This is a genomic window from Nocardioides sp. JCM 18999 (assembly GCF_055391175.1).
Genome location: NZ_AP043887.1, coordinates 1,576,558 through 1,633,305, shown reverse-complemented (window position 1 = coordinate 1,633,305; position 56,748 = coordinate 1,576,558). Strand labels below are relative to the sequence as shown.

Annotated in this window: 57 protein-coding genes (2 of these 57 cut by a window edge); 41 read left to right on the top strand and 16 right to left on the bottom strand. The window is 69.7% G+C overall.

All coding sequences use genetic code 11. The features are described 5' to 3' along the window. The 22 genes from ACZ5J1_RS07940 to ACZ5J1_RS07835 form a co-directional block, all read left to right on the top strand. On the top strand, positions 1–605 hold the 3' portion of the coding sequence (locus tag ACZ5J1_RS07940; protein ID WP_464564119.1) for an NCS2 family permease. It extends 745 nt beyond the left edge of the window; 605 of the gene's 1,350 nt are visible here — the last part of the coding sequence; the start codon falls outside the window, past its left edge; its stop codon occupies positions 603–605. Positions 606–688: 83 nt separating this feature from the next. Further along, the gene (locus ACZ5J1_RS07935; protein WP_464564117.1) at positions 689–2,221 is read left to right on the top strand and encodes a lipase family protein; all 1,533 of its coding nucleotides are present in this window, start codon (positions 689–691) and stop codon (positions 2,219–2,221) included. Positions 2,222–2,230: 9 nt separating this feature from the next. Then, positions 2,231–3,058, top strand: coding sequence for a PhzF family phenazine biosynthesis protein (locus ACZ5J1_RS07930; RefSeq protein WP_464564115.1), 828 nt, complete (start codon positions 2,231–2,233; stop codon positions 3,056–3,058). 16 nt (positions 3,059–3,074) lie between these two features. Further along, complete coding sequence (locus tag ACZ5J1_RS07925; protein ID WP_464564113.1) at positions 3,075–3,869, top strand: thymidylate synthase; 795 nt, start codon at positions 3,075–3,077, stop codon at positions 3,867–3,869. Beyond that, positions 3,862–4,383 carry a dihydrofolate reductase gene (locus ACZ5J1_RS07920; RefSeq protein ID WP_464564111.1) on the top strand — a complete coding sequence of 174 codons (522 nt, stop codon included), beginning with the start codon at positions 3,862–3,864 and terminating at the stop codon, positions 4,381–4,383. The genes ACZ5J1_RS07925 and ACZ5J1_RS07920 overlap by 8 nt, the downstream gene beginning before the upstream one ends. Next, a complete protein-coding gene (locus ACZ5J1_RS07915) occupies positions 4,377–5,498 on the top strand; it encodes a calcium:cation antiporter (RefSeq protein WP_464564109.1) in 1,122 nt (373 codons plus the stop codon). The genes ACZ5J1_RS07920 and ACZ5J1_RS07915 overlap by 7 nt, the downstream gene beginning before the upstream one ends. Positions 5,499–5,522: 24 nt before the next feature. After that, complete coding sequence (locus ACZ5J1_RS07910; protein WP_464564107.1) at positions 5,523–6,470, top strand: LLM class F420-dependent oxidoreductase; 948 nt, start codon at positions 5,523–5,525, stop codon at positions 6,468–6,470. A gap of 60 nt (positions 6,471–6,530) precedes the next feature. Beyond that, a complete protein-coding gene (gene dapA, locus ACZ5J1_RS07905) occupies positions 6,531–7,424 on the top strand; it encodes a 4-hydroxy-tetrahydrodipicolinate synthase (protein WP_464564105.1) in 894 nt (297 codons plus the stop codon). Further along, positions 7,424–9,106, top strand: a complete 1,683-nt coding sequence (locus tag ACZ5J1_RS07900; protein ID WP_464564103.1) for a ribonuclease J — start codon at positions 7,424–7,426, stop codon at positions 9,104–9,106. The genes dapA and ACZ5J1_RS07900 overlap by 1 nt, the downstream gene beginning before the upstream one ends. A gap of 143 nt (positions 9,107–9,249) precedes the next feature. After that, a complete protein-coding gene (locus ACZ5J1_RS07895; RefSeq protein WP_464564101.1) occupies positions 9,250–11,859 on the top strand; it encodes a DNA translocase FtsK in 2,610 nt (869 codons plus the stop codon). Further along, entirely contained in the window at positions 11,859–13,274 is a 1,416-nt protein-coding gene (locus ACZ5J1_RS07890) for a helix-turn-helix domain-containing protein (RefSeq protein WP_464564099.1), read from the top strand. The genes ACZ5J1_RS07895 and ACZ5J1_RS07890 overlap by 1 nt, the downstream gene beginning before the upstream one ends. Next, complete coding sequence (gene rimO, locus ACZ5J1_RS07885) at positions 13,267–14,670, top strand: 30S ribosomal protein S12 methylthiotransferase RimO (RefSeq protein ID WP_464564097.1); 1,404 nt, start codon at positions 13,267–13,269, stop codon at positions 14,668–14,670. Before ACZ5J1_RS07890 ends, rimO begins: the two co-directional genes overlap by 8 nt. After that, the gene (pgsA, locus tag ACZ5J1_RS07880) at positions 14,667–15,251 is read left to right on the top strand and encodes a CDP-diacylglycerol--glycerol-3-phosphate 3-phosphatidyltransferase (RefSeq protein WP_464564096.1); all 585 of its coding nucleotides are present in this window, start codon (positions 14,667–14,669) and stop codon (positions 15,249–15,251) included. Before rimO ends, pgsA begins: the two co-directional genes overlap by 4 nt. After that, positions 15,229–15,702: a CinA family protein gene (locus tag ACZ5J1_RS07875; RefSeq protein ID WP_464564094.1), complete on the top strand. Its 474-nt coding sequence runs from the start codon at positions 15,229–15,231 to the stop codon at positions 15,700–15,702. Before pgsA ends, ACZ5J1_RS07875 begins: the two co-directional genes overlap by 23 nt. 83 nt (positions 15,703–15,785) lie before the next feature. Continuing rightward, complete coding sequence (locus ACZ5J1_RS07870; RefSeq protein ID WP_464564092.1) at positions 15,786–16,046, top strand: helix-turn-helix domain-containing protein; 261 nt, start codon at positions 15,786–15,788, stop codon at positions 16,044–16,046. 23 nt (positions 16,047–16,069) lie between these two features. After that, positions 16,070–16,264, top strand: a complete 195-nt coding sequence (locus tag ACZ5J1_RS07865; RefSeq protein ID WP_464564091.1) for a DUF3046 domain-containing protein — start codon at positions 16,070–16,072, stop codon at positions 16,262–16,264. A gap of 124 nt (positions 16,265–16,388) precedes the next feature. Beyond that, entirely contained in the window at positions 16,389–17,447 is a 1,059-nt protein-coding gene (gene recA, locus ACZ5J1_RS07860) for a recombinase RecA (RefSeq protein ID WP_464564747.1), read from the top strand. 105 nt (positions 17,448–17,552) lie between these two features. Further along, positions 17,553–18,131: a regulatory protein RecX gene (locus ACZ5J1_RS07855; protein WP_464564090.1), complete on the top strand. Its 579-nt coding sequence runs from the start codon at positions 17,553–17,555 to the stop codon at positions 18,129–18,131. Beyond that, positions 18,128–18,622: a phosphoribosyltransferase gene (locus ACZ5J1_RS07850; protein WP_464564088.1), complete on the top strand. Its 495-nt coding sequence runs from the start codon at positions 18,128–18,130 to the stop codon at positions 18,620–18,622. Before ACZ5J1_RS07855 ends, ACZ5J1_RS07850 begins: the two co-directional genes overlap by 4 nt. After that, on the top strand, positions 18,622–19,470 hold the full coding sequence (locus tag ACZ5J1_RS07845; protein WP_464564087.1) for a PPK2 family polyphosphate kinase: 849 nt from the start codon (positions 18,622–18,624) through the stop codon (positions 19,468–19,470). The genes ACZ5J1_RS07850 and ACZ5J1_RS07845 overlap by 1 nt, the downstream gene beginning before the upstream one ends. Beyond that, a complete protein-coding gene (locus tag ACZ5J1_RS07840; RefSeq protein ID WP_464564085.1) occupies positions 19,467–20,228 on the top strand; it encodes a HipA family kinase in 762 nt (253 codons plus the stop codon). Before ACZ5J1_RS07845 ends, ACZ5J1_RS07840 begins: the two co-directional genes overlap by 4 nt. Next, entirely contained in the window at positions 20,213–20,659 is a 447-nt protein-coding gene (locus ACZ5J1_RS07835) for a DUF3037 domain-containing protein (protein WP_464564083.1), read from the top strand. Before ACZ5J1_RS07840 ends, ACZ5J1_RS07835 begins: the two co-directional genes overlap by 16 nt. Here the strand turns inward: ACZ5J1_RS07835 and ACZ5J1_RS07830 are convergent. The 3 genes from ACZ5J1_RS07830 to ACZ5J1_RS07820 are packed head-to-tail and all read right to left on the bottom strand — an operon-like array spanning position 20,623 to position 23,800. Next, positions 20,623–21,366: a sirohydrochlorin chelatase gene (locus ACZ5J1_RS07830; protein ID WP_464564081.1), complete on the bottom strand. Its 744-nt coding sequence runs from the start codon at positions 21,364–21,366 to the stop codon at positions 20,623–20,625. The two genes, ACZ5J1_RS07835 and ACZ5J1_RS07830, sit on opposite strands and share 37 nt — an antisense overlap. Beyond that, positions 21,363–22,109 carry a phosphoadenylyl-sulfate reductase gene (locus ACZ5J1_RS07825; RefSeq protein WP_464564079.1) on the bottom strand — a complete coding sequence of 249 codons (747 nt, stop codon included), beginning with the start codon at positions 22,107–22,109 and terminating at the stop codon, positions 21,363–21,365. Before ACZ5J1_RS07825 ends, ACZ5J1_RS07830 begins: the two co-directional genes overlap by 4 nt. Further along, positions 22,106–23,800, bottom strand: a complete 1,695-nt coding sequence (locus ACZ5J1_RS07820) for a nitrite/sulfite reductase (protein WP_464564078.1) — start codon at positions 23,798–23,800, stop codon at positions 22,106–22,108. The genes ACZ5J1_RS07825 and ACZ5J1_RS07820 overlap by 4 nt, the downstream gene beginning before the upstream one ends. A gap of 126 nt (positions 23,801–23,926) precedes the next feature. On the opposite strand from ACZ5J1_RS07820, the gene ACZ5J1_RS07815 reads away from it, so the two are divergent. Both ACZ5J1_RS07815 and ACZ5J1_RS07810 read left to right on the top strand, forming a co-directional pair. Continuing rightward, positions 23,927–25,369, top strand: coding sequence for a glycine hydroxymethyltransferase (locus tag ACZ5J1_RS07815; protein ID WP_464564076.1), 1,443 nt, complete (start codon positions 23,927–23,929; stop codon positions 25,367–25,369). Between the two features lie 139 nt (positions 25,370–25,508). Beyond that, entirely contained in the window at positions 25,509–26,000 is a 492-nt protein-coding gene (locus ACZ5J1_RS07810) for a hypothetical protein (RefSeq protein WP_464564074.1), read from the top strand. 4 nt (positions 26,001–26,004) lie between these two features. On the opposite strand, the gene ACZ5J1_RS07805 is transcribed toward ACZ5J1_RS07810, so the two are convergent. From ACZ5J1_RS07805 to ACZ5J1_RS07795, 3 genes are read right to left on the bottom strand one after another with little or no spacing between them, the layout of a single operon-like run. Beyond that, positions 26,005–26,484 (bottom strand): CAP domain-containing protein, encoded by a 480-nt coding sequence (locus ACZ5J1_RS07805; RefSeq protein ID WP_464564072.1) that lies wholly within the window; start codon positions 26,482–26,484, stop codon positions 26,005–26,007. Positions 26,485–26,504: 20 nt separating this feature from the next. Then, positions 26,505–29,111 (bottom strand): aminotransferase class III-fold pyridoxal phosphate-dependent enzyme, encoded by a 2,607-nt coding sequence (locus tag ACZ5J1_RS07800; RefSeq protein WP_464564071.1) that lies wholly within the window; start codon positions 29,109–29,111, stop codon positions 26,505–26,507. A 1-nt stretch (position 29,112) separates the two neighbouring features. Continuing rightward, positions 29,113–30,795, bottom strand: a complete 1,683-nt coding sequence (locus tag ACZ5J1_RS07795; RefSeq protein ID WP_464564069.1) for an acyl-CoA dehydrogenase family protein — start codon at positions 30,793–30,795, stop codon at positions 29,113–29,115. A gap of 17 nt (positions 30,796–30,812) precedes the next feature. Here ACZ5J1_RS07795 and ACZ5J1_RS07790 point away from each other — a divergent pair, with 17 nt between their 5' ends. Continuing rightward, the gene (locus tag ACZ5J1_RS07790; protein WP_464564067.1) at positions 30,813–31,904 is read left to right on the top strand and encodes a potassium channel family protein; all 1,092 of its coding nucleotides are present in this window, start codon (positions 30,813–30,815) and stop codon (positions 31,902–31,904) included. On the opposite strand, the gene ACZ5J1_RS07785 is transcribed toward ACZ5J1_RS07790, so the two are convergent. Both ACZ5J1_RS07785 and map read right to left on the bottom strand, forming a co-directional pair. Continuing rightward, complete coding sequence (locus tag ACZ5J1_RS07785; protein ID WP_464564065.1) at positions 31,901–33,262, bottom strand: pyridoxal phosphate-dependent decarboxylase family protein; 1,362 nt, start codon at positions 33,260–33,262, stop codon at positions 31,901–31,903. The genes ACZ5J1_RS07790 and ACZ5J1_RS07785 overlap by 4 nt on opposite strands. 10 nt (positions 33,263–33,272) lie before the next feature. Further along, positions 33,273–34,037 carry a type I methionyl aminopeptidase gene (gene map / locus ACZ5J1_RS07780; RefSeq protein ID WP_464564063.1) on the bottom strand — a complete coding sequence of 255 codons (765 nt, stop codon included), beginning with the start codon at positions 34,035–34,037 and terminating at the stop codon, positions 33,273–33,275. Positions 34,038–34,070: 33 nt separating this feature from the next. Between map and ACZ5J1_RS07775 the strand changes: the two genes are divergently transcribed. After that, positions 34,071–35,015, top strand: a complete 945-nt coding sequence (locus ACZ5J1_RS07775; protein WP_464564061.1) for a glycoside hydrolase family 6 protein — start codon at positions 34,071–34,073, stop codon at positions 35,013–35,015. A 96-nt stretch (positions 35,016–35,111) separates the two neighbouring features. Beyond that, positions 35,112–36,326, top strand: a complete 1,215-nt coding sequence (locus tag ACZ5J1_RS07770) for a fatty acid desaturase family protein (protein WP_464564059.1) — start codon at positions 35,112–35,114, stop codon at positions 36,324–36,326. Here ACZ5J1_RS07770 and ACZ5J1_RS07765 read toward each other — a convergent pair. Next, a complete protein-coding gene (locus ACZ5J1_RS07765; RefSeq protein ID WP_464564058.1) occupies positions 36,293–37,216 on the bottom strand; it encodes a carbohydrate kinase family protein in 924 nt (307 codons plus the stop codon). The genes ACZ5J1_RS07770 and ACZ5J1_RS07765 overlap by 34 nt on opposite strands. Positions 37,217–37,234: 18 nt before the next feature. Between ACZ5J1_RS07765 and ACZ5J1_RS07760 the strand changes: the two genes are divergently transcribed. Further along, on the top strand, positions 37,235–37,597 hold the full coding sequence (locus ACZ5J1_RS07760) for a hypothetical protein (RefSeq protein WP_464564056.1): 363 nt from the start codon (positions 37,235–37,237) through the stop codon (positions 37,595–37,597). Between the two features lie 9 nt (positions 37,598–37,606). Here ACZ5J1_RS07760 and ACZ5J1_RS07755 read toward each other — a convergent pair whose 3' ends face one another. Both ACZ5J1_RS07755 and ACZ5J1_RS07750 read right to left on the bottom strand, forming a co-directional pair. Then, the gene (locus ACZ5J1_RS07755; RefSeq protein ID WP_464564054.1) at positions 37,607–38,278 is read right to left on the bottom strand and encodes an MBL fold metallo-hydrolase; all 672 of its coding nucleotides are present in this window, start codon (positions 38,276–38,278) and stop codon (positions 37,607–37,609) included. Continuing rightward, positions 38,275–38,988, bottom strand: a complete 714-nt coding sequence (locus ACZ5J1_RS07750) for a maleylpyruvate isomerase N-terminal domain-containing protein (RefSeq protein ID WP_464564053.1) — start codon at positions 38,986–38,988, stop codon at positions 38,275–38,277. Before ACZ5J1_RS07750 ends, ACZ5J1_RS07755 begins: the two co-directional genes overlap by 4 nt. 100 nt (positions 38,989–39,088) lie before the next feature. On the opposite strand from ACZ5J1_RS07750, the gene uvrA reads away from it, so the two are divergent. The 11 genes from uvrA (at position 39,089) to ACZ5J1_RS07695 (ending at position 50,972) form a co-directional block, all read left to right on the top strand. Next, entirely contained in the window at positions 39,089–41,929 is a 2,841-nt protein-coding gene (uvrA, locus tag ACZ5J1_RS07745; protein WP_464564051.1) for an excinuclease ABC subunit UvrA, read from the top strand. Positions 41,930–41,956: 27 nt separating this feature from the next. Continuing rightward, positions 41,957–42,424: a Rieske (2Fe-2S) protein gene (locus ACZ5J1_RS07740; RefSeq protein ID WP_464564050.1), complete on the top strand. Its 468-nt coding sequence runs from the start codon at positions 41,957–41,959 to the stop codon at positions 42,422–42,424. Continuing rightward, entirely contained in the window at positions 42,421–44,364 is a 1,944-nt protein-coding gene (gene uvrC / locus ACZ5J1_RS07735; RefSeq protein WP_464564049.1) for an excinuclease ABC subunit UvrC, read from the top strand. The genes ACZ5J1_RS07740 and uvrC overlap by 4 nt, the downstream gene beginning before the upstream one ends. Before the next feature lie 32 nt (positions 44,365–44,396). Further along, positions 44,397–45,227, top strand: coding sequence for an RNase adapter RapZ (gene rapZ / locus ACZ5J1_RS07730; RefSeq protein ID WP_464564745.1), 831 nt, complete (start codon positions 44,397–44,399; stop codon positions 45,225–45,227). 1 nt (position 45,228) lies between these two features. Continuing rightward, on the top strand, positions 45,229–46,248 hold the full coding sequence (locus tag ACZ5J1_RS07725; protein WP_464564047.1) for a gluconeogenesis factor YvcK family protein: 1,020 nt from the start codon (positions 45,229–45,231) through the stop codon (positions 46,246–46,248). Continuing rightward, entirely contained in the window at positions 46,239–47,222 is a 984-nt protein-coding gene (whiA, locus tag ACZ5J1_RS07720; protein ID WP_464564045.1) for a DNA-binding protein WhiA, read from the top strand. Before ACZ5J1_RS07725 ends, whiA begins: the two co-directional genes overlap by 10 nt. A gap of 135 nt (positions 47,223–47,357) precedes the next feature. Beyond that, the gene (gap, locus tag ACZ5J1_RS07715) at positions 47,358–48,356 is read left to right on the top strand and encodes a type I glyceraldehyde-3-phosphate dehydrogenase (RefSeq protein ID WP_464564043.1); all 999 of its coding nucleotides are present in this window, start codon (positions 47,358–47,360) and stop codon (positions 48,354–48,356) included. A 3-nt stretch (positions 48,357–48,359) separates the two neighbouring features. Next, a complete protein-coding gene (locus ACZ5J1_RS07710) occupies positions 48,360–49,550 on the top strand; it encodes a phosphoglycerate kinase (RefSeq protein WP_464564041.1) in 1,191 nt (396 codons plus the stop codon). A 26-nt stretch (positions 49,551–49,576) separates the two neighbouring features. After that, entirely contained in the window at positions 49,577–50,347 is a 771-nt protein-coding gene (tpiA, locus tag ACZ5J1_RS07705; RefSeq protein ID WP_464564743.1) for a triose-phosphate isomerase, read from the top strand. An 80-nt stretch (positions 50,348–50,427) separates the two neighbouring features. Further along, positions 50,428–50,613 (top strand): preprotein translocase subunit SecG, encoded by a 186-nt coding sequence (secG, locus tag ACZ5J1_RS07700; RefSeq protein WP_464564741.1) that lies wholly within the window; start codon positions 50,428–50,430, stop codon positions 50,611–50,613. Beyond that, on the top strand, positions 50,613–50,972 hold the full coding sequence (locus tag ACZ5J1_RS07695) for an RNA polymerase-binding protein RbpA (protein WP_464564039.1): 360 nt from the start codon (positions 50,613–50,615) through the stop codon (positions 50,970–50,972). Before secG ends, ACZ5J1_RS07695 begins: the two co-directional genes overlap by 1 nt. 12 nt (positions 50,973–50,984) lie before the next feature. On the opposite strand, the gene ACZ5J1_RS07690 is transcribed toward ACZ5J1_RS07695, so the two are convergent. Continuing rightward, complete coding sequence (locus ACZ5J1_RS07690; RefSeq protein ID WP_464564037.1) at positions 50,985–51,851, bottom strand: serine/threonine-protein kinase; 867 nt, start codon at positions 51,849–51,851, stop codon at positions 50,985–50,987. A 35-nt stretch (positions 51,852–51,886) separates the two neighbouring features. Here ACZ5J1_RS07690 and ACZ5J1_RS07685 point away from each other — a divergent pair, with 35 nt between their 5' ends. Together ACZ5J1_RS07685 and ACZ5J1_RS07680 are read left to right on the top strand one after the other, a co-directional pair. Then, positions 51,887–52,420, top strand: a complete 534-nt coding sequence (locus tag ACZ5J1_RS07685; protein WP_464564035.1) for an RNA polymerase sigma factor — start codon at positions 51,887–51,889, stop codon at positions 52,418–52,420. Between the two features lie 76 nt (positions 52,421–52,496). After that, positions 52,497–53,078, top strand: a complete 582-nt coding sequence (locus ACZ5J1_RS07680) for a hypothetical protein (RefSeq protein WP_464564033.1) — start codon at positions 52,497–52,499, stop codon at positions 53,076–53,078. Here ACZ5J1_RS07680 and pgl read toward each other — a convergent pair. The 4 genes in view from pgl to tkt are tightly spaced (at most 29 nt apart) and all read right to left on the bottom strand, a layout consistent with a single transcriptional unit that may run on beyond the window. Next, on the bottom strand, positions 53,075–53,794 hold the full coding sequence (pgl, locus tag ACZ5J1_RS07675; protein ID WP_464564031.1) for a 6-phosphogluconolactonase: 720 nt from the start codon (positions 53,792–53,794) through the stop codon (positions 53,075–53,077). The genes ACZ5J1_RS07680 and pgl overlap by 4 nt on opposite strands. A 29-nt stretch (positions 53,795–53,823) precedes the next feature. Beyond that, positions 53,824–55,491, bottom strand: coding sequence for a glucose-6-phosphate isomerase (gene pgi, locus ACZ5J1_RS07670; RefSeq protein ID WP_464564029.1), 1,668 nt, complete (start codon positions 55,489–55,491; stop codon positions 53,824–53,826). Beyond that, positions 55,488–56,591, bottom strand: coding sequence for a transaldolase (tal, locus tag ACZ5J1_RS07665; RefSeq protein ID WP_464564027.1), 1,104 nt, complete (start codon positions 56,589–56,591; stop codon positions 55,488–55,490). Before tal ends, pgi begins: the two co-directional genes overlap by 4 nt. Continuing rightward, positions 56,588–56,748, bottom strand: the 3' end of a protein-coding gene (tkt, locus tag ACZ5J1_RS07660) for a transketolase (RefSeq protein WP_464564740.1). 1,900 nt of this gene lie beyond the right edge of the window; only the last 161 of its 2,061 coding nucleotides appear in the window; its start codon lies off the right edge, out of view; its stop codon occupies positions 56,588–56,590. Before tkt ends, tal begins: the two co-directional genes overlap by 4 nt.

Sequence of the window (56,748 nt, the reverse complement as noted above, 5' to 3'; positions counted from 1 at the left end):
TCTTCGAGGTCGTCGGCTTCGGTGCCGCACTGGCCCTGATCGTGACCGTGCTGATGGCCAACTTCTTCGATGCGATGGGCACCGCTCTGGCTGTCGGTCGCGAGGCCCAGCTCACCGACGCCGACGGCCAGCTGCCGCAGATGCGTCGTGTCCTGCTGGTCGAGTCGGTCGGCGCGATCGCCGGTGGCGCGGGTTCGGCCTCGTCGAACACGATCTTCGTGGAGAGCACCGCCGGTGCTGCCCAGGGTGCGCGCACCGGTCTGGCGAACATCGTCACCGGTGCCCTGTTCCTGCTCGCGATGTTCTTCGCCCCGCTCGCCGGGATCATCCCGTCGGCCGCGACCGGTCCTGCCCTGGTCGTCGTCGGCGCCCTGATGATCAGCCAGATCTCCGGGATCGAGTGGGACGACATGGGGATCGCCGTCCCGGCGTTCCTGACGATCGTGCTGATGCCGTTCACGTACTCGATCGCCAACGGCGTCGGTGCAGGGATGGTGCTCTACGTGCTGATCGCGCTCGGTCGCGGCCGCTGGCGCGACATCCACCCGCTGCTCGCCGTCGTCGCCGCGGTGTTCATCTGGTACTTCGTCCGCGGCCCGATCTGATCCGCCGCCCATCCACCACCTGGGACCGTCCTGATTCGGTCGGTCCCGCGTGACGCACGCACGCCCGCTCTCGTTGAGCGGGCGTGCGTTCTCGTTCTGCGACTCTCCTCCTCGCCCTCGGGCTGCTGCTCGGGCTCGCCCTGAGCACCGCACCCGGCGCCGAGGCCGCGACCCGTCGAGCCTCGGTCACGGCACCGGCCGCGATCACGCTCGGCCAGCAGGCCGTGCTGCGCGGCGTGGTCCGGCAGGCAGGGCACCTGCGCTGGGTGATCGTCGAGCAGAAGGTCGCCGGCCGGTGGCGCGGCGTCGTCCACGCCACCTTGACCGGTCGGAGTCAGCGCAGGACGTTCCGGGCCGCCGTCCGTCCCCAGGTCGCCGGACTCGCCCAGTACCGGGTGCGGATCCCCGGTGCGAAGCGCGCCACCCGCTGGTCCCGCGCCGTCCCGCTCAGGGTCGTGCCGAAGCCCGGGCCCGCGCCGCACCAGCCCAACGGCCCGACCGACCCCGCTGGCCCGGGTGAACCGCCGGTGGAGGAACCGGTCGACTTCTACGCGCCGCCCGCGGTCCTTCCCAGCGCCCACGGCACCCTGATCCGGACCACGAAGTACGTCGGCCCGCTGGCCAGCTCCGCCGGCGCCGACGCCCTGCTGCTCTACAGCCAACAGGGCGTGCGCGACACGGCGGTAGCCACCTCCGGACTGGTCTCCGTGCCCGTGGGGACGCCGCCGGCCGGAGGCTGGCCCGTGATCGCCTGGGGTCACGCCACCACGGGTGTGGCCGACGCCTGCGCACCCACGCGCGACCCGGGCGGCACCGACGCTGCGACGACGGCGCTGCTCCAGTCCTGGCTCGACCGCGGCTGGGCCGTCGTCCGGACCGACTACGAAGGGCTCGGCACCCCCGAGCTGCACCCGTACCTGGTCGGCTCCTCCGAGGGTCGCGCTCTGCTGGACGCGGTGCTCGCCGCCCGCCAGGCGGCCCCGTCGTTGTCTCGCCGGGTCGTCGTCGCCGGCAGCGACCAGGGGGCGCACGCCGCGCTGTGGGCCGACAGCATCGCGGCCACCTACGCTCCTGACCTCGCCGTCGAGGCCACCGTCGCGTTCGCGCCACCGTCGAACCTCTCGAGCCTGCTCACCCGTTCCCGGTTCTCGAGTGCGACCACCCGGAGCCCGTTCCAGGCGCTCCTGCTTCGTGGGCTCGCGGTCCAGACCCCGAGCCTCGACCCACAGTCGGTGCTGGGCACGAAGGCGGCCTCGCTCTGGCCGCGCCACGAGGAGCAGTGCCTCGCCTCGCTGGCCGCCGCCGATGCGTTCGGCGGCGTCAAGGGATCCGAGCTGTTCCGGTCGACCGCCGATCTTCGGGCCGTCGGGTCCGCGATCGACGCCAACGCCGTCGACGCCCTGACCCCGCACGCCCCGCTGGTCCTGCTCCAGGGCCAGAAGGACGACCTCGTCAGCGCCTCGGACACCCAGAGCCTCGCCCGGACCTACCAGTGGCGGCGCAGCGACGTGACGCTCAAGAGCTACCAGAACGCCGACCACGCGAGCGTCGTCGCTGCGGGGGCGGCCGATGCGACGGCCTTCATCGCCGCGCACCTGGACCAGCCGGGGCCGTAATCTGGGCCCGTGCTCGGATTCCGTCAGGTCGACGTCTTCTCGCCCCTGCCGCTCGGCGGCAACCCGCTCGCCGTGGTGCACGACGCCGACGGGTTGACCGACGACCAGATGGCGGCGTTCGCCCGTTGGACGAACCTGTCCGAGACCACGTTCCTGCTCCGTCCGACCGATCCTGCGGCCGATTACCGGGTCCGGATCTTCACCGGTAGCGGTGAGCTGCCGTTCGCCGGCCATCCCACGCTCGGCACCGCGCACGCCTGGCTCGAGGCCGGCGGGGTGCCTGCGGGGGGCGAGGTGATCCAGGAGTGCGGCGTCGGACTCGTGCGAGTTCGGCGCGGCCAGCGACTGGCGTTCGCTGCGCCTCCGCTGACCCGGTCCGGTGCCCTGACGGATCAGCAGATCGAGGTGGTGGCGCGCTCCCTGGGGATCACGCCGGGGGAGATCATCGACTGCAACTGGGTGTCGAACGGCCCGCAGTTCGTCGCCGTCCTGCTGCGTGATCCCGAAGCCGTCCTGGCCCTCGAGCCCGACGTCGCCACGTTCGGCGAGATCGAGATCGGTGCTGTCGGGCTCTACCCGGCCGGCTCCGACATCGCCGCCGAGGTCCGGGTCTTCTTCCGAGGCAACGGTGTCACCGAGGATCCGATCACCGGTTCGTTCAACGCCGGGTTGGCGACCTGGTTGACCCGCAACGGCACCCTCCCCCTGACCTACATCGCCGCCCAGGGCACCGCGCTGGGTCGGACCGGACGGGTCCACATCGAGACCGATGCCGACGGAGTGATCTGGGTCGGCGGGAACACGCTCACCACCATCGCCGGGACCGTCTCGCTCTGACCCGTAGGCTGGCGTCGTGCAGCCCTATCTCGACCTCGTCCAGCGGATCCTCGACGAAGGGATCGAGAAGTCCGACCGCACCGGCACCGGCACCCTCTCGGTGTTCGGCCACCAGATGCGCTTCGACCTCGCCGAGGGCTTCCCGCTGGTCACCACCAAGAAGGTCCACACCCGATCGGTCTTCGGGGAGCTGCTCTGGTTCCTGCGCGGGGACACCAACGTGCGCTGGCTGCAGGAGCGCGGCATCTCGATCTGGGACGAGTGGGCCGACGAGAACGGCGACCTCGGTCCGGTCTACGGGGCCCAGTGGCGCTCGTGGCCGACCCCCGACGGCGGGCACATCGACCAGCTCAAGCAGGTGATCGAGCAGATCCGGGCCACCCCCGACTCGCGGCGGCTGGTGGTCTCGGCCTGGAACCCCGTCGACATCCCCGAGATGGCGCTCGCGCCGTGCCACGCGCTGTTCCAGTTCTACGTCGCCGACGGCAAGCTGTCGTGCCAGCTCTACCAGCGCTCGGCCGACGTCTTCCTCGGCGTGCCGTTCAACATCGCGTCGTACGCCCTGCTGACCCACATGATCGCCCAGGTCTGCGACCTCGAGGTGGGCGACTTCGTGCACACGCTCGGCGATGCGCACCTCTACCTCAACCACCTCGACCAGGCGCGTGAACAGCTCACCCGGGCGCCGCGGGCGTTGCCGCGGCTCGTGCTCAACCCGACCGTGACCGCGATCGACTCGTTCGAGCTCGACGACATCAGCGTCGAGGCCTACGACCCGTGGCCGGCGATCAAGGCGCCGATCAGTGTCTGAGTCCAGCACTCCGGGCCTGACCCTGATCGCCGCGGTCGCCCGCAACGGAGTGATCGGGAACTCCGAGGCTCGGATCGCCGACGGGGCACCGGCGATCCCGTGGCGGTTGCCCGGAGAGCTCGCCGAGTTCAAGGCGCTCACCATGGGCGGGGTCCTGGTGATGGGACGGGCGACGTACGACACGATCGGGCGCCCGCTGCCCGGTCGATCCACGGTCGTCGTCACCCGCGACACCGGTTGGACGGCCGACGGGGTCACGGTCGCCCACTCCCTGGACGAGGTCCGCGAGGTCGCGGCCACCCTCGGAGGCGAGGTCTTCATCGCGGGGGGAGCCCAGATCTACGCCGCTGCCCTGCCGCACGCCAGCCGCCAGATCCTGACCCGGGTCCCGACCGACGCCGAGGGGGACGTGCTCTACCCGCCGTACGACGCCGACGACTGGACCGAGACCGACCGCGACCAGCGCGAGACCTACGACCGGGTCTACCTCACCCGCCGGACGACGCCGTGCTGAAGCAGCTCCAGCTCTGGGGCACCCGCGTGCAGTGGACGATCAGCGTCCCGATCATCGCGGCCCTCGAGCTCGCCCTGACCTGGGGGAGCCACCCCCACGGAGTCCTGGTCGCGCTGATCGGGGTCTTCCTGGTCGGTGCCGTGCTGGCCTCGGTGCACCACGCCGAGGTGGTCGCGCACCAGGTCGGCGAGCCGTTCGGGTCGCTGATCCTGGCGGCGTCGGTCACCGTGATCGAGGTCGGTCTGATCGTGACCCTGATGTCGTCGGGCGGCGACTCCTCGTCCAGCCTCGCCCGCGACACGGTCTTCTCCGCCGCCATGATCTGCATCAACGGGATCGCGGGCGCGGTCTTCGTCGTCGGCGCGGTCCGCAACCGCCGGGAGCACCACGCGGTGTTCAACCCCGAGGGCACCGGCGCCGCGCTGGCGACGGTCGGCACCATCGCCGTGATCTGCCTGGTGCTGCCGACGTTCACCACGTCCCACGCGGGCCCGGAGTTCTCCGGCGCCCAGCTCGCCTTCGCTGCGACCGCCTCGCTGGCGGTCTACGTCCTGTTCGTCTTCACCCAGACCGGACGGCACCGCGACTTCTTCCTCCCGGTCGCCGCCGACGGCACCGTCCGCGACCTGGACGGCGACGACCACGCCGACCCGCCCGGGACCCGCGCCGCCCTGATCAGCGGAGGGCTGCTCCTGGTCGCGCTGGTGGCCGTCGTCGGGCTGGCCAAGGTGGAGTCGAAGGCGATCGAGGACGGCATCACCGCGCTCGGGCTGCCCAAGAGCTTCGTCGGTGTCGTGATCGCCGTGCTGGTGCTGCTGCCCGAGTCGATCGCGGCCATCCGGCACGCGCTGGCCGACCGGGTCCAGATCGGCCTCAACCTGGCCTACGGCTCGGCCATCGCCTCGATCGGGATGACGATCCCGGCGATCGCGTTGGCGTCGATCTGGCTCGACGGCCCGCTCCTGCTCGGCCTCGAGTCCACCCAGATCGTGCTGCTCGCCATCTCGTTGGTCGTCGGCATCCTCACGGTCGTCCCCGGCCGCGCCAAGACCCTGCACGGCGGCCTCGCCCTCGTGCTGTTCGCCTCGTTCGTGTTCCTCGCTGCGAACCCCTGAGGCCCGCTCACTAGGCTGGTCGCCATGGCCTCCATGGAGCTGCGGATCTTCACCGAACCACAACAGGGCGCGAGCTACGACGACCTGCTCGCGCTGGCGCAGGAGGCCGAGCGCCTCGGGTACGGCGCCTTCTTCCGTTCCGACCACTACCTGAAGATGGGCGACGTCTCCGGTGCACCGGGGCCGAGCGACGCCTGGATCACCTTGGCCGGGCTCGCCCGGGAGACCTCGACGATCCGTCTCGGCACCCTGGTCACCAGCGCGACGTTCCGGCACCCCGGGGTGCTTGCGATCGAGGTCGCCGGAGTGGACCAGATGAGCGGCGGCCGGGTCGACCTCGGCCTCGGTGCGGGCTGGTTCGACGCCGAGCACACCGCCTACGGGATCCCGTTCCCCGGACTGGGGGAGCGCTTCGACCGGCTGGAGGAGCAGCTCGAGCTGATCACGGGCCTCTGGGCCGACACCACCGGCGCGTACTCGTTCGATGGCACCCACTACCAGCTCGCCGACAGCCCGGCGCTGCCGAAGCCCGCCCAGACGAGCGCGTACCGCGGCACCGTGCCGGTCGTGATCGGCGGCCACGGCAAGAAGCGCACGCCGCGACTCGCTGCGACCTACGCCGACGAGTTCAACGTCCCGTTCGCCGGCGTCGAGGACACGGCCGCCCAGTTCGACCGGGTTCGCGCCGCGGTCGACTCCGCCGGGCGTGCGCCGGAGTCGATGACCTACTCGGCTGCGCTGGTGCTCTGCGTGGGTGCCGACGAGGCCGAGGTCACCCGACGTGCTGCCGCGATCGGACGCGAGCCCGAGGAGCTGCGCACCAACGGCGTCGCCGGCACCGTGGCCGAAGCGATCGAGAAGATCCGGGCCTACCAGGCGGTCGGCGCGACCCGGATCTACCTCCAGGTGCTCGACCTGACCGACCTCGACCACCTCCGTCTGGTGGCCGCCGAGGTCATGCCGCACGTGTGAGCCCGTGGGTGACCGCGTGGGGGACAAGGGGTCGGTCGAGCCGACCGATAGGCTGACCACATGACGAACGCGCAGGCTCCCTTCGGCACCGTTCTCACGGCGATGGCGACGGCGTTCAAGCCCGACGGCTCCCTCGACATCGAGGCGATCCAGCGGGTCGCGAAGCACCTGATCGCTCACGGGCACGACGGCATCGTCGTCTCCGGCACCACCGGTGAGTCGCCGACCACGACGATTGCCGAGGACGGCCAGATCTTCCGTGCGGTGCGCGAGGCGGTCGGCCCCGACGTGACGCTGGTCGCCGGGATCGGGACCAACGACACCTCCACCACGCTCGAGCTCGCGGCCCAGGCCGAGGCCAACGGCGCCGACGCGCTCCTGCTGGTCTCGCCGTACTACAGCAAGCCGGGCCAGGCGGGTCTGCTGAACCACTTCAAGCAGGTCCACGACGCGACCACGACGCCGATCATGCTCTACGACGTCCCGGGACGGACCGGCACCAAGATCAGTGCCGACTCCTACCGCGAGATGGCCGGCTGGGGCCGGGTGGTCGCGGTGAAGGACGCCGCGGGGGACGCCACCCAGGCCGCCTTCCTGACCGAGCTCGGGTACGTCGTCTACTCCGGTGACGACGCCCTCACCCTCGGCTTCCTCGCCTACGGTGCCGTCGGGGTGGTCTCCGTGGTCGGTCACGCCGCTGGCAACGAGATCCGCGCCATGATCCAGGCCTTCCTCTCCGGCGACCTGGCCACCGCGCAGAAGATCAACGCCCAGCTGATCCCCGCCTACAGCGGCATCATGGGCACCCCGAACTACGGCGCCACCACGGCCAAGGCCGCGCTGCAGGCGCTCGGCGTGCTGGACAACCGGCACGTCCGGTCTCCGCTGCTGGCGCTGGACGAAGACGAGTACGCGGCTCTGACGACCGCTCTGACGACGGCAGGTCTCCTGTGATGATGCACCACCCCGAGCTGTCCGCCCCGCCGGAGCTGCCGAAGGGCGCTCTCCGCGTGATCCCGCTCGGTGGTCTGGGCGAGGTCGGCCGCAACATGACCGTCTTCGAGTACGACGGCCGGCTGCTGCTGGTCGACTGCGGCGTCCTCTTCCCCGAGGACAACCAGCCGGGTGTGGACCTGATCCTCCCCGACTTCGCCCCGATCCGGGACCGGCTCGACCAGGTCGAGGCGCTCGTCCTCACCCACGGTCACGAGGACCACATCGGCGCGACGCCGTACCTGCTCCGCGAGCGGCAGAACATCCCGATCGTCGGGTCGAAGCTGACCCTCGCGCTGACCGCGAGCAAGCTGCGCGAGCACCGGCTCCGCGAGACCGTGCAGCACGAGGTCAAGGAGGGCGACCGGATCACGTTCGGCCCCTTCGAGCTCGAGTTCATCGCGGTCAACCACTCGATCCCCGACGCGCTCGCCGTCGCGATCCGCACGGGCGCCGGTCTGGCGCTGGCCACCGGCGACTTCAAGATGGACCAGCTGCCGCTCGACGGCCGGATCACCGACCTGCGCGCCTTCGCCCGGCTCGGCGAGGAGGGTGTGGACCTGTTCCTCACCGACTCCACCAACGCCGAGGTGCCGGGCTTCACCGTCTCCGAGCGCCGGATCACGCCGGCGATCGAGCAGGTCTTCCGCGAGTCCAAGCAGCGCATCATCGTGGCCTGCTTCGCCTCCCACATCCACCGCGTCCAGCAGATCCTCGACGCTGCGGCCGAGCACGGCCGCAAGGTCGGCTGGGTCGGCCGGTCGATGGTGCGCAACATGCAGATCGCCACCGAGCTCGGCTATCTCAACATCCCCCCGGGCGTCCTGGTCGAGGCGAAGACCCTGCCGGACTACCCGCCGGAGAAGCAGGTGCTGGTCTCGACGGGTTCGCAGGGCGAGCCGATGAGCGCCCTGTCACGAATCGCCCAGCGCACGCACAGCTTCGTGCACATCGAGCCCGGTGACACCGTGCTGCTCGCGAGCAGCCTCATCCCCGGCAACGAGAACGCCGTCTACCGGGTGATCAACGGGCTCGCCCGCCTCGGCGCGAAGGTGGTGCACAAGGGCAACGCGCTCGTGCACGTCTCCGGGCACGCCAGCGCCGGCGAGCTCCTGTACTGCTACAACATCGTCCGGCCCAAGAACGTGATGCCGGTGCACGGCGAGGTCCGTCACCTGCTCGCCAACGGCGACCTGGCCAAGGCGGTCGGGATCGAGAACGTCGTCATCGCCGACGACGGCGTGGTCGTCGACCTGGTCGACGGTGTCGCCAAGATCACCGGCAAGGTCGACGTCGGGATGGTGTACGTCGACGGGCAGTCCGTCGGCGACGTCACCGAGACCGAGCTCAAGGACCGACGCATCCTGGGCGAGGAGGGCTTCGTCTCCGTCATCGTCGTGGTCGACTCGGTCAGCTCCAAGGTGGCCGCCGGACCGGAGATCCAGGCGCGCGGCAACGCCTGGGAGCCCGGTGCCTTCGACGAGATCTCGCCGAAGATCCTCGACGCGATCAACACCGCGCTGAGCGAGGGTGTCACCGACACCTACCAGCTGCAGCAGCTGATCCGTCGCGCGATCGGACGCTGGGTCTCCGATACCCACCGTCGCCGCCCGATGATCATCCCGGTGGTTCTCGAGGCGTAGGTCTCGATACACCTCGCTTCGCTCGGCACTCGACCAACGTCCGGTGGTCGAGTGTCGGCGACGAAGGAGCCGATGTATCGAGACCCGCGACACGCACTCCTGGGGTCCGTGTGACTGGTGGGACGATGAAATAGGTTGGTCCCATGGCGACCCGTACGTCTTCCCCGACGGGTTCGCGCAGCACGGCCCGACCCAAGCCGCCCGCCAAGAAGGCAGCGGCGAAGAAGCCTGCTCCGCGCTCCCGTAGTACCGCGACCTCCAAACCAGCCTCCAAGTCGGCCCCCAAGGCCGCCGCTCGGCCCGCTCCGCGTGCCGTCCGCAACGGCCGGAGTCCGGTCGCGTCGCTGCTGATCGGACTCGGCCGCGGTCTCGCCGCGGTCTGGCTCGCCATCGCCCACGGGATCGGCACGGTCGCCCGCTCGGTCGGTCACTCCGCCCGCGACCTCGAGCCCGAGCACCGGCGTGACGGTCTGGCGCTGACCATCCTCGGTGCCGCCTTCGTCGTCGCCGCCGCCGTCTGGTTCGACATCGACGGGGGAGTGCTCGGCTTCGTCGGCACCCTCGTCACCGGCTGCGTCGGCAAGGTCGGCTGGCTGGTGCCGTTGGCGCTGGTGTACGTCGCCGTCCGGATGCTGCGCGACCCGCTCGGCACCGGCCCTGCCGGCCGCCAGGTGATCGGCTGGAGCGCGCTCGGCCTCGGTGTCCTCGGCATCGTCCAGATCGCCAACGGCAACCCGCAGCCGCAGAACGGCAACGCCGTCGCGCTCCAGGACGCGGGCGGCGCGATCGGGTACGTCGTCGCCTCGCTGCTGCTCGACCTGCTCCGCACGCCGTACGTCGTCGTGCCGCTGCTGCTCCTGGTCACGTTCTTCGGCATCCTCGTCGTCACCTCGACGCCGCTCTACGAGGTGCCGACCAAGCTCGGCGCCCTGCGCGACCGCCTCCTCGGGCCGCACGACCACGACGACCACGACGGCGAGCTGAACGACGACTCGTTCATCGACCCCGACATGGGCCCCGACGCCTACGAGACCCCGGTCGTCGAGGACCGCGCCGAGAAGAAGAAGCGCGGCCGCAAGGTCTCGCTCGACGAGCTCTTCGCCGACGACCCGTTCGAAGCAGACGCCGAGATGGCCGCTGTGGACGCCGAGGTGGCCGGTCTGGGTGACGACGTCGCCACCGACCCGTTCATCGATCCCGATCCGACGGTCAAGCGCCGCAAGACCGACCTGACCGCACCGGACCACGGTGCGCCGATCCGCTCCGTCCAGCTGCCGCTCTCCGGCGAGACGCTGTACTCGCTGCCCGACGAGTCCCTTCTCAAGGAGGGTTCGCCGCACAAGGCGCGCTCCAAGGCCTCCGACGAGGTGGTCGGCCGCCTGCAGAGCGTGCTCGACGACTTCAACATCGACGCGAACGTCACCGGGTACACCCGTGGCCCGACGGTCACCCGCTACGAGGTCGAGCTCGGCCAGGGCGTCAAGGTCGAGAAGATCCTCGGTGTCCAGAAGAACATCGCCTACGCGGTGGCCAGCGAGGACGTCCGCATCCTCAGCCCCATCCCGGGCAAGTCCGCGGTCGGGGTGGAGATCCCGAACATCGACAAGGAGATCGTCACCCTCGGTGACGTGCTCCGCTCGGGCAACGCCCGCAACGACCACCACCCGATGATCGCCGGCCTCGGCAAGGACGTCGAGGGCGGTTTCGTCGTCGCCAACCTGGCGAAGATGCCCCACCTGCTCGTCGCTGGTGCCACCGGTGCCGGTAAGTCGTCGTTCGTGAACTCGATGATCACCTCGATCCTGATGCGGTCGACCCCGGACGAGGTCCGGATGGTGATGGTCGACCCCAAGCGCGTCGAGCTGACCGCCTACGAGGGCATCCCGCACCTGATCACGCCGATCATCACCAACCCGAAGAAGGCCGCCGAGGCCCTCCAGTGGGTCGTGCGTGAGATGGACCAGCGCTACGACGACCTGGCCAACTTCGGCTTCAAGCACGTCGACGACTTCAACAAGGCCGTCCGGGCCGGGAAGGTCGAGGTGCCGCTCGGCAGCGAGCGCGTGCTGTCGCCGTACCCCTACCTGCTGGTCATCGTCGACGAGCTCGCCGACCTGATGATGGTCGCTCCGCGCGACGTCGAGGACTCCGTCGTCCGGATCACCCAGCTCGCCCGTGCGGCGGGGATCCACCTGGTGCTCGCCACCCAGCGGCCCAGCGTCGACGTCGTCACCGGTCTGATCAAGGCCAACGTGCCGTCCCGGCTGGCGTTCGCGACGTCGAGCCTGGCCGACTCCCGCGTCATCCTCGACCAGCCCGGTGCCGAGAAGCTGGTCGGCCAGGGCGACGCCCTGTTCCTGCCGATGGGTTCGTCGAAGCCGGTCCGGGTCCAGGGCTCCTGGGTGAGCGAGGCCGAGATCAAGGCCGTCGTGCGTGACTGCAAGGCCCAGCTGGCGCCGACCTACCGCGAGGACGTCACCGCCCCCGCCGGCGGCAAGAAGGAGCTCGACGACGACATCGGCGACGACCTCGACCTGGTCATCCAGGCGATCGAGCTGGTCGTCACCACCCAGTTCGGTTCCACCTCGATGCTGCAGCGCAAGCTGCGGGTCGGGTTCGCCAAGGCCGGGCGCCTGATGGACATCATGGAGTCCCGTGGCGTCGTCGGCCCCTCGGAGGGCTCGAAGGCCCGCGACGTCCTGATCAAGCCCGACGAGCTCGAGTCCGTGCTCTACACGATCCAGGGGGAGTGATGGAGACCACTCACACCAGCCAGTCGATCCAGATCAGCCGCAACGGCCGGCTCCACCTCGTCCTCGGTGTCGTGGCCGCCGCCCTCGCGATCGGCTTCGCCGTCCGCGCCGGCGGCGCCCTCGACCTGTCCCTCGCGGGACTGCTCGCGCTGATCGGCGCGCTCAACCTCGCCGCCGCCTGGGATGCCCGCACGCCGCTGCTGGTCGCCGACCCGCAGGGTGTCCGGATGCGTCTCGGCCGTGCCTGGGTCGGCCTCCCGTGGAGCGACCTCGAGGAGATCGAGCACCTCCCGCGCGCCGGGTGGCTGCGTGACGGCCGTCTGGTGCTGCTGCCCCGCGACGAGGACGCCCTCATCGCCGGGCTCGACGCCGCCGGGCGTCGCCAGGCGGGCCTGTCGGAGCGTTTCTACGGCGCGCCCCTGGTGCTGCCGCTCGGACTCACCACGGTGGTCAGCGACGGCAGCGCGGGGCTCTCGTCCCGGCTCGCCGACCTCGCTCAGGGTGTGACGGCGATCGTCGAGATCGAGTCCACGGTCGAGGAGACCGAGCCCGAGACGGAGCCCGCCGTCATCGCCGTCGACGAGTCCGAGACGATGGAGTCCACGGCCGAGCGTCCCGCGGTCACCGTCCCGGCACCGGCCCCCGTCGCGACCCAGGCCGTCGCCCAGGCCGCGCCCCGGACCGTCACCCAGCCCGTGATCGGCTCCACCCTGATCGCCGCCCGCACCGCGCTGGGCCTGACCATCGACCAGGTCAGCGACCGCACCCGGATCCGGGTCCACATCCTCGAGGCGATGGAGCGCGACGACTTCGCGGCCTGTGGTGGTGACTTCTACGCCCGCGGCCACCTGCGCACGGTCGCACGCGTTCTCGCGATCGACCCGACCCCGCTGATCGAGACGTTCGACGAGCGTTTCGCCGAGGGTCCGGCGCCGATGGCGGAGGCGCTCGAATCCGAGTACGCGGCCCTGTCCGGCACCACCGGGGGCGCGCTGCGGCACGCCGCTGCGGGTCGGAACTGGTCCGTGCTGATCGCCGCGGTGATGTCGATCGTGCTGCTCTGGTCGGTCGCCCGGTTGGTGTTCGACGGCACGTCCGAGCCGACGCCGAGCATCGGGCTGTCCAGCGGTTCGGCGGGCACCACGAACCCGTACGGCAAGACCGCCGCCAAGGTTCCGGTCGTCCTCACCGCCGCCGGTGGCGGCGCCGAGGTCGTCGTGCGCGACGGCAGCGGGACCGTCGTCTTCAGCGACGACCTCGCGTTCGGACAGACGGTGACCGTCCAGGCCGCGCCGCCGGTGCGGGTGCAGACCTCCGACGGTTCGTTGACCGTCGGGGTCGACGGAGCCACCGGCAAGGCCGTCGGCGACACAGGAGTTCCGGGCCAGCGGATCTACGCTGGCTCCCATGACTGAGGCACCACTCTCCGTAGCCGTCGTCACCCTCGGGTGCACCCGTAACGAGGTGGACTCCGAGGAGCTGGCGGGCCGGTTGAGCGCCGGTGGTTTCCAGCTGGTGGCCGACCCGTCGGAGGCCGACACCGTCCTGGTCAACACCTGCGGCTTCGTCGAGCAGGCGAAGAAGGACTCGGTCGACACGCTGCTCGAGGCCGCGGACCTCAAGGCCTCGGCCGGGCACGGCGGCAAGGCGCAGGCCGTCGTCGCCGTCGGCTGCATGGCCGAGCGCTACGGCAAGGACCTGGCCGAGTCGCTGCCCGAGGCCGACGCGGTGCTCGGCTTCGACGACTATCCCGACATCGCGGCCAAGCTCAAGGCGATCGTCGCCGGTGAGGCGCACCACCCGCACACGCCGTCGGACCGCCGCCTGCTGCTCCCGATCAGCCCGGTCGACCGCGACGCCACCACGGTGTCCACGCCCGGCTTCGACGCCTTCCGTGCGCGTCTCGACGACGGTCCGTGGGCGCCGCTGAAGCTGGCCAGCGGCTGCGACCGCCGCTGCACGTTCTGCGCGATCCCCACCTTCCGTGGCTCGTTCGTCTCCCGGCGTCCCTCCGACGTGCTGCAGGAGGCGCAGTGGCTCGCCACCCAGGGCGTCAAGGAGCTCTTCCTGGTGAGCGAGAACTCGACGTCGTACGGCAAGGACCTCGGTGACCTCCGCCTGCTCGAGACGCTGCTGCCCGAGCTCGCGGCCGTCGACGGCATCGAGCGCGTCCGGGTCTCCTACCTCCAGCCCGCCGAGACCCGCCCCGGCCTGATCGAGGCCATCGCCGGCACCCCGGGCGTCGTCCCGTACTTCGACCTCAGCTTCCAGCACGCCTCCAACGCCGTGCTGCGCCGGATGAAGCGGTTCGGCGACCCCGACAGCTTCCTCGCGCTGCTCGAGTCCATCCGCACGCTCGCTCCCGAGGCCGGGATCCGCTCCAACGTCATCGTCGGGTTCCCCGGCGAGACCCAGGACGACCTCGACACCCTGTGCGACTTCCTCACCGAGGCGCGTCTCGACGTGACCGGCGTGTTCGGCTACTCCGACGAGGAAGGCACCGAGGCGGCCGGATTCTCCGACGACCTCAAGCTCGACGAGGACGAGGTCCGTGCCCGTTTCGACGAGGTCTCGTCCCTGGTCGAGGAGCTCACCGCCCAGCGTGCCGAGGAGCGCATCGGCGAGACCGTCGAGGTGCTGATCGAGTCCCTCGAGCCCGAGGGTGTGGTCGGCCGTGCCGTGCACCAGGGTCCGGATGTCGACGGGACGACGCTCGTCACCGACGCGCCCGGCGCGCGGATCGGGGATCTGGTCCGCGCCACGGTCGTCGGCTCCGAAGGGGTCGACCTGATCGCTAAGGTGCACGCGTGAAGCACGTGCCGAACGCCCTGACCCTGCTGCGGATCTTCCTGGTCCCGTTCTACGGCTGGGCCCTCCTCGTCCACGGCGGCGAGGACGAGAAGATGCGCGTCCTCGCGTGGGCGATCTTCGCCGTCGCGATGATCACCGACAAGATCGACGGCGATCTCGCGCGCAAGCACAACATCATCACGAACTTCGGCAAGATCGCCGACCCGATCGCCGACAAGCTGCTCACCGGCATGGCGTTCATCGGTCTGTCGATCCTCGGCGACATCTGGTGGTGGGTGACGATCATCGTGCTGCTGCGCGAGTGGTCGGTCACGCTCGTGCGGTTCCTGGTGCTGTCCAAGGTCGTCATCGCCGCGGACCAGCTCGGCAAGTGGAAGACCTTCATCCAGGCGCTGGCCCTGGCCGGGCTCAGCCTGCCGCTGCGCGACCCCGACCTGAGCGCGCCGTGGGACGTCATCGGTGAGGGGCTCTTCTGGCTCAGCCAGGGCCTCCTGACGGTCGCCGTCGTCCTGACGATGGTCTCCGGCTACCAGTTCTACGCCGATCTGTGGCGTCAGCGTGCCGCCCTCCGCAGCGCCTGACCTGCTCGCCCGTCTCGGCGAGCGCGGGGCCACCCTCGCCACCGCCGAGTCCCTGACCGGCGGCCGGCTGGCCGCCGCCGTGACGTCGGTCCCGGGTGCCTCGGCGGTCTACCTCGGTGGGGTGGTCAGCTACGCCACCGCGGTGAAGCGGGACCTCCTCGGTGTCTCCGACGAGCTCGTCCGGACCGACGGCGTCATCTCCGCGGCCTGCGCGATCGCGATGGCCGACGGCGTCCGGCAGCGCACCTCGGCGACGTACGCGCTCGCCACCACCGGTGTCGCCGGACCTGACGAGCAGGAGGGCCAGCCGGTCGGCACGGTGTACGTCGGCCTCGCCGGTCCGTCCGGCACCCGAGCCGTTCGGCTCAGCCTGGTGGGGAGCCGCGCCGATATCCAGGATGCGACCGTCACGGCCGCTCTCGAGCTGCTCCTGGGAGATCTCGGGGAATAACGGGGTGGGGTCGCCACTGTTGTGTGGATGACTCGGGTACGGTGTGTGCCACGGGTACGCGGATCTGAAGGAGGTGCATCGGGATGGTTCTGTTCCGCCGGATTCTGGGTGACGTCTTGCGCGCCCAGCGCGTGGAGCGTGGGATGACGCTGCGCCAGGTCTCCGCCGACGCCCGGGTCTCCTTGGGCTACATCTCCGAGATCGAGCGCGGTCAGAAGGAAGCCTCCTCGGAGCTCCTCGCCTCGCTGTGCACCGCCCTGGACGTCCCGCTCTCGGAGGTCCTGCGTGAGGTCTCCGAGGCCGTCGCCGTCGAGGAGACGGTGGCTGTCGCCTCCGCCGCCTGATCGTTCCGACCCTTCTCGACGCTGTGCGGCACACCGAGTTCTGGTCCCGGCTGGACGGCGCCCTGGGTGAGGTCTACGCGCCGGTGTGGGCCGGCGAGTGCGTGATGAGTGCTCTCGGGTCGCGCACCGCGCGGGAGGCACTCGATGCGGGGATCCCTCCCCGCGAGGTCTGGGCCGCCGTGTGGGCCGCCCTCGACCTTCCCGCGACACTCCGGTGACGGTGCTTGGATCGAACATCTGTTCGGACTAGTCTGCTTCTGTCGGTGGCCGCCTCTAGCGTCCAATCCTGCGATGACGACGAAGAAGATGACCAAGACACCTAAGACCAAGGGAGTGACCAGCATGGCCGGAGGAGACCGCGAGAAGGCGCTTGACGTCGCGCTCGCCAACATCGAGAAGCAGTTCGGCAAGGGTTCCGTCATGCGGCTCGGCGACGACACGCGCGCCCCGCTCGAAGTGATTCCGACCGGATCGATCGCGCTGGACGTGGCGCTCGGTATCGGCGGTCTGCCGCGCGGTCGCGTGGTGGAGATCTACGGCCCCGAGTCCTCGGGTAAGACGACGGTCGCGCTGCACGCGGTCGCCAGCGCCCAGCGTCAGGGCGGTGTGGTCGCGTTCATCGACGCCGAGCACGCCCTCGACCCTGAGTACGCCAAGGCGCTCGGTGTCGACACCGACGCCCTCCTCGTCAGCCAGCCCGACTCCGGTGAGCAGGCGCTCGAGATCGCCGACATGCTGATCCGCTCCGGCGCGCTCTCCCTGATCGTCATCGACTCCGTCGCGGCGCTCGTGCCCCGCGCCGAGATCGAGGGCGAGATGGGTGACTCCCACGTCGGCCTCCAGGCCCGACTGATGAGCCAGGCGCTGCGCAAGATGACCGGTGCGTTGAACAACTCCAACACCACCGCGATCTTCATCAACCAGCTCCGCGAGAAGATCGGCGTCATGTTCGGCTCGCCGGAGACCACCACCGGTGGTCGGGCGCTGAAGTTCTACTCGTCGGTCCGTCTCGACGTGCGTCGGATCGAGACCCTCAAGGACGGCACCGACATGGTCGGTAACCGCACCCGGGTCAAGGTCGTGAAGAACAAGGTCGCGCCGCCGTTCAAGCAGGCCGAGTTCGACATCATGTACGGCAAGGGCATCTCCCGCGAGGGCTCGCTGATCGACGTCGGTGTCGAGGCGGGTCTGATCCGCAAGGCCGGCGCCTGGTTCACCTACGAGGGCGACCAGCTCGGTCAGGGCAAGGAGAACGCGCGGAACTTCCTGCGCGACAACCCGGACCTGGCCAACGAGCTCGAGCGCAAGATCCTGGAGAAGCTCGGTGTCGGCGGCAACGTCGACGTCCCCGACGACCTCTCCGAGCTGTCTGACGAGCCCATCGGTGTGGACGACTTCTGAGCCGTCGGTGGTGCGTCCGCGGCGTTGTCGCCGCTCGCCGGCCGCTGCGCTTGAAGGCCGGCTTCGCGGCTCCGCCTTGCGGCCGCACGCACCGGCGGCACAGAAATGAGCTCCGATTGGGCCGGTGACGTCCGGCTCGGGGTCGACGCTTGGGTCTCAGGAGCGGGGTCCACACCTCCGCCTGACCCGAAGCTCGACCCTGAGCCGGATCCGGAGTCGGTCGCTCGGACCATCCTGCTCGACCAGCTCACCGGTCGTGCGCGCAGCCGCAAGGAGCTGGCCGACAAGCTGGCGGCCAAGAACGTGCCGGCCGACATCGCGACCCGGTTGCTCGACCGGTTCGAGGAGGTCGGGCTGATCGACGACGCCGCCTTCGCCCGGCTGTGGGTCGAGGGTCGCCAGTCCGGCAAGGGGCTCGCACGCCGAGCCATCGCCCAGGAGCTGCGCCGCAAGGGGATCGACGACGAGGTCGCCCGGGCCGCCCTGGACGAGATCGATCCCGACGACGAGGTGGTGCAGGCCCAGGAGCTGGTGCGCCGCAAGCTGCGCACGATGAGCCGCCTCGACGTCACGACCAAGACCCGCCGGCTGCTCGGCATGCTGGCTCGCAAGGGCTACAACACCGACGTCGCCCTCCGCGCCATCCGCACCGAGCTGGCGGACGTGCCAGAATCCGATGCGTGAGTGAAGCGCGGGAGATCCTGACCTACGAGCTGTTCGGCACCGCCGTCCGCGAGATCGCCGAGCAGGTGGTGAGCTCCGGGTACGAGCCCGACATCGTGCTCGCGATCGCCCGTGGCGGGCTCGGCCTCGGGATGGGGCTGGGCTACGCCCTCGACGTCAAGAACCTCTCCGCGGTCAACGTGGAGTTCTACACCGGCGTCGGTGAGACGCTCGAGGTCCCGATCATGCTGCCTCCGACGCCCCAGGCCGTCGACCTCACCGGCATGAAGGTCCTCGTGACCGACGACGTCGCCGACACCGGCAAGACCCTCGAGGTCGTCCACGCCTTCCTGCAGGGCCACGTCGCCGAGGTCCGGACGGCGGTCATCTACGAGAAGCCGTGGACCGTCATCCGTCCGGACTACATCTGGAAGAAGACCGATCAGTGGATCGACTTCCCGTGGTCCTCGACGCCACCGTTGGTCAACCGTCATGGAGGGAAGGCGCACTGATGTTCAGCGAAGAGCTGCGACTCGCGAGCGGGCCCGTCGACCTGTCGACGTACTCGACCAACGCCACACCGGGCTTCAAGGGCGGCAAGGAAGCAGGAGAGCGACGTCTGGACGAGCTCCAGGCCCGGCTGGTGGAGGCGCAGACCAAGCTCTTCGCCCACGGCCGCAGCGGCGGACACCGGCGAGTGCTCCTCGTGCTGCAGGGGATGGACACCGCCGGCAAGGGCGGCACGGTGATCAAGGCGCTGCGCGGGATGAACCCGACCGGTCTGCGCGTGACGGCCTTCGCCGCCCCGACCGAGGAGGAGCGCGCCCAGGACTTCCTCTGGCGGATCAACCGCGCCGTGCCGCGAGCCGGGACCCTCGGCGTCTTCGACCGCTCGCACTACGAGGACGTCCTCATCCAGCGCGTGCACCAGATGGCCCCGGCCGAGGAGATCGATCGCCGCTACGGCGCGGTGGTCGACTTCGAGCGCGAGCTCACCGAGTCCGACACCACGATCATCAAGTGCATGCTGCACATCTCCCCGCAGGAGCAGGAAGAGCGGCTCCAGGCCCGTCTCGACGACCCGACGAAGTACTGGAAGTACAACCCGGGTGACGTCGACGAGCGGCTGCACTGGGCGTCCTACCAAGAGGCGTACGAGATCGCGCTGGAGCGGACCAACACCGACCACGGGCCGTGGTTCATCGTCCCCAGTGACAAGAAGTGGTACCGGAACCTCGCTGTCGCCTCGATCCTGCTCGAGGCCCTCGAAGGACTCGATCTGGGCTGGCCGAGCGCTGACTTCGACGTCGAGGGCGAGAAGGCCCGGCTGGCCGCAGCCAGCGTCGGTGCCGTCGAATGAGCCTGCCCCACGTCACCGTCACCCGCTACGTCACCCCGCTCCGCGAGGGCGGCTCGCTGCCCGGCATCGTCGAGGGCGACGACCTCGGCACCTGGGTGTGCAAGTTCCGCGGCGCCGGCCAAGGTCTTCGGGTGCTGGTCGCCGAGGTGATCGTCGCCGGTCTGGCCCGTGCCCTCGAGATCCCGACCCCCGACCAGGTCGTGCTCGACCTCGACCCGGCGCTGGCCCGCTACGAGGCCGACGAGGAGGTCCAGGACCTGCTCAACGCGAGCGCGGGGGAAAACCTCGGGATCGACTTCCTGCCCGGCTCGTTCGGCTTCGACGCGAGCACCACGATCCCCGGTGAGCTGGCCGCGAGGATCCTCTGGCTCGACGCCTACTCCGCGAACGTCGACCGCACCTGGCGCAACGCCAACCTGCTGGTCTGGAACGACCAGATCCAGGTGATCGACCACGGTGCGTCGTTGTACTTCCACCACTCCTGGCCCGGCGGCCCGGGGGACCCGGACCGATTCGCCCGGCAGCCCTACGACACGTCCGAGCACATCCTGCGCACCGCGACCGCAGGGGCCCGCGACGTCGACGCCGAGCTGGCGGCACGGTTGAGCGACAGCGTCCTGGAGTCGATCGTCGCCGACGTCCCCACGGACTGGATCGAGGACTACCCCTGGGCGTCAGGGGCTGACGCGGTGCGGGCCCGCTACGTCGCGTTCCTGCGTGCCCGGGTGGACGGGGGCCGACCGTGGCTTCCGGTCTGATGCCCTACCAGTACGTCGTCCTGCGCTGCGTTCCACGCCCCGAACGGGAGGAGTTCGTCAACGTCGGGATCGTGCTGCACTGCCCGGAGGCCGAGTTCCTGCGCTCGGCGTCCTACCTCGACGAGGCGCGGTTGTCGGTCCTCGCTCCGGGACTGGACCTCGATCGGTTCAGGGCCGCGCTGGCGTCGATCGCGCTGATCTGCGCCGGGACGGCGCATGCCGAGTTCGGTGCCGGCGTCCGCGTGACGGCGTACGGGGACCGTGCGCTGGTGGACAACCAGAGCGCGCGGTTCGGGCTGCTCAAGGCGCCGCGCAGCACCGTCCTCCAGCCCGGACCGGTGCACGGCGGACTGACGCTCGACCCGGAGGTCGAGCTCGGACGTCTCCTGGAGCGTCAGACCGGGACGAGCTCGAGCGACCCGACGGCGTAGCGCGCCAGGATCGTGCGGGCGATCTCCGGGTGGGCCCCGAGGGGATCCGAGACGGCGACCGCGCCGGCCTCGAGGGCGAGCTCGGCGGCCCGGTCGGGCAACCAGCCGGGAGCGATGAAGAGCGAGGCGACCGCGATGTGGCGCTTGCCCTGTGCCCGGAACGCCCGGACCGCCTCACCGGTGGCCGGCGGGGCGCTGGAGGCGTAGGCCGCAGCGACCGGAAGCTTGTGCTGGGCGCCCCACTGCCGCGCCAGCCGGGCGACGGCCTGGTTGGCCAGCACGTCGGACGACCCGGCCGCGGCCAGGACGAGAGCGTCGAGCTCGCGGACGCGGTTGTCCCGCAGTGCCGCACGCAGACGGGCGTCCAGGACGGTGAGCAGCGTGGATTCCAGGCCGAGGATCCCGGCAGCACGGATCGCGACGCCGGGGTGCCGCTTGGCGGCGGCAGCCACGGCGGTCGGGACGTCGACCGAGGCGTGGTAGGCCTCGGTGAGCAGCAGCGGGACCACGACGATCTCGTGGTGCCCCTCGGCGACCAGCTGGGCGACGACCTGGTCGAAGGTCGGCGAGGACAGCTCGAGGAACGCCTCGGCGATCCGCAGGTCGGGCCGCGAGCGGCGGACCTCGTCGACCAGCGCGGTGATCGTGGCGGCGTGGCGCGGGTCGCGGGACCCGTGCGCGAGAGCGACCAGGGCGGGCGCACTCATGAGTGGATCCCGCACTCGGTCTTGTTGGTCCCGGCCCAGCGTCCGCTGCGCGGGTCGTCGCCCGGGGCCACCCGCCGGGTGCACGGGGCGCACCCGATCGAGGGGTAGCCGTCGTAGATCAACGGGTTGACCAGCACGCCGTTCTCGACGATGTACTTCTCCACCTGCTCGTCGGTCCACCGGGCCAGAGGGGAGACCTTGACCTTGCCCCGCTTGGCGTCCCACCCGATCACGGGCGCGATCACCCGGTTGTGGGTCTCGGCGCGACGCAGTCCGGTCGCCCAGGCGTCGTACCCGTCGAGCGACTCGGCCAACGGCTGCACCTTGCGCAGCTTGCAGCACAGGTCGGGGTCGGTCTTGTAGAGGTCCGGTCCGTAGGTCGCGTCCTGGTCGGCCACCGACTGCACGGGCGTGATGGTGATCAGGTTGACGTTCAGGGTCGCCTCGACGGCGTCGCGGGTCCCGATCGTCTCGACGAAGTGGTACCCGGTGTCGAGGAAGACCACGTCGATGCCGGGGACGACCTTCGCCGCGACGTGGGCCAGCACGGCGTCGCCCATCGAGGAGGTGAGGCAGAACCGGTCCCCGAAGGTGGCGGCTGCCCACTCGATGATGTGCTCGGCCGGAGCGAGCTCGAGCTCGGCGCCCCAGTGGTGGACGAGCTCGCGCAGCTCCTCGGAGCTGCGCCCCTCGGTGTGGGTGCCGCGGAATGCCCGCGCGGCGTTCGTGGCTACGGTGCTCATCGCACGAGTTCCTCCTCAGCACGCAGGACCCAGGTGGTGAAGGTCTCGTCCTCGGCCCGGTCGGCGAGGTAGTTCTCCGTCAGCTTCGCGACGTAGTCGCCCAAGCCGTCGCTGGTGACCTTGTGGGCGCGCAGCTTCCGGCCGAAGTTCGCCTGGGCGCCGGTGGCGCCACCGAGGTGGACCTGGAAGCCCTCGACCTGCTCGCCGTTCTCGTCGGTGACGAGCTGTCCCTTGAGGCCGATGTCGGCGACCTGGGTGCGGGCGCAGGCGTTGGGGCAACCGTTGACGTTGATCGTGATGTCGGAGTCGAGCACCGGGAAGCGCTGCTCCAGGTCGGTGATCAGCGTGTGGCTGCGCCCCTTGGTGTCGACGATGGCGAGCTTGCAGTACTCGATGCCGGTGCAGGCCATCGTGTTGCGACGCCAGGTCGACGGGCGGGCTGAGAGGCCGATCTCGTCGAGCTCGGCGATCAGCGCCTCCGCCTTGGCCGGCTCGACCCCGAGGACCACGATCTTCTGGTACGGCGTCAGGCGAGCGCCGGCGGCGCCGTACTTCTCGATCAGGTCGGCCAGGGCGATCAGCATCGTGCCCGAGACCCGACCGACGACCGGGGCGACCCCGATGTAGAGGTTGCCGTCCTTCTGCTCGTGCACCCCGATGTGGTCGCGGTGCCCGATGGGGGAGGCGGGGGACTCGCAGTCCTCGAGCAGGTAGCCGAGGTACTCGTTCTCGAGGACCTCGCGGAACTTGTCGCGACCCCAGTCGGCGACCAGGAACTTCAGTCGGGCCTTGGAGCGCAGCCGGCGGTAGCCGTAGTCGCGGAAGATGCCCGCCACACCGGCCCACACGTCGGCGACGGCGTCGAGGGGGATCCAGACGCCCAGCTTGGTGGTCAGGTGCGGGTTGGTGGACAGGCCACCGCCGACCCAGACGTCGAAGCCGGGACCGTGCTCGGGGTGGACCGTCCCGACGAATGAGACATCGTTGGTCTCCGGCGAGACGTCGTGGCCCGGGTGACCGGTGAGCGCGGTCTTGAACTTCCGCGGGAAGTTCGAGAAGGCCGGGTCGCCCAGGTACCGACGCTTGATCTCGTCGAGCGCCTCGGTGCCGTCGATGATCTCGTCGACCGAGACACCGGCGACGGGGGAGCCGAGGAACGGGCGCGGGGAGTCGCCGCAGGCCTCGAGGGTGGACAGACCGGCAGCCTCGAGTCGCTCCCAGATCTCCGGGACGTTCTCGACCTCGATCCAGTGGTACTGGATGTTCTCGCGGTCCGTGACGTCGGCGGTGTCGCGACCGAAGTCACGGCCGATGGTGCCGAGGGCCCGGACGGCGTCGTGGGAGAGCAGCTGGCCGTCGGTGCGGACTCGCATCATGAAGAAGCGGTCGTCCAGCTCCTCCTCTTCGAGGGTCGCGGTCTTGCCGCCGTCGATCCCGGGCTTGCGCTGGGTGTAGAGGCCCATCCAGCGGAAGCGGCCACGCAGGTCGGCGGGGTCGATCGAGTCGAAGCCGCGCTTGGAGTACACGTAGAGGATGCGGTCCCGCACGTTGAGCGGGTCGTCGTCCTTCTTGGACTGCTCGTTCTTGTTGAGAGGTTCGGTGTACCCGAGGCCCCACTGACCCTCACCGCGCTTGGGGCGCGGAATCTCGGTCTTTGAGGCAGGAGCGGGCTTGAAACGCAGGTCGGGCACACGGAAGTCTGACCCGCTTGCACTGCCTGATTCAACTTCGGATCTCACATCCTGGTCACGCGTCCACGATGTGGACGATGAGACCTGGGTGCGCATGTCTCGCCGCTGATTACTAGGCTGTGGGCCATGGCCGACTTGAACGCCCTGACCTCGTCCGCGTACCAGCAGGCACTCGAGGTCATCGCCTCGGTGGAACCGCGTGTGGCCGAGGCCACGAAGCAGGAGCTCGCCGACCAGCGCGCCTCGCTCAAGCTGATCGCCTCCGAGAACTACGCCTCGCCGGCCGTGCTGCTCACCATGGGCACCTGGTTCAGCGACAAGTACGCCGAGGGCACGGTGGGTCACCGGTTCTACGCCGGCTGCCAGAACGTCGACACGATCGAGTCGCTCGCCGCCGAGCACGCCAAGGAGCTCTTCGGCGCCGAGTACGCCTACGTCCAGCCGCACTCGGGCATCGACGCCAACCTGACCGCCTACTGGGCGATCCTCGCCCACCGCGTCGAGGGCCCGTGGCTCCAGAACGCCGGCGTGAAGAACATGAACGACCTCACCGAGGCCGACTGGGAGAAGCTCCGCGCCGAGCTCGGCAACCAGCGTCTCCTCGGGATGAGCCTGGACGCCGGTGGTCACCTCACGCACGGCTTCCGCCCGAACATCAGCGGCAAGATGTTCCACCAGAACCAGTACGGCACCGACCCCGAGACCGGGCTGCTCGACTACGACGCGCTGCGTGCGAAGGCGAAGGAGTTCAAGCCCCTCATCCTGGTCGCCGGCTACTCGGCGTACCCGCGCCGGGTGAACTTCGCCAAGATGCGCGAGATCGCCGACGAGGTCGGCGCGACCCTGATGGTCGACATGGCGCACTTCGCCGGTCTGGTCGCGGGCAAGGTCTTCACCGGCGAGGAGAACCCGGTTCCCTACGCCCACGTCGTCACCTCGACCTCGCACAAGTCGCTGCGCGGTCCGCGTGGTGGCTTCATCCTCGCGACGGAGGAGTACGCCCCGTCGGTCGACCGCGGGTGCCCGATGGTGCTCGGCGGCCCGCTCTCGCACGTGATGGCGGCCAAGGCCGTCGCGTTCGCCGAGGCGAAGACCGAGTCGTTCCAGACCTACGCCCAGCAGGTCGCCGACAACGCCCAGTCGCTCGCCGAGGGGTTCAAGAAGCGCGGGATCAAGCTCGTCACCGACGGCACGGACAACCACATCGTGCTGCTCGACGTCTCGGGCCTGGGCATCACCGGCCGCCAGGCCGAGTCGGCCCTGCTCGACTCCGGCGTCGTGACCAACCGCAACTCGGTGCCCTCGGACCCGAACGGCGCCTGGTACACCTCCGGCATCCGCCTGGGCACCCCCGCCCTGACCACGCGTGGTCTCGGCGGCGAGGACTTCGACTACGTGGCCGAGCTGATCACCACCGTCCTGAAGAGCACCTCCGCGGGCACCACGTCCGCCGGTGCGCCGTCCAAGGCGTCGTACACGATCGCCAACGGCGTCGCGGCGAACACCAAGGCTGCCGCGGCCGAGCTGATGTGCAAGTTCCCGCTGTACCCGGGTCTCGACCTCAGCTGACGCGGAGGTGTTGAGGTCGGCCGTCGTCGGCCTGGTGGCGTTGCCGCTGCTGGCCGGCTGCGGGGTTCGTTTCGAGCTGGGGGAAGACGCACCGTCGTCGTCTCCCAGTGCGTCTGCCAGCCCATCGGTCCCGCCGGACGTGGCCGATCTCTTCCCTGACGAGTACGCCGTGCTGCAGCGCTTCCAGACCGACGACTTCGACGTGTGGGTGCCGTCGAAGCCGATGAAGGAGACCTACAGCTACAAGAACGGCAACACGACCGACGTCTACAGCAGCTGGAGCGACGGCTTCTGGTTGATCGTCGAGCACAACCTCCCCGCGGGAACGACGATGGCCGAGATCGCCGACGACTACGCACGTGGCAACGACGACGCCCACGGCGTTCATCTCGTCGAGGGCCTCAACACCACGGTCGACGGCCTTCCCGGGTACTCGGCCCGGTACGAGGAGGTGATCGACGACATGACGCACACGGACGAGTTCACGGTCGTGCAGGACGGGAGCGCGATGTTCATCGTTGAGACCCTGAACGCCGGTCGGGGTTACGGTGCCAACCAGCTCCGGATCGCGATCAGCCACAGTGCTGACGTACACCTCACCGACAGTGCGTCAGGGGCGGGTCGCACCTGACAGGTCAGTTGCGGCCGAAGTCCTGGGTGTACCAGGTGGTGCCGTTCTTCTGCTGAACGACGCCGATCCCGACATCGCGGTAGCGGCAGTTCAGGATGTTCTTGCGGTGTCCGCTGCTGTTCATCCAGGCGTTCATCACCCGCTTCGCGGTCGGGTAGCCGTAGGCGACGTTCTCGCCGATCGTCCGCCAGCGCCGGTAGCCGGCGCGCTCGACCCGCTTGGACAGGCTCGCCTCGCCGGCGAGCTGGTGCGACATCTTCCGCGCCTTCGCCATCTTGCGGGTGTGGCGCTGGGCCGCCACCTCGAGCGCGCGGTCACGTCCCAGGGGCCGACACCCAGCCTTCGCGCGCTCGGCGTTGAGCAGTTGGGTGATCTGGGCGCGAACGGTCGCCGGAGAGAGCCGTTCGGCAGCGTGGGCCGTCGAGGGGACGAGGAACGCACTCACCGTCGCGAGTGCGCACATGCCGAGAAGAGTGCGACGCATGCGCGGCACGGTAACAAGGGTCAGTGTCGTTCGAAGACCCGACGAAGGCACTCGATCACAAAATCGACTGACTTTTGTGTGATCACCAGCGGTGGCTTCAGTTTGAGCACGTTCTTGAAGTCGCCGGTCGGTTGGACGATCACGCCTTCGGCGAGCATCGCCTCGCAGACGGTGGCGGTGAGCTCGGTCGCGGGGGTGAAGGTGGCGCGATCGGTCACCAGCTCCAGGCCGAGGTAGAGCCCCATCCCGTGCACCGCTCCGATGGCGTCGTACTCCTGGGCGAGTGCTTCGAGCTCGGACTTGAAGTGGTCGCCGACGATGCGGGCGTTCTCCTGGAGGCCCTCCTGCTCCATCACGTCGAGGACGGCCAGCCCGATCGTCGCGGAGACGGGGGAGCCACCGGCCGAGGAGAAGAAGGACCCCTCGGCGGCGAACGCCTCGGCGATCGCGCGGGTGGTGATCACGGCGCCGAGCGGCTGGCCGTTGCCCATCGCCTTGGCGACGGTGATCACGTCCGGGACAGCGCCCTGCTGCTCGAAGCCCCAGAAGTGGTGGCCCAGTCGGCCGTACCCCATCTGCACCTCGTCGCTGATGCAGACACCGCCGAGCGCGCGGACCCGGTCGAAGACCCCCGCCAGGTAGCCGTCCGGCAACAGCACCCCGCCCCCGTTGCCGAAGATCGGCTCCAGGATCACCCCGGCGATCCGTCCGCGGTCGAGTCCGGCCAGCTGGGCGTCGAGGTCGGCGAGGTAGGCCGGCCCCGATCCGGGACCGCGATGGGTGCCGCGGATCTGGTTGGGGGCGTCGATCAGCTCGACCCAGTCCGGTCGGGTCTCGAGTGCGCGCGGATTGTCGCCGAGCGAGCTGGTCACGGCGTCCGAGCCGATCGTCCACCCGTGATAGGCCTCCCGCGCAGCCAGGATCCGTGCGCGGCCGGTGGCCGTCTGGGCGAGTCGCAGCGCCAGGTCCACGGCTTCGCTCCCGCTGTTGACCAGGAACACCTGGTCCAGTCCTTCCGGGGCGAGGGCGGCCAGACGTTCCGAGAGCTCGACGGACGCGGCGTAGTGGAAGCGGCTGTTGGTGTTGAGCAGGTGCCACTGCCGGGTCGCCGCCCGGGTGATGGCGGGGTGGGCGTGCCCGGTCGTGGCGACGTTGTTGACGACGTCGACGTAGACGTTCGCGCGGGTGTCGATCAGGAACTCGCGCCAGCCGCGTTCGATCTGCGGCGGCGTGGCGAAGTAGTGCTCCTGGACGGGCGCGAAGTGGGCGTCGCGTCGCGCCAGCAAGGCGCCTGCCGCGGGTTCCGGTGCGGCGATGTCACTGGAGAGGAACGGGGAGGGGTCGGGACAGATCCGACGCCAGATGTCCTCGGCGAGGGGACGCACGAACCGCGGCGGGGTTCCGGGCAGGGTGCAGGCCTGGATCCACTGGCCGTCGATCTCGCCGCCGAGGCTGAAGGTCGGGTGGGAGTTCGGAGCGGTCAAGGGCGCAGCGTGGTCGAGCCGGTACTCGCCGTACCGGGTGGCGAGCACGGGCGGGATCGCCGGCGCCGGGCCGAGCCAGGCCCCGCGGTCCCACACCTCGCTGGTGACCGAGAGGTCGACCGTCCGGAAGCGGATGCCGGGAACGGGTCCGACGAGCCGCGGCCCGTCGAGGCGCTGGCCCACACCGCGGATCAGCCAGCTCATCTCCTCGGCGTCGAGACCGAGCGCCGCCTCGAAGCCCGCCACCTCGGCGTCGGCGCGGTCCTCGGCATAGGCGTTGTCGCCGTCGAGCGCCGTCTGGTCGGCCGCACTGGCGACCAGCACCGCGCCGCGCAGAACGACCAGCGGCCAGACCGCCCCGAGCTCGACGTCGCTCAACGAGGTGTGCTCGGCGAACGCCTCGACCAGGCTCAGGACGGCGTGGACGTCGTCGTTCGTCTTGCCCAGCACCGATGCCGCGGCCACGGCCAGCTCGGCGCACCGCCAGCTGATGGCGAGGTCACCGAAGTCGATCACCCCAGGTTCACCGTCGTCGCCGAGGAGGACGTTGTCGTCGGTCAGGTCACCGTGGATGACCTGGAGGGACAGCTGGTCGGCCACCGCCTCCAGACGACGTACGGCGTCATCGACTCGCGCCAGGAGCGACGGGTCGAGTCGGGCGATCACCTCGGTGGCCAGGCGGAGGTCCCACTGCGACCGGCGGTCGGTGCCCGGGTCGGCGAAGTCCGCCAGTGCGGCCACCACCTTCCCGGCCACGGCGCCGAGCACCCGGCACTCGGCGAGCCCGAACGTCTCTCGGTCCAGCAGCGGGGTGCCCTCGAGGTAGGTCAGGACGTGCGCGTGCAACGCCTGCGACCCGACCTGGGCGGCGATCAGGTCGCCGACCGGTTCCGGGACCGCCAGCCCGGCAGCCGCCGCCGCTCGAAGGCCGCTGCGCTGCGCCTCGAGCTCGGCGCGGGTCCAGCCGGCGTTGGCGATCTTCAGCACCACCCGCCCCGCGGGCGTGGCCAGCCGGAAGTTCCGGTCCTGGTTCGATCCGAGCTCGACCGGGTGGGGATCGTCGATGCCCCAGTGCTCCGCAGCGAGCGCCGAGGCGTCGACCGGGGTGACGGTGGGTCGAGGCAGGCCGCCGAGCTCCGCCATCTCAGAAGGCCGGGGTCGTCCGGGCCACGACCGCGGCCAGGTCGCCGCCGTCGAGCATCCCGAACGTGCCGTCGTACCCCTGACCGAGACGGGAGGCGCAGAAGATGTCGGCGACCTCGGGCGGGGAGAACCGGACCAGCAACGAGGCCTGGAGCACGGCGGCCATCCGGCCGGCCAGCCGCCGGGCCTGCCCCTCCATGGTGTCGGGGGAGAGGGAGCCGATCATCTGGAGGAGCTCGGTGATCGCAGCGTCGAGCCGGGCGTCGGCGCCGCGCGCCCGCCCGACCTCGGTCAGGTAGGCGTCGAGCACCTCGGGCTCGCGGCCGAGGGCGCGCAGGACGTCGAGGGCGTTCACGTTGCCCGAGCCCTCCCAGACCGAGTTCACCGGCGCCTCCCGGTAGATCAGCGGCATCCCGGACTCCTCGATGTAGCCGTTCCCGCCCAGGCACTCCAACGCCTCACCGGTCACCGGGATGGTCCGCTTGCAGACCCAGAACTTGGCCAGCGGCAACGCGATCCGGCGCAGCGCCGCCTCGTGCGGTTCGTGCCGCTTGTCGACCGCGTCGGCGAGCCGCATGCCGAGCACGGTGGCTGCCTCGGACTCGACCGCGAGATCGGCGATCACGTTCTGCATCAGCGGCTTGTCGGCGAGTCGACTGCCGAACGCCGAGCGGTGGGCGACGTGCCACGAGGCTTCAGCGACCGCCTTGCGCATCAACGACGCCGAGCCGATCACGCAGTCCAGCCGGGTCGCGGCGACCATCTCGAGGATGGTCCGGATGCCGCGCCCCTCGTCACCGAGGCGCCAGGCGACGGTGTCGCGGAACTCGATCTCGGAGGAGGCGTTGGACCGGTTGCCGAGCTTGTCCTTGAGCCGGACCAGGTCCAGCGGGTTCCGGCTGCCGTCGGGGAGCACCCGCGGCAGGACGAAGCAGGTCGGCGCGCCACCAGCCTCGGTGCGGGAGCCCTCGGTCTGGGCCAGCACGAGGAACATGTCGTTCATCGGTGCCGACGTGAACCACTTGTGCCCACGCAGGGTGTAGCTGCCGTCCTCGCCGCGTGCCGTCGCGACGGTGGTGTTCGTGCGGACGTCGGAGCCGCCCTGGCGTTCGGTCATACCCATGCCGGCCAGGGCGCCGGTCTTGTCCTCCCGGGGACGCAGGCCGAAGTCGTACCGGGTCGAGGCCAGCAACGGCGCCCACTCCTTGGCGAGGGCGTCGTCGGCGCGCAACGCCGGCACGGCGGCGTACGTCATGGTGATGGGACAGCCGTGCCCGGGTTCGGTCTGGTACCAGGCGACGTACCCGGCTGCGCGGCGCAGATGGGCGTGCGGGTCGTCGCTCTCCCACGGGGTCGCGGCCAGGCCGTGACCGATGCCGTGCTCCATCAGCCAGTGCCACGAGGGATGGAACTCGACCTCGTCGACCCGGTTGCCGTAGCGGTCCACCGGCTTGAGCTTGGGGGTGTTCTGGTTCGCCAGCAGCGCGTGCTCGCGGGCCTCGGCCGAGCCCGCCTGGAGGCCCAGCGTCAGCAGCGACTCGAGGGTCGTCTCGTCGGCGTGACGCAGCACCGCCTCGGTCAGGACCTGATCGGTGGTGACGACGTTGTGTCCCTCCAACGGCGGCGGCTGATTCAGCACCGTCCGTGTCGAACCGGCCGGGGTCGCGGGGGTCGCTCCACTCATGCCACTACGGTAGTCCCGTGCAGGACGAAGGCAGCGGGGAGGACTGGCGCTCCCGAACGGGCGTGATCTCCCTCCCCGAGCACACCCGGTCTCCCTGGTGGGAACTCACCCGACGACTCCTGATGGCGCTCGGCATCCTGTTCGGGATCGTCCTGCTGGTCTACATCGAGCGGGACAGCTACAAGGACAGCAACGGCGACGGCATCTCCCTCATCGATGCGTTCTACTACACGACCGTCACACTCAGCACGACCGGCTACGGCGACATCACGCCGGAGACCGACGTGGCCCGACTGATCAACGCCATCGTCATCACGCCGGCCCGCATCGCCTTCCTGGTGCTGCTGATCGGCACCACCCTCGAGGTCCTGGCGAACCGAGGTCGCGAGCAGTTCCGGATCGCGCGCTGGAGGAAGAACATGCACAACCACACCGTCATCGTCGGCTACGGCACCAAGGGCCGCAGCGCGGTCGACACCCTGGTCAACAACGGTCGGCTCCGGGAGCAGATCGTGATCGTCGACCCGACCGCGGCGGCCCTTCAGGACGCCCACGCCGACGGACTGTCGGTGGTCTCGGGTGATGCCACTCGTCGCGAGGTGCTGCGCCGTGCCGGCGTGGCCGACGCTGAGCAGGTGATCATCACCACCAACCGTGACGACACCAACGTCCTGACCGCGTTGACGGTGCGCCAGCTCAACCCGGACGCCTGGATCGTGGCCGCGGTGCGGGAGGAGGAGAACGTCGCGCTGATGAAGCAGTCCGGCGCGAACTCCGTGATCACGTCGGCCGACGCCGTCGGCCGCCTGCTCGGACTGTCCTCGCTCTCGCCCACCCTGGGCAACGTGATGGAGGACCTGCTCACCTACGGCGGCGGACTCGAGATCGCCGAGCGTGAGCTGCTCGTCACCGAGGTCGGCAAGCAGCCGCAGCAGCTCACCGACCAGGTCATCTCCGTCGTCCGTGACGAGCGGGTCTTCCGGTACTTCGACCCGGTGGTGACCCAGCTCGCCCGCGGCGACCGGCTGATCGTCGTGCGGCCGGTCCAGGAGCTGCCCTGGGCGCCCCGGCCGGGGACGCACAACGAGGACACCTCCGAGGACGACTAGCGCATCGTCTCCAGCAGCAGCGCCAGGTCCTCGACGCTGGTGCGCGGGTTGACGATCGCGAACCGCGTGCAGACCTTGCCGGCATGACTGGTCGGCGTGACGAAGCCGATCTGCTCCCGGGTGATCCGCTCGGTCCAGGCGGCGTAGTCGGCGGCCTCCCAGCCGAGGCGCTCGAAGACGAGCACGGAGAGGTCGGGCTCGACCAGGAGCCGGACGTGGTCGGCCTCGTCGATCAGGGTCCGACCTGCGCGGGCGACGTCGAGGGTGGTCTCGATCGCGGTGCTGTACGCGTCGGTGCCGTGCACCGCGAGTCCGTACCAGAGTGGCAGACCCCGCGGGCGCCGGGTCAGGTGGATCGCGAAGTCGCTGGGGTTCCACTCGGTGTCCTCGGTGAGGACGTCGAGATAGCTGGCCTTCTGGGTGTGGGCGGCGCGGGCCAGGACCGGGTCGCGGTACAGCAGTGCGCACGAGTCGTACGGCGCGAACATCCACTTGTGCGGGTCCACGATGAACGAGTCGGCGCGCTCGATGCCCTGGTACAGGTGTCGCACGCTCGGCGCCGCGAGCCCGGCGCCGCCGTACGCACCGTCGACGTGGAACCACCAGCCCTGCTCGGCGGCGATCTCGCCGATCCCGTCGAGATCGTCGACCACACCGAGGTTGGTGGTGCCGGCCGTGGCGACGACGGCGAAGACGCTGTCCCGCTCGGCGTCGCTGGCGCCGTCGAGCCAGGTCCGGATCGCCGCACCGGTCAGTCGACCACGATCGTCGCCGGGGATCTGCACGACGTCGACGTCCATCACCGACTCGAGCGCATGCTTCACCGAGGAGTGCGTCTCATAGGTGACGACCACGGCCCACCGGGCCGGACGCACACCGTCGCGTCGGTGCAGGGCCGCCGAACGCGCGGCGACCAGCGCGGAGAGGTTGCCGTTGGTGCCACCCTGGACGAAGACACCGCCCGCCGACTCGGGCAGCCCGGCAAGGTCGGCGAGCCATCGCAACACCTGGTTCTCGGCGTACACGGCGCCGCTGGCCTCGAGCCAGGATCCGCCGAAGATGCTGGACGCGCCGACGAGCATGTCGAAGGCCGCCGCGGCCTTGGAGGGTGCGCCAGGGATGAACGCCAGGTAGCGCGGGTGGTCGACCGACAGGCAGGCCGGGGCGAGCACCTCTTCCCACAGGCGGCTCGCGGCGCTGGTTCCGAGCCCCCGCTGGGTGACGGTCGCGCCGACCTGGTCGGCAAGCTCGGTCGGGCTCAAGCTGTGATCGAGCGGCGCCTCCATCGCGAGCCGGTCGAGACAGAGGTCCGCGAGGCCTCGGGCCATCTCGGCAGCGGCGGCGTCGTACTCGTGCATCGTCGTCGCCTCAGCGTGCGGTGAGGATGAGTGGGCCGTCCTCGGTGATCGCGACGGTGTGCTCCATGTGGGCACCGCGCGAGCCGTCGGCCGACCGGATGGTCCAGCCGTCGGGGTCGATGTAGATCTCGTCCGTGGTGTGCAGGAACCACGGCTCGATCGCGATCACCAGACCCGGTTCGAGCTTGAAGCCACGACCGGGCTTGCCGGCGTTCGGCACGTGCGGGTCGCCGTGCATCGTCCGGCCCACCCCGTGGCCGCCGAACTGGGTGTTGACCTTGAGCCCGTTGCGCTTGGCGACGACCTCGATGGCGTGCGAGATGTCGCCGATCCGGTTGCCGGCCTGAGCCGCCTCGATGCCGGCATCGAGGGCCTGGGTGGTGATGTCGATCAGCTTCTGGTCCTTCGGGTCACCGTCACCGACGACCACGCTGAGGGCGGAGTCCGAGACCCACCCGTCGACGCTGACAGCGAAGTCGACGCTGAGCAGGTCACCGTCGACGAGGGTGTAGTCGAACGGGAGTCCGTGCAGGACCGCGTCGTTGACGCTGGTGCAGAGCACCTTGCCGAACGGCATCGCGCCGAAGCTCGGGTGGTAGTCGATGTAGCAGGACTCCGCGCCGCGGTCCTTGATCATCTGGTGTGCCAACGCGTCGAGCTCCAACAGGTTGACCCCGGGAGCCGCAGCGGCCTGCAGCGCGGTGAGCACCTCGCCGACGAAGACTCCGGCGGGCTTCATCTGCTCGATCTGGGCGGGGGTGCGGAGTTCGATCACGATCATGAAGCCTAAACCGTCTAGCCTTGGGCGGTGAGATCACGGCCTGCGTTCGCCACCGCCTCCGTCGCGGTCCTCGCGGCCCTCCTGGTCGCAGCCCTGTGCCTGCCGGCGTCGGCCGCGAAGGTCGACCCCCGCAAGACCGGCAAGCTGTACGTCGACCCGTACTCGACCGCCATGCACCGCGGCGCTCCGTTCGGTGGCCTCGCCTCCGTCCCGCAGGCACGGTGGTTGACCGAGCACGACCCGATCGCCGCGGTCGGTCGCACGGTGTCGGCCTACGTGGGTTCGGCAGCGAAGGCGCACCGCATCCCGCAGCTCGTGGTCTACGGCATCCCGCTGCGCGACTGCGGCTCCTTCTCGGCGGGCGGCTGGGCTACCACGGCGCAGTACCGGGCCTGGATCAACGCGATCGCGAAGGGGCTGGGCTCGTCCCGGGCGCTTCTGGTCCTGGAACCCGACGCCCTGGCCAGCTCGGAGACCTGCGGTGGCACGGCACGGATCCAGCTGCTGCGCTGGACCGCGCAACGGCTCGCGAAGACCAAGGCCTGGACCTATCTCGACGCCGGTCACAGCGGGTGGCTCGCGGCGGACGTGATGGCCCCGCGGCTCGTCGCCGCCGGGGTGCGTTGGACGCGCGGCATCAGCCTGAACGTCTCCAACCATCGCTCGACCGCGGCCGAGAAGCGTTACGGCGCGGCGGTGGTCGCCGCCCTGGCCCAGCGGAAGGTCAAGGGCCGGCACCTGGTGATCGACACCTCCCGCAACGGCGCGAAGCCGGTCTCGGCGGAGTGGTGCAACCCGACGTGGGCGCGGATCGGCGCCAAGCCGCACATGGTCCGCAAGAAGGGGCTGGTCGACGGCTATCTCTGGGTCAAGCACCCGGGGGAGTCCGACGGGTTGTGCAACGGCGGTCCGACGGCCGGCTCGTGGAGTGACCTGCTGGCAAACCGGCTGTTGGGTCGCAGCAAGGTCTGATCGGCCGCGTTCTTTGTTCGCGGGAGACAAAGAACGTCGTCGGGATCACGCGAGCATCACAAGAACTTATGCTGGCGGATTAGCGATGCTGGTCAGGTGACGATCACTGACCACCCCGCCACGAGCCCCATCTCCCACCTCACGCGTGAGGACATCGAGGAGATCGGGCGCCGTCTGGACGCAGTCCGTCAAGAGGTCCTCGAGTCACGAGGCGCCTCCGATGCCGCCTACATCCGCAAGGTGATCAAGACCCAGCGCTACCTCGAGCTCGGCAGCCGGGCCATCCTGCTCGGCAGCCTGTTCCCGCCCGCGTGGATCGTGGGCACCGCCGGGCTCAGTGTCGCCAAGATCCTGGCGAGCATGGAGATCGGGCACAACGTGCTGCACGGCCAGTGGGACTGGATGCGCGACCCGAAGATCCACTCGTCGACCTGGGAGTGGGACAACGCCTCGACCGCGGAGAGCTGGAAGCACTCCCACAACGAGGTCCACCACACGTACACGAACATCATCGGCAAGGACAACGACCTCGGCTACGGGATCATGCGGGTCGACGACGACCAGCGCTGGTACCCGATGTACCTGGCTCAGCCGTTGTTCAACTTCATCAACATGCTGGTCTTCGAGTACGGCATCGCCGCCTACGACCTCGAGCTCGGGCGCAACCTCAAGATCCCCAAGGAGCAGCGCTCGGAGGAGTTCAACGAGAACGTGCGCAAGACCCTGGCGAAGATGCGGACCCAGGCACTGCGCGACTACGTCCTGCACCCGCTGCTCTCCGGCCCCTCCTTCGTGCCGACGTTCCTGGCCAACGTCACCGCCAACGTGGTGCGCAACGTCTGGACGCACAGCGTGATCATGTGTGGCCACTTCCCCGAGGGCGTCGCCGCCTTCGAGATCTCCGAGCTCCCCGAGGAGGAGACGCGCGGGGACTGGTACGTCCGCCAGATGCTCGGCTCGGCCAACATCTCCGGCGGCCCGCTGCTGCACATGATGACGGGCAACCTGTCCTTCCAGATCGAGCACCACCTGTGGCCGGACCTGCCGTCGAACCGGTACGCCGAGGTCGCCCCGAAGGTCCAGGCGATCTTCGAGGAGTTCGCCCTGGACTACCACTCGGCTCCGCTCCCTCAGCAGGTCGGCAGCGCCTGGCACAAGATCGTCCGGCTCTCGCTGCCGAACAACTGGCTCGCGACGACGACGCCGAAGAACCTGCCGTCCCAGCTCAAGCTGCTCTACGGGATGACGCGTGGCTCGCGGGCTGTTCGTCGTCGGCTTCAGGCCAAGCTGGACGCTGCCGCCACTGCCTGACGGTTGGGCGGGTCCGCACCGGGGCGGCTGACGGTGATGGCGGCTGCGGTCACCGCCCAGGTCGCGATGTCCTGCCAGTCGGCCAGCGTCAGGCGCTCCAAAGCGGCTCGATCGCCGAGGACGCCTCGGCTCCAGAGCGCGTCGATCAACGCGGACATGAACGAGTCCCCGGCACCGATGGTGTCGGCCACCGTGGTCGACACCCCGGCGACCTCGACCATGCCCGCTGGCGTGATCACGACCGCGCCCTCAGCTCCTCGGGTGACGGCGAAGGCTATGGCGCGACCGGCCGACAGCAACGCCGTCGCTGTCTCGACGTAGGGCAGGTCCGGATCGAACGCCTCCAGGTCCTCATCGGACGCCTTGAGCACGTCGGCCACGGCAGCGAGGCGTCGTACTCGGGGGCGCCAGGCGTCCGGGTCGCCCATCACGCTCGGTCGAAGGTTGAGGTCGTAGGTCAGCGTGGCCTGCCCGACGAGCGACTCGACGATCTCCTCGACCGTGTCGGCGCCCGGCTCGAGGACCGCGGCGATGGAACCGGTGTGCACCACGGCGGGGTGCCCGATCTCGCGTGGCGTCTCGAGGTCCCAGTCGATGTCGAACCGGTACCGGGCACTGCCGTCGGCCGCCAGCGTTGCTGCAGCCACCGAGGTGCGCGCCGGCGATCCGTGATCGATCGTCATCGCCTCGGCCCCGAGGTGCGCGTCGATGAGGGCACCGCCGGCGTCGTCGGCATACCGCGTGAGCAAGGTGGTCGGCCGGTCGAGCCGGGCCAGCCCGACGGCGACGTTCATCGGGCTGCCGCCCGGGGTGCGCGTGGTCGAGCCGTCGGCGCGTGCCACCACGTCGATCAGGGCCTCGCCGATCACCAGTGCTCGTCCGTCCGTCACGCGCCCTAGGTTAAGGCCGTGACTCCCTACGGCACCCGGACCAGGAAGCTGCCCCCTCCGATCCACGTGGTCTGGGCCGACCTGCACTCACCCGCCACGACGGGGAGTCGGGTGTGGCTCGAGCTTCTGGGCGACGAGAACCCGCCTCGGATCATCGAGGCCGTCGCTCCCCACCGCGTGGTCTGGTCGTCGATCTGGGCGAAGCGCCCGGACGACGTCGTCGTCCTGGAGCTCGCCTCGACGGCGTCCGGCTCGGAGACCGCACTGGCGTACACGTTGATGACCCCGGACGAGCTGCCCGACGACCGTCTGACGGCCCACCTCAACTACCGGATCAGCAAGCTGCTCTGGGAGAAGCTCCGCTACAGCTACGGCCAGTAGCCGTCGCACTCACCAACCGCGCTCGCGCCAGACCGCCAGGTGCGGCCGTTCGGTACCGAGGGTCGAGTCGTCGCCGTGGCCGGGATAGAACCAGGTCTCGTCGGCGAGCCGACCGAAGATCCACTTCTCGACGTCGTCGAGCAGCTGCACGAACGCTTCCTTGTCGCCGAAGGTGTTCCCGACCCCACCCGGGAACAGGGAGTCCCCGGTGAACAGGTGGGCGTGGCCGGCCGGGTCGTCGTAGAGCAACGCGACCGATCCGGGGGTGTGGCCTCGCAGGGCGATCACCTCGAGCTCGGACTCACCGACGGTGATCCGGTCACCGTGGTGCAGCTCCCGCACGATCGGCACCGCGGTCTGCTCGGTGATCGCAGCCGCGTCCGGCGCTCCGGCCATCGTCGTCGCACCGGTCGCCTTCACGACCGCGTCCAACGCCCGGTGGTGGTCCCAGTGCTGGTGCGTCGTCACCACCGTGTCGAGGCCCGAGTCGCCGATCCAGGGGAGCAGACGGTCGGGGTCGGCGGCGGCGTCGATCAGCACCTGGGCGCCGGTGTGGCGACACCGCACCAGGTAGCAGTTGTTCGACATCGCAGGATCGACCGCGACCTTGTGGATGCTGACGTGGGTCAGCTCCCGGTCGTCGGCCAGTCCGCCGGGTCGAACAGCTCCGGTGTAGGTCATGCTCCCTCGATCCTCGGCAGGTCGCCGTCGGTGCTGACGGGACCTTCGGTCCCCGGGTACGGCGGGCGGCCGGTCAACCACCAGGCCAGAGTGTAGGAATCCCCGGTCACGGTGGGGCCGGGGGTCCCGAACGTCCAGGTGCGGTCGAGGTCGGTCGCCCGTGCCACGAATCCCGTTCCGGTGCGCTGGGCCGCGTCCCGCTCGAGCAGCTGGGTGGTGAACTCGACCGGCCACATCGCGGGGGAGTAGCGCGCGACGTCGGGACCGAGGTCGCAGTGATGGATCTCCAGCTCGCGCAGTCGGAGCCAGGCGACCGCCCCGACCGGGATGGATCGGCCGCCGGGGATGCGTTCGAACGATCGGCCCGCCACCTCGGGGGTGACCTGCTCCCACGCGCGAGCCAGGTGGTTGACCGCGGAGCGGAGCCGCACGTGCAGCACCGCCGTCCCGGAGCGGGCGAGGGTGGCGATGTCGGCGTCACGATCCTCCTCGGAGCGGTACATCGGGACCGCGTCGCCGGAGACGACCCCGTCGACCGCGCGGGCCAGACCCTCCGCGTTGAGGGTGAGGTGCGAGACCACGTGGCCCGCCGACCACCCCGGAAGCAGACTGGGACGCGTCCAGGCCTCACCATCGAGGGAATCAGCGGTGGCGAGCACGCGTTGAGATGCGGAACGGACGAGCTCCGCGAACTCCGTGGGGTGGCCCATGGGCCCATCGTGCCATCGTTTCGGACTGGTACGATGGCGAACACTTGTTCGACTCGGCATCGCGGGTCGGAACGGATGATGGAAGAGGCAGTAACCGACTGTGGCTGACCAGATCGTGATCCGAGGCGCCCGGGAGCACAACCTCAAGGACGTCTCGCTCGACCTCCCACGTGACTCGCTCATCGTCTTCACCGGGTTGTCCGGCTCCGGCAAGTCGAGTCTGGCGTTCGACACCATCTTCGCGGAGGGCCAGCGCCGCTACGTCGAGTCGCTCTCGGCCTACGCCCGGCAGTTCCTCGGCCAGATGGACAAGCCCGACGTCGACTTCATCGAGGGCCTCTCGCCCGCGGTGTCGATCGACCAGAAGTCGACCTCCAAGAACCCCCGCTCGACCGTCGGCACCATCACCGAGGTCTACGACTACCTGCGTCTGCTCTTCGCCCGCGTCGGGCGTGCGCACTGCCCCGTCTGCGGCTCGCCGATCGAGCGACAGACCCCGCAGCAGATCGTCGACCGGCTCCTCACCCTCGAGGAGGGCCGCCGTTTCCAGGTGCTGGCGCCGGTGATCCGCGGCCGCAAGGGCGAGTTCGTCGAGCTCTTCAGCCAGCTCCAGGCCCAGGGCTACTCCCGGGCACGGATCGACGGTGAGACCCACACCCTCGACAACCCGCCGAAGCTGAACAAGCAGCAGAAGCACACCGTCGAGGTCGTGATCGACCGACTCCAGGTCAAGGCGTCCAGCAAGCGGCGGCTGACCGACTCCGTCGAGACCGCACTCGTCCTCACCGGCGGTCTGGTGGTGATCGACTTCGTCGACACCGGCGAGGAGATGCGCTTCTCGGAGAAGATGGCCTGCCCGAACGAGCACGTCATCGACACCGACGAGCTCGAACCCCGCTCGTTCTCCTTCAACAGCCCGTTCGGCGCATGCCCCGACTGTCACGGCCTGGGCACCCGGATGGAGGTCGACCCCGAGCTCGTCGCGCCGAACCCCGAGGCGACTCTCGGCGAGGGCGCGATCCAGCCCTGGAGCCACGCCCACATCTCCGACTACTTCCTGCGCCTCCTCGGCGCGCTCGGCGACGAGCTCGACTTCGACCTGAACACGCCGTGGCAGGACCTGTCCAAGGCGGTGCAGAAGACCGTCCTCGACGGGCACCCGCGCAAGGTCCACGTCGTGACCACGAACCGGTACGGGCGCCAGCGGGCCTACGACGCCGAGTTCGAGGGCGTCCGTCGGTACGTCGAGCGACGTCACCGGGAGGCCGAGTCCGACACCAGCCGGGAGCGGTTCGAGGGCTTCATGCGCGAGGTGCCGTGCCCGTCGTGCGAAGGCAGCCGACTCAAGCCGGTCTCGATGTCGGTGACGTTGGGCGAGCGCGCCGAGGGCGGGCTCAACATCGCCCAGATCTGCGCGATGCCGATCAACGAGGCGATCAAGTGGCTCGGCGGGGTCACCCTGAGCCAGCGCGAGGCCCAGATCGCCGAGCGCGTGCTCAAGGAGATCCAGGAGCGCCTCCAGTTCCTGCTCGACGTCGGCCTGGACTACCTCTCGCTCGACCGGCCGTCCGGGTCGCTGTCGGGCGGCGAGGCCCAACGCATCCGGCTGGCGACCCAGATCGGTGCCGGCCTGGTCGGCGTCCTCTACGTCCTCGACGAGCCCAGCATCGGGTTGCACCAGCGCGACAACGCGCGTCTGATCGAGACCCTGGTCCGGCTCAAGAACCTCGGCAACACGCTCATCGTCGTCGAGCACGACGAGGACACGATCCGCGTCGCCGACTGGGTGGTCGACATCGGCCCCGGCGCCGGCGAGCACGGCGGCCACGTCGTGCACTCGGGCACCGTCAAGGAGCTGTACAAGAACAAGAAGTCGATGACCGGGCAGTACCTCTCGGGCGCTCGCACCATCCCGGTTCCCGCGGTCCGTCGCCCGATCACGAAGGGCAAGGAGCTCAAGGTCCTGGGGGCCAAGGAGAACAACCTCCGCAACATCGACGTCAGCTTCCCCCTCGGCGTCTTCCTGGCGGTGACCGGTGTCTCCGGGTCCGGAAAGTCCACGCTGGTCAACGACATCCTCTACACCTCGCTGGCCAAGCAGATCTACGGCGCTCGGACCATCCCGGGTCGGCACAAGACGATCACCGGGCTCGAGCACGTCGACAAGGTGATCCACGTCGACCAGAGCCCGATCGGGCGCACTCCGCGGTCGAACCCGGCGACGTACACCGGCGTCTTCGACCACGTCCGGAAGCTCTTCGCCTCCACCCCGGAGGCCAAGGTCCGCGGCTACCAGCAGGGCCGGTTCTCGTTCAACGTCAAGGGCGGCCGCTGCGAAGCCTGTGCCGGCGACGGCACGATCAAGATCGAGATGAACTTCCTCCCGGACGTGTACGTGCCCTGCGAGGTGTGCCACGGGATGCGCTACAACCGCGAGACGCTCGAGGTGCACTACAAGGGCAAGAACATCGGCGAGGTCCTGGACATGCCGATCGAGGAGGCGGTCGACTTCTTCGCCGCCGTGCCCGCGATCAACCGACACCTGACCACATTGGTCGAGGTCGGCCTCGGCTACGTCCGCCTCGGCCAGCCCGCGACCACGCTGTCGGGCGGCGAGGCCCAGCGCGTCAAGCTCGCCAGCGAGCTCCAGAAGCGCTCCACGGGCCGGACGATCTACGTGCTCGACGAGCCCACCACGGGCCTGCACTTCGAGGACATCCGCAAGCTGCTCGGGGTGCTCGGCTCCCTGGTGGACAAGGGCAACAGCGTGGTCGTGATCGAGCACAACCTCGACGTGATCAAGACCGCCGACTGGATCATCGACATGGGTCCCGACGGCGGGAACCGTGGCGGCACGGTCGTGGCCGAGGGCACGCCGGAGCAGATCGCGGCCACGCCGGAGAGCCACACCGGGCGTTTCCTGGCCCCGTTGCTGGAATGAGTTGGTCGTGACAGACAAGATGGACGCATGAGCGAGTCAGTGATCTCCCGCCGTCAGGCCCTGGTCGGTTGCGCTGCAGCCTGCGCGGCCGTTCCGCTGCTCGCTGCTTGCGGCAGTGACGACACCGCGAGCGGCACCCCGTCGAGCACGCCGACCACGACCGAGCCCTCCGGCTCGGCCAGCTCCAGCGCGAGCGGTCGCCCGACCACGCCGGCACTCAGCTCCACGTCGGACATCCCCGTGGGCGGCGGAAAGATCTTCGGCGACAAGAACGTCGTCGTGACGCAACCCACTGAGGGCGAGTTCAAGGGCTTCCAGGCCACCTGCACCCATCAGGGTGGGGCGCTGACCAGCATCAGCGACGGCGACATCGTCTGCTCGCTGCACGGCAGCCGGTTCTCGATCAAGGACGGGTCGGTGGACAACCCGCCCGCCCGAGTCCCGCTGCCGAGCGTCGACATCACGGTGGCGGACGGCGAGATCTTCCTCTCTTGACCGACCCCCAGACCTATCGACCCCGGGCAGGGGAGATCCCGACCCAGCCCGGGGTCTACCGGTTCCGTGACCCTGCCGGACGAGTGATCTACGTCGGCAAGGCGAAGAACCTCCGTTCGCGGCTGTCCAACTACTTCCAGGACCTCGCGAACCTCCACCCCCGCACGGCGACCATGGTCACCACGGCCGCGAGCGTCGAGTGGACCGTGGTCAACACCGAGGTCGAGGCGCTCCAGCTGGAGTGGACCTGGATCAAGGAGTTCGACCCGCGGTTCAACGTCATGTTCCGCGACGACAAGTCCTACCCCTGGCTGGCCGTGACCGTCGGCGACGAGTTCCCCCGCGTGATGGTCGGACGCGGCGCGAAGCGGAAGGGCACCAAGTACTACGGGCCCTACAGCCATGCCTGGGCGATCCGGGAGACCGTGGACGCACTGCTGCGCGTGTTCCCCATGCGGTCGTGCAGCAACGGTGTGTTCAAGCGGAGCCAGCAGTCGGGGCGCGCCTGTCTGCTCGGCTACATCGACAAGTGCAGTGCGCCCTGCGTCGGCCAGATCAACGCCGAGGACCATCGCGCCATCGTCGAGGACTTCTGCGAGTTCCTCGCCGGCCGCACCACCGGGATCCAACGTCGGCTGGAACGCGAGATGTTCGCCGCGAGCGAGGAGCTCGAGTTCGAACGGGCTGCCCGCCTGCGTGACGACCTGGCCGCGATCGATCGCGCTCTGCAGAAGCAGGCGGTGGTGCTCGGGGACGGTGCCGACGCCGACATCATCGCGTTGGCCGAGGACCCGCTCGAGGTCGCCGTCCAGATCTTCCACGTGCGTGCGGGGAGGATCCGCGGTCAACGCGGCTGGGTCGCCGACCGGACCGACGACGGTGAGACCGACAAGCTCGTCGAGGACTTCCTGCTCCAGCTCTACGGCGGCACCGAGGCCGACGATCGCGAGGCGATCCCCAAGGAGATCCTCGTTCCCGCGCTCCCGCCGGACCAGGAGGCACTCGAGGAGCTGCTCAGCGACCTGCGCGGTTCGCGGGTGAAGATCCGCGTGCCGCAGCGGGGCGACAAGCGGATCCTCGCCGAGACCGTCGCCCGCAACGCCGTCCAGACCCTCGCGCTGCACAAGACGCGTCGGGCCAGCGACTTGACCACGCGGTCGCGCGCGCTCGAGGAGATCGAGCAGGCACTGACGCTGCCCGAAGCACCGTTGCGGATCGAGTGCTACGACATCTCGCACCTGCAGGGCACCGAGATCGTCGCCTCGATGGTCGTCTTCGAAGACGGGCTGGCCCGCAAGTCGGAGTACCGCCGGTTCATCATCAAGGGCCAGGACGGGTCCGACGACGTCCGAGCGATGCACGAGGTGATCAGTCGACGATTCCGCCGCCTCCTCGACGAGCAGGCCGCCAGCGGCGAGATCGACCCCGAGACCGGACGCCCGGCGCGCTTCGCCTACGCGCCCGGACTCGTGGTCGTCGACGGTGGCGCACCGCAGGTCGCGGCAGCGGTCCGCGCGATGGCCGAGCTGGGCATCCACGACATCCCGGTCTGCGGCTTGGCCAAGCGCCTCGAGGAGGTCTGGGTGCCGGACGACGAGGACCCGGTGATCCTGCCGCGCAGCTCCGAAGGCCTCTACCTCCTGCAGCGGATCCGGGACGAGGCGCACCGGTTCGCGATCTCGCACCACCGGGGCCGGCGCTCGAAGTCGATGGTCGAGTCCATGCTCGACGACGTCCCCGGGCTCGGCGAGGTCCGTCGCAAGACCTTGCTCAAGTACTTCGGTTCGTTGCGGAAGCTGCGGGCGGCCAGCGTCGAGGAGATCGGGCAGGTTCCTGGCATCGGTCCGGTCGTTGCGGCTGCGATCAAGGACGCCGTCGACCAGAATGGACCTGGGCTGGCGGTCAACACGGCCACCGGCGAAGTACAGGAGGCGACGTGAACGAGTCAGGCGAGCTGGTCGTCGTCACCGGGATGACCGGTGCCGGCCGCAGCACGGCTGCGAAGGAGCTCGAGGACCTCGGCTTCTACGTCGTCGACAACCTGCCGTCAGCGCTGCTGCGGGACGTGATCCGGATGGTCGACCAGTCCCGGGGCGTCGCGCAGCCGATCGCGGTCGTGATCGACGTCCGCTCCGGATCCTTCTTCCGCGACCTCCGTGACGAGCTCGGCCGCGGGCTGCTCGGGCGTCGGTTCACCCTGGTCTTCCTGGACGCCTCCGACGACGTCCTGGTCCGACGCCAGGAGGCGGCCCGCAGGCCGCACCCGCTCCAGGGCGCGGACCGACTCCTCGACGGGCTCGCCCGCGAGCGAGTGGCCCTGGCCGACCTGCGCGCGATGGCCGACCTCGTGATCGACACCACCGCGATCAACGTCCACCAGCTCACCGACCGGATCGCCGCCGCCTTCGGCACCCCCGACACCACCCGGTTGAAGGTCTCGGTGGTGAGCTTCGGCTTCAAGTACGGCATCCCGGTCGACGCCGACTACGTCGCGGACATGCGTTTCCTGCCGAACCCGTTCTGGATCCCCGAGCTGCGCGACGGCAACGGCCGGGACAACCCCGAGGTCGCCGGCTACGTGAAGGCGGCACCCGGGGCTGCCGAGTTCCTCGACGGGTACGTTCCGGTCCTCGCCGGCGTGGCCGCTGGTTACCTCCGCGAGGGCAAGCGGTTCATGCGGGTGGCGATCGGCTGCACCGGTGGGAAGCACCGCTCGGTCGCGATGGCCGAGGAGATCGCCCGGCGCCTGCGTGAACGGGACCTCGAAGCACGGGTGATGCACCGCGACCTCGGGCGGGAGTGACGTGACCGACCAGCACTCCCTGGACGAGTTCGACCTCGACCGGGCACAGTCGGTCGTCGCCTTCGGTGGCGGCCACGGCCTCTACTCCACCCTGTCCGCCGTCCGACAGCTGGTCGACGACCTCACCGTCGACGACCTCACCGCGATCGTCACGGTGGCCGACAACGGCGGCTCCTCCGGTCGACTCCGGCACGAGTTCGACGTCCTTCCACCGGGCGACCTGCGGATGGCGCTCGCGGCCCTGTGCGCGCCCGATGAGTGGGGCCGCACCTGGGCGGAGGTGCTGCAGCACCGGTTCGCCGGAGACGGCGAGATGAAGGGCCACAACCTCGGCAATCTCCTCATCGTGGGGCTCTGGGAGCGGCTCGGCGACCCCGTGGAGGCGCTCGACTGGGTCGGCCGGCTGCTCGGAGCCAAGGGCCGGGTGCTGCCGATGGCGTTGACGCCGATGGTGATCGCCGCCCAGGTACGAGGACTCGACCCCGCCGACCCCGACGCGCTGACGACGGTCCGCGGCCAGGTCGAGGTGGCGACCACCGACGGGGTCATCGACTCCATCGCTCTGGAACCCGCCGACCCACCTGCCGCGCCGGAGGCGGTCGCAGCCATCGCCGACGCGGACTGGCTCGTCCTCGGGCCCGGGTCGTGGTTCACCTCGGTGATCCCGCACCTCAAGGTGCCCGCGCTGCACGACGCCCTCGTCGAGGCGTCCGGTCGGGTCGTGGTCGTCCTCAACCTCGAGGAGCAGGAGGGGGAGACCCCGGGCTTCGGCCCGGCCGATCACCTCGCCGCCCTGCTGGAGCACGCGCCGTCCCTGGTCGTGCACACCGTGATCGCCGACCGCGACTCCGTGGGCGAGGGACTCGCCGACCTGACCGCGGCCGTGACGGCGGCCGGAGCGGAGCTCCTGGTGGCCGACGTGGCGATGGACGACGGCTCCGCCCGGCACGACCCGGACAAGCTGGCCACGGCCTTTCGGACGTTGTTGACTCCCGTGGGAGGATCGTCCGCATGGCAATGACGGCACAGGTGAAGGCAGAACTCGCGGCCACCCCGGTCACGAAAACCTGTTGCCGGAAGGCCGAGGTTGCATCGACCCTCCGCTTCGCCGGGGGACTGCACATCGTCAACGGACAGATCGTCGTCGAGGCCGAGGTCGACACCGGTGCTGCGGCGCGTCGACTCAAGTCGAACATCGCCGATGTCTACGGGCACCAGGCTGAGGTCACGGTCGTCCAGGGCAACGGACTGCGCAAGGGCAGCCGCTACATCGTGCGGGTGACCCGGGACGGCGAGGCGTTCGCCCGCCAGACCGGTCTGCTCGACCAGCGGAACCGTCCCGTCCGCGGGCTTCCGCCCGCTGTCGTGTCCGGCGGCGTCTGCGACTCCGAGTCGGCCTGGCGCGGAGCCTTCCTCGCCCACGGCTCCCTGACCGAGCCCGGCCGCTCCTCGTCCCTCGAGGTGACCTGCCCCGGCTCCGAGGCCGCGCTGGCCCTGGTCGGCGTGGCCCGCCGACTCGGCATCCAGGCGAAGGCCCGCGAGGTCCGTGGGGTCGACCGAGTCGTGATCCGCGACGGCGACGCGATCGGCGAGCTTTTGACCCGTCTGGGCGCGCACGAGTCGCTGATGGCGTGGGAGGAGCGACGGATGCGGCGCGAGGTCCGCGCCACGGCCAACCGGCTGGCGAACTTCGACGACGCGAACCTGCGCAGGTCGGCCCGTGCCGCCGTCGCCGCCGGTGCCCGCGTCGAACGTGCGCTGGAGATCCTCGGCGACGAGATCCCGGACCACCTGCGTCAGGCCGGCAGCCTGCGGCTCGAGCACAAGCAGGCCTCGCTGGAGGAGCTCGGCCAGCTGCACGACCCGGCCCTGACCAAGGACGCGATCGCCGGTCGGATCCGTCGGCTGCTCGCGATGGCCGACAAGCGCGCCGAGGACCTCGGGATCCCCGACACCGAGGCGTCGCTGACGCCGGACATGCTCGCCGACGACTGACCTCCGAGCGGGGTTTGCCCAGGGTTTGAACGGTCCATCTCGGGCGCTCATCGGCGACCGGTAGGGTCGACGCGGGTCACCAAAGGCCCGACCAGACCGCAGGGTCACCAAAGGCCCTCATCCTCAGGAGTCAGCATGACTGTTCGTGTAGGCGTCAACGGCTTCGGCCGTATCGGCCGCAACTTCTTCCGCGCAGTTCGCGAGTCCGGCCTCGACATCGAGATCGTGGCCGTGAACGACCTGTCCGACAACAAGGTCCTCGCCCACCTGCTCAAGTACGACACCATCCTGGGTGTCCTCGACGCCGACGTGACCGCCGCTGACGGCGAGATCAAGGTCGGCGACCAGGTGATCAAGGCCTTCGCCGAGCGCGACCCCGCCAACATCCCGTGGAGCAGCGTCGGTGTCGACATCGTCGTCGAGTCCACCGGCTTCTTCACCGACGCGACCAAGGCTCGTGCCCACGTCGACGCCGGTGGCGCCAAGAAGGTCATCATCTCCGCCCCCGCGAGCAACGAGGACGCCACCATCGTGATGGGCGTCAACGAGGGCATCTACGACCCGGCGAACCACACCGTCATCTCCAACGCCTCCTGCACCACGAACTGCCTGGCCCCGCTGGCCAAGGCGCTGCACGAGGGTGTCGGGATCAACAAGGGCCTGATGACGACGGTGCACGCCTACACCGCCGACCAGAACCTGCAGGACAACATCCACAGCGACCTGCGCCGTGCCCGCGCCGCCGCGCTGAACATCGTGCCGACCTCGACCGGTGCGGCCAAGGCCATCGGCCTGGTCCTGCCCGAACTGAAGGGCAAGCTCGACGGCTACGCCCTCCGCGTCCCGACCCCGACCGGCTCGCTCACCGACCTCTCCTTCGAGGCCTCGCGCGAGACCTCGGTCGAGGAGATCAACGAGATCGTCAAGAAGGCCGCTGACGGCAAGTTCCTGGTCTACTCCACGGACCCGATCGTCTCCTCCGACATCGTCACCAACCCGGCCTCGTCGATCTTCGACGCGCCGCTCACCAAGGTGATCGGCAACCAGGTCAAGGTCGCCTCCTGGTACGACAACGAGTGGGGCTACTCCAACCGCCTCGCCGACCTGATCGACTACGTCGGCAAGACGCTCTGATCGATGGGGGAGTACGCCGGCCTCGGAGAGGTCGCAGGTAAGCGGGTCCTGGTTCGCAGCGACCTGAACGTCCCGCTCAAGGATGGCGTGATCGGGGACGACGGGCGCATCCGCGCCTCGGTCCCCACGATCAAGGCCCTCGCCGATGCCGGCGCTCGCGTCGTCGTGATGGCCCACCTGGGTCGTCCCGACGGCGCGCCGGACCCGGCGTACTCCCTCGCCCCGGTCGCCGTGCGACTGGGTGAACTGCTCGGCGCCGAGGTCGCGTTCGCCACCGACACCGTCGGTGAGTCCGCGCAGTCGGTCGTCGCCGGTCTGGCCGACGGCCAGGTCGCGCTCGTCGAGAACGTCCGCTTCAACGCCGGCGAGACGTCGAAGGACGCCGCCGTGCGCGGTGCGTTCGCCGACCAGCTCGCTGCCCTCGGTGACGCCTTCGTCTCCGACGGTTTCGGCGTCGTGCACCGCAAGCAGGCGTCCGTGTACGACGTCGCGGAGCGTCTCCCGCACGCGATGGGTGCCCTGGTCGGCGCCGAGATCGACGTGCTGCGACGGCTGACCGACACCCCCGAGCGGCCCTACGCGGTCGTGCTCGGCGGTTCGAAGGTCTCCGACAAGCTCGGAGTCATCGACAACCTGCTGGAGAAGGCCGACACGCTCCTGATCGGCGGCGGCATGCTCTTCACGTTCCTCAAGGCCCAGGGCCACGAGGTCGGCAAGAGCCTGCTCGAGGAGGACCAGATCCCCACCGTGCTCGAGTACCTCGAGCGCGCCCAGGCGAACGGTGTCTCCATCGTCCTGCCGACCGACATCGTCGTCGCCGACTCGTTCGGCGACGAGGCCAGCGCCCGCGTGGTGCCCGCCGACGCCATCCCGGCCGACACCCTCGGACTGGACATCGGCCCGGAGTCGGGTGCCGCCTTCGCGGCCGCCGTACGCCAGGCGCGGACCGTGTTCTGGAACGGTCCGATGGGCGTGTTCGAGCAGCCGGCCTTCGCCGAGGGCACCCGCGCCGTCGCCGGCGCCCTGACCGAGGTCGACGGTCTCTCCGTCGTCGGCGGCGGGGACTCGGCCGCTGCCGTGCGCGCCCTCGGTTTCACCGATGACCAGTTCGGTCACATCTCGACCGGTGGCGGTGCCTCTCTCGAATACCTCGAGGGCAAGGAACTCCCCGGTATCACTGTCTTGGAAGGCTGATCGTGGCAACCACCCGTACCCCGCTGATGGCGGGCAACTGGAAGATGAACCTGAACCACGCCGAGGCTGTGGTGCTGGTCCAGAAGCTCGCTTGGACGCTCTCGGACAAGAAGCACGACTACGCCTCCGTCGAGGTCGTGGTGGTTCCGCCGTTCACCGACCTGCGGTCGGTCCAGACCTTGATCGACGGTGACCGGCTCTCGATCAAGTACGGCGCCCAGGACGTGTCGGTGCACGAGTCAGGCGCCTACACCGGCGAGATCTCGGCCGGCATGCTGTCCAAGCTCGGCTGCTCGTACGTCGTGGTCGGCCACTCGGAGCGTCGTGAGTACCACGCTGAGTCCGACGAGCTGGTGAATGCCAAGGCCAAGGTCGCGCTCGCCAGCGCAATGACGCCGATCATCTGTGTCGGGGAGCGTCTCGACGTCCGCCAGGCCGGCGGCCACGTGGCGCACTGCACGGCGCAGACCGAGGCTACGCTGGCCGGGTTCACGGCCGAGCAGGTCGCGGGCCTCGTCATCGCCTACGAGCCCGTCTGGGCGATCGGCACCGGCGAGGTGGCGACTCCAGAGGACGCGCAGGAGGTCGCTGCGGCCATCCGCGCCCACGTCCGCGAGGCGTTCGGCGATGCTGCCGCGGACGGTGTGCGTGTGCTCTACGGCGGCTCGGTGAAGGCGTCGAACGTCGCCGCGATCATGGCCCAGACCGACGTCGACGGCGCTCTGGTGGGCGGTGCGAGCCTGCAGGTGGACGAGTTCTCTGCGATCTCGCGCTTCTACGCCATGCCGGTTCTCTGATCCAGCCCCTTCGTAACGTAGGATCCTCAATCGTGCTCGAACTGCTTCTCACCATCATCCTGATCACCAGCAGTGTGCTGATGATCCTGCTGGTCCTGCTCCACAAGGGGCGCGGCGGCGGTCTTTCCGACATGTTCGGCGGAGGCGTCTCGAGTGGCCTCGGCGGCTCGTCCGTCGCCGAGCGCAACCTCGACCGACTGACGATCGGCATCGGCTGCATCTGGTTCGCCAGCGTCGTGGCTCTCGGCATCGTGAAGGCCTACTGATGGCCGGCGGCGGTAACGCGATCCGGGGCAGCCGGGTCGGCGCCGGACCGATGGGCGAGGCGGAGCGCGGCGACGCGGCTCCGCGCAAGGCGGTCACCTACTTCTGCGCCAACGAGCACACGTCGGTGATCACCTTCGCCGTCGAAGCGGCCAGCCCCGAGTCCTGGGACTGCCCGAAGTGCGGTCTCCCGGCCGGCCTCGACGAGGCCAACGCCCCGGCGGCCAAGAAGACCGAGCCGTACAAGACGCACCTGGCCTACGTGAAGGAGCGGCGCAGCGACACCGAAGCGGCCGACATCCTCGACGAGGCGATCCAGACCCTCCGCTCCAAGCGGAAGTCCGGCGAGATCATCTTCTGACCCGCGCGGGCCTCACCGCTGCAACAACCACCAGGTGAGGCCCGACGCGGCGCCGAAGGTCAGCACCGAGGCCACGGCGACGACGAGGACCTTGACCCCCGGTCGGCCCTCCGGAGCATCCAGAGCTCCCTCCAACGCGTCCGCCAGGTCCTCCGGTGTCTCGGGGCGATCGGCAGGACGAAGCGACATCGCGGCGACGAGCACCTGATCGACCTGCGCCCCCGCGCCGGACGGTGCGGGCCGGTCCGTCGCCGAGCGCCCCAACGGAGTGTCGAAGGGCACCCGTCCGGTGATCAGCTCGTAGGCGAGCACCCCGAGCGAGTACACGTCGCTGCGGCCGTCCAGAGGCTGCCCCAGGGCCTGTTCCGGCGCCATGAACGTCGGCGTGCCCGTGACGACCGTGATGCCGCTCGCCTCCGCCATCCGTTTGGCGCTCCCCAGGTCACTGACGTGCACGTGACCCGCGTCGTCCAGCAGCAGGTTGGACGGCTTCACGTCACGGTGCAGCACCCCGGCGTCGTGCAGCGCCTGGACGGCGCGCGCCGACTCGGCGGACAGCCGGATCGCCCGGGCCAGGTCACGATCGGCCGACACGGCTTCGCCGACCGTCCCGCCGGCGAGGTAGTCCATCACGAAGTACGGCCGGTCGTCGTGCTCGCCGATGTCGTGCACCCGCACGACCCGCGGATCGTGGATCCGACGCAGGATCCGGGCCTCGTCGAGGAAGCGTTCCCTGACGTCGGCGTGGTGGGACCAGTTGTCGGCCAGGACCTTCACCGCGACCGGGATGTCGAGCTCGGTGTCGTAGCCGCGCCACACCGTCGCGAACGCTCCGACGCCCTCGACCTCGTCGAGCCGGTAACGTCCGAACTGCTTCACAGGAGTCAGTATGGCGAGGTGGCAGGAGGCTGCGGGTGGACGACGCGCTGGTCGAGGCGGCACGGAACGGTGACACCGACGCGCTCGACGCGGTGCTCCGCGAGGTGCAGCCACTCGTCGCACGTCGGTGCCGACGGATCCTGCCCTTCCCGCAGGACGCCGAGGAGGCGTCCCAGGAGGCGATGATCACGATCGCTGCTCGACTCGGTGACTACCGCGGGAGCGGCACCTTCGAAGGCTGGATCGGGGCGATCGCCACGAACCAGGCGCGGATGACCTATCGGAGCCTGCGGCGGCGGGCCGACGAGCGGGGGACCGCCGAGCTCCCCGAGGGTGCCGACCCGGCCCGCGTCAGTGTGATCGCGGGCAGCAGGCTCGACCTGTTGGAGGCCCTGAACGACCTGGAACGCACCCACCCGGAGACGGTCCAGGCGTTCCTCCTCCGCGACCTGGGCAGCCTGCCGTACGAAGAGATCGCGAGCACTCTCGAGACGCCGCTCGGCACCGTGAAGGCACGCATCCACACGGCCCGCCGCTTCCTCCGCCCCCGACTCGTCGAAGAAAGTTAGGCCCGGCCGACAACTTTCCTGCCCGTCGGAGCATCACACCAGGTGAGACCATCAGGGTGATGGCAGAGAGGACACCATGAAGCGCACCATCGCAGCCGGAATCGTCGCCTTCAGCGTGGTGGCGGGGATCGGCGCGGCCTACGCGGTCGACGCGGCCACCGACGACACCACGACCGCCAGCCCGCAGAAGGAGCCGCAGAAGCTCGGGTCCATCGTGCCCGGCGCCTTCGAACCGGTCAGCGCCGGCATGACCGTCGACGAGGCCGAGGAGACCGGCTTCATCGAGCCGGATCCGGAGCGCAACGAGATGTGCCAGGGCGACTTCTACCGGTGGACCGGGAAGGGGACCGATGGTCTGGACCTCATCACCGTCGACGGCAAGGTCGTCTCGCTGGGGATGCGGACATCAGCGCTGGCCACCGCCGACGGCCTGACCGTGGGGAGCACCCGCGCGGACCTCGTCGCCGAGTACGGCGAGGGCCTGGTGCAGACGGTCAGCGACTACGGCCAGCCCGGCGTGCTGGTGCGCGACGGTGAGGACTGGCTCGGGTTCCTCTTCGGCGAGGTCACCCCGGACACCCTCACCGACGCGTCGAAGGTGACCTTCGTCGAGGTCAGCACGGGCAACGCTCCGAGTCTCCTCCGCGACGGCTGCTAGAGCTTGCTGGCAGCCTCGCGGTCCAGGAACCAGATCGTCTCGTCCTGACCCACCACCCCGGCGGCGGGGATCTCGTGCAGGTCCGCGCCGCCGAGGGCGGCGGCGACCGCGTCGGCCTTGCCCTCGCCGGAGACGAGGAACCAGACCGAGGCGCTGCGCCGCAGGGCGGCGTAGGTCAACGAGATCCGTTCCGCCGGCGGCTTCGGTGAACCGGTCACTCCCACGGCCAGGACGTCGGTGACGTCCAGCTGCGGGAAGCCGGGGAAGAGCGAGGCGATGTGGCCGTCGGGGCCGATTCCGAGCATCATCACGTCGAAGCGCGCCGGCACCTGTGCGGCGTACGCGGCGGCGCCCTCGTCCACCGATGCTGCGTCCGCCGTCGAGGCCATCTCGTGGATCCGGTGGGCCGGGACTCCGACGGCGTCCAGGAAGGCCGCCTTGGCCTGACCCACGTTGCGGTCGGGGGAGTCGGGAGCCACGAAGCGCTCGTCACCGAGCCAGAAGTCGACGGCGCCCCAGTCGACGCCGGAGTCGTCGGCCAACCGGGCGACCTCGCCGTGGATGACCTCGGCGATCGTGCCGCCGGTCAAGCAGATCTGGGGTACGTCACCGGCAGCCTGCAGGTCGGCGATCCGGTTGAGCAGCTCACCGGCGACCGCGACCGCCAGCTCGTTGGCGTCCGGGTGGACCTCGACGCGAGCGTCTTCGGGATTCATCGTGATGTCTCTTCCAGTACGAGGGTGGGTCAGGCCCGATGGGCCCGGTAGTAGGCGATCAGCGCCCGGGTCGATGCGTCCTGGGCTGCCGCAGCGGCGTCGTCACCGCTGACGGCCGGGCTGATCTGCAAAGCCAGCTGCTTGCCGAGCTCGACGCCCCACTGATCGAAGGAGTCGATGCCCCAGACGACACCTTGGACGAACGTCAGGTGCTCGTAGAGCGCGATCAGCTGGCCGAGGACGGACGGAGTCAACGCCGGGGCCATGATCGACGTCGTCGGTCGGTTCCCGGTGAAGACCCGTGCCGGCACGATCGCCTCGGCCGTGCCCTCGGCGCGCACCTCGTCGGCGGTCTTCCCGAACGCGAGGGCCCGGGTCTGGGCGAAGAAGTTCGCCAGGTACAGCTCGTGCACGTCCACGCCACCAGCCTCGTCGTCCACCAGCGGGTAGGCCGGCGTGGCGAAGGCGATGAAGTCGGCCGGGATGAGCCGGGTGCCCTGGTGGATCAGCTGGTAGAACGCGTGCTGGCCGTTGGTGCCCGGTTCTCCCCAGAAAACCTCTCCGGTCCCGGTCGTGACCGGTGAACCGTCCCAGCGCACGCCCTTGCCGTTGGACTCCATCGTCAGCTGTTGGAGGTAGGCGGGGAAGCGGTGCAGCTGCTGGGCGTAGGGGAGAACGGCGTGGGTCTCGGCACCGAGGAAGTTCGTGTACCAGACGTTGAGCAGCCCCATCAGGAGCGGCACGTTCGCCTCCGGCGGGGCCGAGCGGAAGTGCTCGTCGACCGCGTGGAAACCCGCCAGGAACTCGGTGAACCGCTCGGGGCCGATGGCCAGGACGAGCGACGTCCCGATCGCCGAGTCGACCGAGTAGCGTCCGCCGACCCAGTCCCAGAACCCGAAGGCGTTCTCCGGGTCGATCCCGAACGCGGCCACCTTGTCCAGTGCGGTCGAGACGGCGACGAAGTGCTTCTCCACCGCTGCCGCCTGGTCGACCTCGCCGAGCTGGTCGCCCAGCGCGGTCAAAAGCCACGCCTTGCAGAGCCGAGCGTTCGTCAGTGTCTCCAAGGTCCCGAAGGTCTTCGACGACACGATGAACAGCGTGGACTCGGGGTCCAGGCCGTCCAGGGTGGTCGCCGCATCGGTCGGGTCGATGTTGCTGATGAAGCGGCAGGTCAGCTCGGGGTGGTGGAACGGGCTCAGCGCCTCGTAGGCCATCACCGGTCCGAGGTCGGAGCCACCGATGCCGATGTTGACCACCGTGCGGATCCGTTGGCCGCTGACACCGGTCCACTCACCCGAACGGACTCGGTCAGCGAACGCATAGATCCGTTCGAGGACCTCGTGCACGCCGGGGACCACGTCGGTGCCGTCGACGAACGCCGCGGCCGTCGAGGGCTGACGGAGGGCGGTGTGCAGCACCGCGCGGTCCTCGGTGACGTTGATGTGCTCGCCGCCGAACATGGCGTCACGCCGAGCCGCCACCCCGACCTCGTCAGCCAGGTCGAGCAGCGCCTTCCAGATCTCCGGGGTGACCAGGTTCTTGGAGAGGTCGATGTGCAGATCAGCTGCCGCCAGCGTCGACCGGCGCACCCACTCGCCGTCGGCGAGGGCGGAGCGGAGGTCGGGACTGAAGTCCGCTGCCAAGGCTTCCAGGCGCGCCCAGGCAGCGGTCGTGGTGGCGTCGACCGGCTTGCTCATGCCTGGGTCAGGGCCTCTGCCACGGTCGACTGGAGGTCGGTCCAGGAGACCTTGAACTTGTCGACACCCTCGGTCTCGAGCAGGGTGAAGACGTCGTCGAGGTCGACCCCCACCGCGGCCAGTGCGTCGAAGACCGCCTGGGCCTCCTCGCCCTTGCCCGTGACCTGGTCACCGTTGACGACGCCGTGGTCGGCGAACGCCTGCATGGTCTTCTCCGGCATCGTGTTGACGGTGTCGGCCACGACCAGGTCGGCGACGTACAGGGTGTCCGGGTAGTCGGGGTTCTTGACGCCCGTGGAGGCCCACAGCGGGCGCTGGGCGTTGGCGCCGGCCCCGGCGAGCGCGGTCCAGCGCGCCGACGCGTGCACCTCCTCGAAGGCGGCGTACGCGAGCCGGGCGTTCGCCAGGGCGGCCTTGCCCCGCAGGGCGAGCGCCTCGTCAGTCCCGATCTTCTCCAGACGGGGATCGATCTCGGTGTCGACGCGGGAGACGAAGAACGAGGCGACGGAGCGGATCGTGGACAGGTCGATACCCGCTGCCTTCGCCTTCTCCAGGCCGGCCAGGTAGGCGTCCATCACGAGGCGGTAGCGCTCGGTGGAGAAGATCAGCGTCACGTTGACGCTGATACCGGCGCCGATCACCTCGGTGATGGCCGGGAGCCCCTCGAGGGTGGCGGGGATCTTGATCAGAGCGTTGGGCCGGTCCACGGCCGCCCAGAGCGCCTTGGCCGAGGCGATCGTCGCCTCGGTGTCGTTGGCCAGCGTCGGCTCGACCTCGATCGAGACCCGACCGTCGTCCTTGGTGGCAGCGGCGACCGGAGCGAGGATGTCGCAGGCATCACGGACGTCGTCGGTGGTCAGCGCGAAGATGACCTCGTCGACGCCCAGGCCCTGAGCTGCGAGGGCGGAGACCCGAGGACCGTACGACTCACCGCCACCGATGGCGGCCTGGAAGATCGACGGGTTCGTGGTGACGCCGCTGACCGAGCTCGACTCGACAAGACCGGCGAGATTGCCCGAGTCGATCCGGTCGCGGGACAGGTCGTCGAGCCAGATCGAGACGCCGGCGTCGGCGAGGGACTTCAGGTTCGCGTTGCTCATGCGGAGGCCTCCGAAGATGTCACGGTGCTGATGGAACGCTGCGCGGCCGAGACGACGGCGTCAGCGGTGAATCCGAACTCACGGAACAGGGTGGCGGCGTCGGCCGACGCGCCGTAGTGGTCGATGGAGATGATCTGGCCGGCGTCCCCGACGAAGT

Coding starts and splice junctions, on each gene's coding strand:
- ACZ5J1_RS07910 (WP_464564107.1), top strand. CDS start 5,523: ATGGCCTCCATGGAGCTGCGGATCTTCACCGAACCACAACAGGGCGCG.
- dapA (WP_464564105.1), top strand. CDS start 6,531: ATGACGAACGCGCAGGCTCCCTTCGGCACCGTTCTCACGGCGATGGCG.
- ACZ5J1_RS07900 (WP_464564103.1), top strand. CDS start 7,424: ATGATGCACCACCCCGAGCTGTCCGCCCCGCCGGAGCTGCCGAAGGGC.
- ACZ5J1_RS07895 (WP_464564101.1), top strand. CDS start 9,250: ATGGCGACCCGTACGTCTTCCCCGACGGGTTCGCGCAGCACGGCCCGA.
- ACZ5J1_RS07890 (WP_464564099.1), top strand. CDS start 11,859: ATGGAGACCACTCACACCAGCCAGTCGATCCAGATCAGCCGCAACGGC.
- rimO (WP_464564097.1), top strand. CDS start 13,267: ATGACTGAGGCACCACTCTCCGTAGCCGTCGTCACCCTCGGGTGCACC.
- ACZ5J1_RS07870 (WP_464564092.1), top strand. CDS start 15,786: ATGGTTCTGTTCCGCCGGATTCTGGGTGACGTCTTGCGCGCCCAGCGC.
- recA (WP_464564747.1), top strand. CDS start 16,389: ATGGCCGGAGGAGACCGCGAGAAGGCGCTTGACGTCGCGCTCGCCAAC.
- ACZ5J1_RS07855 (WP_464564090.1), top strand. CDS start 17,553: ATGAGCTCCGATTGGGCCGGTGACGTCCGGCTCGGGGTCGACGCTTGG.
- ACZ5J1_RS07845 (WP_464564087.1), top strand. CDS start 18,622: ATGTTCAGCGAAGAGCTGCGACTCGCGAGCGGGCCCGTCGACCTGTCG.
- ACZ5J1_RS07840 (WP_464564085.1), top strand. CDS start 19,467: ATGAGCCTGCCCCACGTCACCGTCACCCGCTACGTCACCCCGCTCCGC.
- ACZ5J1_RS07830 (WP_464564081.1), bottom strand. CDS start 21,366: ATGAGTGCGCCCGCCCTGGTCGCTCTCGCGCACGGGTCCCGCGACCCG.
- ACZ5J1_RS07825 (WP_464564079.1), bottom strand. CDS start 22,109: ATGAGCACCGTAGCCACGAACGCCGCGCGGGCATTCCGCGGCACCCAC.
- ACZ5J1_RS07815 (WP_464564076.1), top strand. CDS start 23,927: ATGGCCGACTTGAACGCCCTGACCTCGTCCGCGTACCAGCAGGCACTC.
- ACZ5J1_RS07805 (WP_464564072.1), bottom strand. CDS start 26,484: ATGCGTCGCACTCTTCTCGGCATGTGCGCACTCGCGACGGTGAGTGCG.
- ACZ5J1_RS07800 (WP_464564071.1), bottom strand. CDS start 29,111: ATGGCGGAGCTCGGCGGCCTGCCTCGACCCACCGTCACCCCGGTCGAC.
- ACZ5J1_RS07795 (WP_464564069.1), bottom strand. CDS start 30,795: ATGAGTGGAGCGACCCCCGCGACCCCGGCCGGTTCGACACGGACGGTG.
- ACZ5J1_RS07785 (WP_464564065.1), bottom strand. CDS start 33,262: ATGCACGAGTACGACGCCGCCGCTGCCGAGATGGCCCGAGGCCTCGCG.
- ACZ5J1_RS07755 (WP_464564054.1), bottom strand. CDS start 38,278: ATGACCTACACCGGAGCTGTTCGACCCGGCGGACTGGCCGACGACCGG.
- ACZ5J1_RS07750 (WP_464564053.1), bottom strand. CDS start 38,988: ATGGGCCACCCCACGGAGTTCGCGGAGCTCGTCCGTTCCGCATCTCAA.
- ACZ5J1_RS07740 (WP_464564050.1), top strand. CDS start 41,957: ATGAGCGAGTCAGTGATCTCCCGCCGTCAGGCCCTGGTCGGTTGCGCT.
- rapZ (WP_464564745.1), top strand. CDS start 44,397: ATGACCGGTGCCGGCCGCAGCACGGCTGCGAAGGAGCTCGAGGACCTC.
- whiA (WP_464564045.1), top strand. CDS start 46,239: ATGGCAATGACGGCACAGGTGAAGGCAGAACTCGCGGCCACCCCGGTC.
- gap (WP_464564043.1), top strand. CDS start 47,358: ATGACTGTTCGTGTAGGCGTCAACGGCTTCGGCCGTATCGGCCGCAAC.
- ACZ5J1_RS07710 (WP_464564041.1), top strand. CDS start 48,360: ATGGGGGAGTACGCCGGCCTCGGAGAGGTCGCAGGTAAGCGGGTCCTG.
- tpiA (WP_464564743.1), top strand. CDS start 49,577: ATGGCGGGCAACTGGAAGATGAACCTGAACCACGCCGAGGCTGTGGTG.
- secG (WP_464564741.1), top strand. CDS start 50,428: ATGATCCTGCTGGTCCTGCTCCACAAGGGGCGCGGCGGCGGTCTTTCC.
- ACZ5J1_RS07695 (WP_464564039.1), top strand. CDS start 50,613: ATGGCCGGCGGCGGTAACGCGATCCGGGGCAGCCGGGTCGGCGCCGGA.
- ACZ5J1_RS07680 (WP_464564033.1), top strand. CDS start 52,497: ATGAAGCGCACCATCGCAGCCGGAATCGTCGCCTTCAGCGTGGTGGCG.
- pgl (WP_464564031.1), bottom strand. CDS start 53,794: ATGAATCCCGAAGACGCTCGCGTCGAGGTCCACCCGGACGCCAACGAG.
- pgi (WP_464564029.1), bottom strand. CDS start 55,491: ATGAGCAAGCCGGTCGACGCCACCACGACCGCTGCCTGGGCGCGCCTG.
- tal (WP_464564027.1), bottom strand. CDS start 56,591: ATGAGCAACGCGAACCTGAAGTCCCTCGCCGACGCCGGCGTCTCGATC.